Here is a 57671-nt window from a genome sequence, read left to right as displayed (position 1 = left end):
GGTACACAGCACCACGCCGTAGATCAGGCCCCACTTGATGTTCGGCACCGTGACATGCCAGAACATCTGCCAGCCATTGGCGCCCAGCAGGCGCGCGGCTTCTTCTTCCTGGGTGCCCTGCTCCTGCATCAGCGGGATCAGTTCACGGGCCACGAACGGTACGGTGACGAAAATCGTCGCCAGCACGATACCCGGCAGCGCAAACACGATCTGGATGTCGTGGTCCGACAGCCACGGCCCGAACAGGCCCTGGGCGCCGAACATCAGCACGTAGACCAGGCCGGCGATCACCGGCGACACCGAGAACGGCAAGTCGATCAGCGTCACCAGCATGCTCTTGCCGCGGAACGAATATTTGCTCACGCACCACGCGGCACTGACGCCGAACACCAGGTTCAGCGGCACCGAGATCAGCACGGCGATCACCGTGAGCTTGAGCGCCGACAGCGCGTCCGGTTCAAGGATCGCGACAAAGAACGCCCCCAGGCCCGACTTCAGGCCCTGGGACACCACGATGAACAGCGGCAACAGCAGAAACAGCGTAAAGACCAGCCAGCCGAAGCCGATCAGCACCCGTCGCGACGTCGCACTGCCGCGGCGGGCGGCGTTGGTGGAGGCAGCGGTAATAGACGATTGGGACATGGTTCGCGCCTCCTTATGGGGTTTCGATGCGCCGCTGCAGCAGGTTGATCAGCAGCAACAGGACGAAGGAAACCACCAGCATCAGCACGCCGATGGAGGTGGCGCCGGTGTAGTCGTATTGGTCGAGCTTGACCATGATCAGCAGCGGCAAGATCTCGGTTTTCATCGGCATGTTGCCGGCGATGAAAATCACCGAACCGTACTCGCCCACGCCACGGGCAAAGGCCAGGGCGAAACCGGTCAGCCAGGCTGGCAGCAACGCCGGCATCAGGATGTGGCGGAACACCTGCCACGGTTTGGCACCCAGGCAGGCAGCGGCTTCTTCGACTTCACGGGGGATGTCCGCCAGCACCGGTTGCACCGTGCGCACCACGAACGGCAGCGTCACGAACGTCAGCGCCAGGGTGATGCCCAGCGGGGTGTAGGCGATCTTGAAACCCAAGTCGGTGGCGAACTGGCCGACCAGGCCAGTCGGTGCATACAACGCCGTCAGGGCGATGCCGGCCACGGCGGTGGGCAGGGCGAACGGCAGATCGATCATCGCATCGATGACCTTGCGCCCGGGGAAGGTGTAGCGCACCAGTACCCAGGCCAGCAGCGTACCGATCACGCCGTTGATGACAGCGGCATACAGCGCGGTGCCGAAACTGAGCTTCAAGGCGGCCAGCACCCGTGGCGCCGAAATGATCGCCCAGAACTGTTCCCAGGTGAGTTGGGCGGCATGGACGAACATCGCCGCCAGCGGTATGAGCACAATCAGACTGAGGTACACCAGAGTGTAGCCCAGCGTCAGCCCGAAGCCGGGTATGACGGGGGATATGCGACGCGACATTAAAAGTCCTTGTTGAAAACACACTGTGGAAACAAGACTGGGTGGGAGCAAGGCTTGCCCGCGATGGGGACGATGCGGTACTTCAAAACCGAGTCGCCTATGTCGCGGGCAAGCCTTGCTCCCACAAAATCCCCTCGCCACAGATTCAGTGTTCGGCTTTAGCCTGGAATCAGCTCACTCAGGTCTTGTTCAGCTTACTGCGCCTGATAGATCTGGTCGAACACACCGCCATCATTGAAGAATTTCGGCTGGGCAGTTTTCCAGCCGCCGAAGTCCTTGTCGATGGTCACCAGCTCCAATTTCGGGAATTGCCCGGAATACTTGGCGGCCACGTCCTTGTCACGCGGGCGGTAGAAATTCTTCGCGGCGATCTCCTGGCCGGCCGGACTGTACAGGTGCTTGAGGTAGGCCTCGGCGATCTCGGCATTGCCCTTCTTCTCGGCGTTCTTGTCCACCACGGCCACCGGCGGCTCGGCGAGGATCGACAGCGACGGCACGACAATGTCGAATTTATCGGCGCCACCCTCCTCCTTCAGTGCCAGGAAGGCTTCGTTTTCCCAGGCCAGCAATACATCGCCCTGGCCGTTGTTGACGAAGGTAATGGTCGAGCCACGGGCGCCGGTATCCAGGACAGGCACATGCTTGAACAGCGCCTGTACGTAGTCCTTGGCCTTGGCCTCGTCACCGCCGTTGGCCTTCAGGCCGTAGGCCCAGGCAGCCAGGAAATTCCAGCGAGCGCCGCCGGAGGTTTTCGGGTTTGGCGTGATGACCGACACGTCGTTCTTGATCAAGTCGCCCCAATCCTTGATGCCCTTGGGATTGCCCTTGCGCACCAGGAACACGATGGTGGAGGTGTAAGGCGTGCTGGCGTCCGGCAGGCGCGTTTGCCAGTCCGCCGGCAGGGTTTTGCCCAGCTTGGCGATTTCATCGATGTCACCGGCCAACGCCAGGGTCACCACATCGGCCCGCAAGCCATCGATCACCGCCCGGCCCTGCTTGCCCGACCCCCCGTGGGACTGTTGGATCTTCACCGTGTCGTCCGGGTGCGCTTTTTTCCAGAAGCTGGCGAATTCGGCGTTGTAGTCCTGGTAAAGCTCACGGGTCGGGTCGTAAGACACATTGAGCAGCTCATAATCCTTGGCGACGGCGGAACCTGCGAAAACGGCACTGGCCAGCGCGGCCAGGGCATAACGACGAATGGACGACATGGTGATAGCTCCGGGAATTCTTGGTTTTCTTATGGCTTCAAAATCGTGAGGCCTGGAAAGATCGAAACGCTGTGGGAGCAAAGCTTGCTCGCGACGAAGGCGATGCGGTCTCTACAGAGATCGAGGCGCTTGTTTCGCGAGCAAGCTTTGCTCCCACGACAACCCACCTGTTTCAAGACGGTTTATGACTCGGCTGCTGCAAACGGAATTTTTCCTTGCGCTCGATCTGGACCACCTGAGCGTTGTGCACTGTGATCTCCACGGCCCCAAAGCGCAGATCGCGCAACGCGTTCTGGATCTCACGCAAGAGGGTGGCTTCGTCCTGTCCGTCAACGCTGCGTAGGGATGCGCTCATGCTGCTGCTCCTTTGAATGAATGCCTGGCAGTGGGCGGCACTGCTTGCGGCGTGGGAGCAATACTAGATAAGGCGAGATATTCTTAAAAAGACTATTTAAGAATTTTTATATAACCAAATAACATACAGCCGCGACACTGATCTTCAAGCAATGGCCGGTGCACAATCCCAGTCCAGTTGCGCCGCCGACACGGGCCTTCCGAACCAGTAGCCCTGCCCCAGCTCACAAGCCTGTTCAAGCAAGAACGCCGCTTGCTCGCGCTGTTCGATGCCTTCGGCGTGCACCTGCATGCCCATGCTGCGGGCCAGGGCGATGATCACCCGGACGATTGCAGCGTCGTCCTCGTCCCACGGCAGGCCGGCGACAAAGCCCTGGTCGATCTTGAGCTTCTGCACCGGCAGGCGCTTGAGGCGCAGCAGCGACGAATAGCCCGTGCCGAAATCATCGATGGCCAGCCTCACGCCCAATTCGCGCAACCGATGCATCTGCTCCAGCGCCACCTCCGGCTCTTCCATCACAGCGCTCTCGGTCACTTCCAGTTCCAGGCACGCCGGGTCCAGGCCAGTGTCCTGCAACACCTTGGCCACCTGTTCGTACAGCTCGCGATGGCCGAGCAACCGACTCGATACGTTGACCGCGACGAACGACAACGCCACGCCCGCCTGCTGCCAGCGGCACATCTGCCGGCAGGCCTGGTCCATGACCCAGGCGTCGATCTGGGCGATCAGCCCGGTGCGCTCGGCGATGGGAATGAACTCGCCCGGCGAAACCAGCCCACGCTTGGGATGCTCCCAGCGCACCAGCGCCTCGACACCGACCAGGCGACTGGTCGCCAGATCGTGCACCGGTTGGTAATGAACCCGCAGTTCCTCGCGCTGGAGGGCGCAGCGCAAATCGAAGGCGATCTCGACCCGCTGCTGGGCGTGGGCGGTGAGCTCCTCGGTGTACAAGGCATAACCATCGCGCCCGGCGTTCTTGGCCTTGAACAGCGCCGAATCGGCATTGCGCAGCAACTGGCCGGCGCTCAGGGCATCGGCGGGGAACAGACTGATGCCGATGCTGGCATTGATGAACAAGGCCTGGTCGTCGAGGCGCAACGGCTCCTTCAACGCATCGAGGATACGACGGGCCAATACCGCCGCCTGCCCGGGCAAGGAACAGTTTTCCACCAAAAGGGCAAACTCGTCGCCCCCGAGCCGGGCCAGCGTCACACCCGGCGCAAAGAGCTCGCGAAAGCGCTCGGCCACCCTTTTGAGCAACTCATCGCCAATGTTGTGGCCCAAGCTGTCGTTGATGATCTTGAAGTGGTCCAGGTCCACCAGCAGCAGGGCGCAGCCGCGTTTGTGCAGCTGCGCCGACGCCAGGGCCTGTTCGGTGCGGTCGGAAAACAGCAGGCGGTTGGGCAGGCCCGTCAGGGGGTCGTGATGAGCCTGGTGCGCCAGTTCGTGTTCGGAATCCTTGAGCGCACTGATGTCCGAAAACACTGCAACGTAATGACTGACCTGGCCGTTGTCATCCTGAATGACCCGGATCGTTTGCCACTGCGGGTAGATCTCGCCGCTTTTGCGACGGTTCCAGATTTCACCGCTCCACTCGCCGAGGCTGTCCAGGGCGGCAAACATGTCACGGTAGAAAGCCGCGCCATGGCGGCCCGACTTGAACAGATTGGGGCGCTGGCCCAGCACTTCCTCGCGTTCGTAACCGGTGATCGCGATGAAAGCCCGGTTCACGTGCACGATCAGACCGTTGCAATCGGTCACCAACACCCCTTCGCGGGTGCAATCGAACACGGCGGCGGCCTGGCGCAGGCGGTCGCGATCGGCGGGGTTTCCCTCTCTTTGCAGAAATCGCGACAGTCGCAACCGCGCGAGGAAGATCAATCCGGTGCTGACCAGCACCCAGATATACCCGTTGATCAGCAGCCAGCGATGTTGGTCATCGGATTGATCGAAGAAACTGCTCAATAAATAACCAACCAATTGCAGCCAGACAACCGACAGCGCGAGGTAAAGCATGGCTGTGCGCATGGCGCTACGTTGATGGGCCGTCATTCGGTCGTCCATGTCCCTACAAAGAGATGGGATTATAGAGGAAGAAACATCCTGCCACTCTTATCTGAAAGGCCGACTGGTTTTATCTGTAGGGGCAGAGATAATGCGACGGCTGTTTCCATCTTTATCGAGGGCCCCGCAGCCTATGTGGTACGAAGGTTTTCTTGGTTTGTCAGCCTGGTCGCTGGTGGCCGTCACCCTGCTGATGACCCATGTCACGATCATTGGCGTCACGGTCTACCTGCACCGGTATTCGGCCCATCGCTCCCTGGAGCTGAACGCCGGCCTCAAGCATTTCTTCCGTTTCTGGCTGTGGCTGACCACCGCGCAGAACACCCGCGAGTGGACCGCCATCCATCGCAAGCACCACGCCAAGTGCGAAACCGTCGACGATCCCCATAGCCCGGTCATCAAGGGCCTGTCCACCGTGCTGCGCACAGGCGCCGAACTGTACCGCGCCGAGGCGCAAAACCCGGAAACCCTGCGTATCTACGGCAAGAACTGCCCCGAGGACTGGATCGAACGCAACCTCTACAGTCGCTTCCCATGGCTGGGCGTGGCGATCATGGCGGTCATCGACCTCCTGCTGTTCGGCACCATCGGCATCACCATCTGGGCGATCCAGATGATGTGGATTCCTGTCTGGGCCGCCGGTGTGATCAATGGTCTGGGCCATGCCGTGGGCTATCGCAACTTCGAATGCCGCGACGCGGCGACCAACCTGGTGCCCTGGGGCATCCTGATCGGCGGCGAAGAACTGCACAACAACCACCACACCTACCCCAACTCGGCCAAGCTGTCGGTCCGCAAATGGGAGTTCGACCTGGGCTGGGCCTGGATCCAGGTGTTCAGCTTCCTGCGCCTGGCCAAGGTCCAGCGGGTCGCGCCCATCGCTCATCGGGTCGAAGGCAAGGGCTACCTGGACATGGACACGGCCATGGCCATTCTCAATAACCGCTTCCAGATCATGGCGCAGTACCGCCGGCTGGTCATCGCGCCGCTGGTCAAACAGGAACTGGCGAGGGTCGATCACTCGGTACGCCATCAGTTCCACCGGGCCAAACGCCTGCTGTCGCGGGAAACCAGCCTGCTGGACGAGCGCCACCATGTGCGCATCCAGAACATGCTGGAACACAGCCAGGCGCTCAAGGTGATCTACGAAAAACGCCTGGCCCTGCAACAGATCTGGATCAAGACCAGCAGCAACGGCCACGACATGCTCGCCGCCATCAAGCAGTGGGTCCACGAAGCCGAAGCCAGCGGCATCCAGTCCCTGCGAGACTTCGCCGGGCAACTCAAGACCTACTCGCTCCGGCCTGCCACGGCCTGAAGCAAGGGAAGGGCTTGTGTGGCGAGGGGATTTACCCCCTCGCCACAGGTTCACATCCATGACTTATCCCGCTAAATCCCCGCACTTCGTCGCCTGAAAAGGAACTTCGCCCCAATTCCCCTATCTCAAGAGCACTTCGCCATCCAGGCGGGCTTTGGAGAAAGCGTGTGCGAACCAATAGCCATGCACGCTCTTTGAGATTTGTGCCGATGGTCGACAAGAACCTACAGGATTCAACCCAACCTCATTGGCCCGAAGCGGCCCAGACCCTGATGGCGCTGATGCACGCCCAGGGCGAAGTCGCTCGCCTGAGCGAACGTGAGCAGTTGTTCAGTTCATTGCTGGTCAGCGTCAACGCCGTGCTGTGGGCATTCAACTGGGAAACACGGCAAGTGCTGTATGTCAGCCCCGCCTACGAGCGGATATTCGGCCGGCCCGCCGGCCTGGTCCTGGCCGACTACAACGAATGGCGCGACGCGATCTATCCCGACGACCTGGAATATGCCGAGCGCAGCCTGGCCGAGGTGCTGGTCAAGGGCGCCGTCGAAGACCGTGAATACCGCATCATCGCCGGCGACGGGCAAATCCGCTGGTTGAGCGACAAATGCTTCATCAACCGCAAGGCGGAACCGGGGCAACCGGTGATCGTCGTGGGCATTGCCGAAGACATCACCGAAAAGAAGCTGCTGGAAAGCGAACTGCAGCGACTGGCGACCACCGATGTCCTGACTCAAAGCAGCAACCGCCGCCATTTCTTCGAATGCGCCCACCGCGAATTCGAACAGGCACGGCTACAAGAGATGCCCATGGCGTTCCTGTTGCTGGACATCGATGACTTCAAGGTGATCAACGACACCTACGGCCACCAGGAAGGCGATACCGTGCTGCAGAAAATCGCCGAAAGCGGACGTGCCGTGCTCCGGCGCGGCGATCTGTTCGGACGAATCGGGGGCGAAGAGTTTGCCGCCGTATTCCCCGGTTGTGCGCCGGACATGGCGATGCAAGTGGCCGAGCGACTGCAACGCGAGATCCAGCGCCTGACGTTCCGCTATGGCGAGCAAAGTTACGGTATCACTGTCAGCCAGGGCCTGACCGGCATTACCGCCGACGACCAGAACCTCGACAGCCTGTTCGCCCGTGCCGACGCCGCCATGTACGAAGCCAAGCGCCAAGGCAAGAACCGCATCATCGCGGCTTGAAGCAGTCCTGTAGGAGCGAGCCTTGCGGTGGTGCTACTTGCGGCGCAACCGCGTCAACTCCGGCAATCCGATCTTCAGCAAACGCGCCGTACGACCACGGGCCAGTTCTTCCAGCCCTTCGTGTGCGGGCAGATGTGCCAACTGCGCGGCCATGTTCATCACCAGGGCTTCTCGGGAATAAACCCCGCCGCCCAGGCCGTAGACCGCGGCAATCAGCTCCCGCAGCTCCAGCGGCAGGCGCCAGCGGGTACGCAACGCCGAGCCGAAACCGGCGCTGTAGCGCTCCAGCGAATCCCCCACCTCCTCCGGTTCATCCAGCTCCCCACCGGCCTGCTTCCATTCCTCCAGGCAACGCAGCAATGCCAGGTCGCCCAGGCGGTGCAGCAGCCCGGCGCAATAACAGCGCTCCTGCTCCAGGTCCAGCAACCGCGCCATCGTCCGGGCGTATTCGGCCGTGTGCAGCGACAGCTCCCAATGACGTTCGGCATAGTCTGCCAGGCACGGAACACTGAGCCGGGCACAACGCTTGAGGGTCAGGCCGAGGATCAGGTTCATGCTCTGCCCGGTACCCAGCTGATGCAGCGCCTGGGCCACAGTCTGCACCGCGCCACCGCCCTGATGCTGCGCTGCGCTGTTGGCCGCCGCAATCAACACGGCAGTGATTTGCGGGTCGGTGCGGATCTCTTCTTCGAAGGCTTTAAGATCCAGGCCATCGGGATTGAGGCTGCGCTTGACCGCCAGTTGCACGTCGGACATCAACGGCGCGCCTTCGGACTGGTCACGCCGACGCTCCAGAAAGGCGCTCAGGGTTTGCGTTACCCCCGGCATCGGCGCGTCGTGGCTGGAGGTTTCATCGCTGCTCAACAGCAACCCTTGCAAACGCTGGATCAGGTTTTCCCGGTTCAACGGCTTGGTCAGATAGGCCGTCGGTGCCAACGGCAAGACCTCGCGCACGCTGGCGCTGTCGTTGCGCTGGCTGACCAGAATGAAGGGCAGCGCGGGGGTCCGATGCTGCTGGCGAAGCCCACGCAAGAGGCTCAGACCATCGACACCCGGCAACTCCCAATCGGCGATCACCAGATCGTAGGGATGCTGCGCCAGCAGCTCCAGGGCCTGCCTGCCCTCGTTGCACGAATCCACCCGGGCATCACAGCGTACGCTCGACAATGCTTGCTCAAGCAGCTCCCGAGACACTGAATCGGCCTCGGCAATCAAAACCCGCGGTACCGCGGGCAAATCCACAGCAGTCATGCAGCATCGCTCCCTTGCAATACCTGCACCTTAGCCAATGAAGCCCGTTCCAGACAGCACAAAATCCCAGGGACAGGTTCCCAGCCATGAAAAAACCCGCCGAAGCGGGTTTTTTGTGGATCAGCGCACAGCGCAGGACAGGTCGATCAGAGCTCGGAGAAGCACTCTTCGAGGATCGCCAGGCCTTTGTCCAGTTGCGCATCCGGCGCGGTCAGCGGCACCAGCACCCGCAGGACGTTGCCGTAAGTGCCGCACGACAGCAGGATCAGGCCCTTGTCGCGCGCCTTGGCCACCACCTGTGCCACGGCTGCGGCGTTCGGCTTGTGGGAGTCGCCGTTTTCGAACAGTTCCACGGCGATCATTGCACCCAGGGCACGCACTTCACCGATGACCGGGTACTTCTTCTGGATCGCCTTGAGGCCCGTCACCAGACGCTCGCCCACCGCCTTGCAACGCTCCAGCAAGTGCTCTTCTTCGAACACTTCCATCACCGCCAGCGCCGCCGCACAGGCAATCGGGCTGCCGGCGTAGGTGCCACCCAGGCCACCCGGAGCGATGGCGTCCATGTATTCAGCCTTGCCACACACGCCAGCCAGCGGGAAACCGCCCGCGATGGACTTGGCAAACGTGGTCAGGTCGGCGGCAACACCCATCTGCTCCATGGCAAAGAAGGTGCCCGTGCGACCGGCACCGGTCTGGACTTCGTCAGCGATCAGCAGGATGCCGTGCTGGTCGCACAGGGCACGCAGGCGCTTCATGAATTCCTTGGGCGCCACATAGAAACCACCCTCGCCCTGCACTGGCTCGATGATGATGGCCGCGATGTCACGCGGTTCGGCGTCGTTCTTGAAAATGCGCTCGATGCTGGCGATGGAGTCGTCGATGCTCACACCGTGCAGTTCGTTCGGGTACAGCGCGCGGAAGATACCGCCAGGCATCAGGCCCATGCCGGCCGAGTACGGCACGACTTTACCGGTCAGGCCCAGGGTCATCATGGTGCGACCGTGGTAAGCGCCGGTGAAGGCAATCACACCGGCACGGCCCGTGGCGGCGCGGGCGATTTTCACGGCGTTTTCCACCGCTTCCGAACCGGTGGTCACCAGCAGGGTTTTCTTGGCGAAGTCACCGGGGACCTTGGCGTTGATTTTTTCGCACAGTTCCACGTACGGCTCGTAGGCCAGGACCTGGAAGCAGGTGTGGGTCAGCTTGTTCAGCTGTTCGGTCACAGCCGCGATAACTTTTGGATGCACGTGGCCGGTGTTCAGCACGGCGATACCGCCGGCGAAGTCGATGAATTCACGGCCTTCGACGTCGGTCACGGTGGAGTTCTTCGCCGACTCGGCGAAAATCGGGTGGATCTGGCCGACACCACGTGGAACAGCGGCGGTACGACGGGCCATCAGATCAGCGTTAGTCTTGCTCATTACAGTCCTCTTCGCCGCTCATCGGTCGGCGTGGTTCAAGGATTACGCAGCGGGAAGTCAACGGCGGCAGCATGCGATGATCGACTGCCACGGCGTTCCCGGCCGCAGAAAAATGCCACATTTGAAACCGCGCAAAGGACAGCGCTCTCGTGCCCTTTGCGCTTGAAACAGATCAGATGCCCAGGCAGAGGTACTTGATTTCCAGGTAATCCTCGATGCCGTACTTGGAGCCTTCGCGACCCAGGCCCGAGGCCTTGATACCGCCGAACGGCGCGACTTCGTTGGAGATCAGACCGGTGTTGACGCCGACCATGCCATATTCCAGGGCCTCGGCCACGCGGAACACACGGCCCAGGTCGCGGGCATAGAAGTACGAGGCCAGGCCGAACTCGGTGTCGTTGGACATCGCGATCACTTCGGCTTCGTCCTTGAAGCGGAACAGCGGTGCCAGCGGGCCGAAGGTTTCTTCCTTCGCCACGGCAGCCGTCGACGGCACGTTGGTCAGGATGGTCGGCTCGAAGAAGTTGCCTTCCATCGGCTTGCCGCCCGACAGCACGGTCGCGCCTTTGCTGACCGCATCGGCAATGTGCTCTTGCACCTTGGCGACGGCCTTGCCGTCGATCAAGGGACCTGTGGTGGTGCCGTCGTCCAGGCCGTTACCGATCTTGAGCTTGGCCACCGCGGCCTTGAGTTTCTCGGCGAACGCGTCGTACACCGAATCCTGGATGTACAGACGGTTAGCGCAGACACAGGTCTGGCCGTTGTTGCGGTACTTGGAAATGATCGCGCCTTCGACGGCCTTATCCAGATCGGCGTCGTCGAACACGATGAACGGCGCATTGCCGCCCAGTTCCAGGGAGACTTTCTTGATGTCCTTGGCGCACTCGGCCATCAACTGACGACCAATCTCGGTCGAGCCGGTGAACGACAGCTTGCGCACGATCGGGTTGCTGGTCAGCTCGCCACCGATGTCGCCGGCGCTGCCGGTGACCACGCTCAGCACGCCTTGCGGGATACCGGCACGGTGCGCCAGTTCCACCAGGGCCAAGGCCGAGAACGGGGTTTGCGAAGCGGGTTTGATAACCATTGTGCAACCGGCCGCCAGGGCCGGACCGGCCTTGCGGGTGATCATCGCCGCCGGGAAGTTCCACGGGGTAATGGCCGCGGTCACGCCGATCGGCTGCTTGATCACGATCAGGCGCTTGTCTGGCTGGTGGCCAGGAATCACGTCACCGTAGATGCGCTTGGCTTCTTCGGCGAACCATTCGATGAACGAGGCTGCGTAGGCGATTTCGCCCTTGGCTTCGGCCAGCGGCTTACCCTGTTCCAGGGTCATCAGGCGACCGAGGTCATCCTGGTTTTCGATCAGCAATTCGTACCAGCGGCGCAGCTTGTTGGCGCGCTCCTTGGCGGTCAGTGCACGCCAGGCCGGCAGTGCCTTGTCGGCGGCTTCAATCGCCCGGCGGGTTTCGGCAGCGCCCATTTTCGGCACGGTACCCAGCAATTCACCCGTGGCCGGGTTGGTGACCTTGATCGTCTGACCATTGTCGGCATCGACCCAAGCGCCATCGATAAAGGCTTGCTGGCGGAACAACTGGGTGTCTTTAAGCTGCATGTCGGCTTTCCTTAACAGCACCGCGCACGCGCGGAGCGAATTAGATTTATAGAAAGGCGCCTTAGGGGCTGCCGTCAGGGAAATCATTCACCGGGCCGAAGCACAGAAATAACGCACAGAAGCATGACCGTGCGGTTCAGCACCCAGACAAGAGCGTTTGAAATCTCAAACGAATCCTAGGGCCGATGGGGGGCAAGGACAATAGGCTGTTCGAAAAAAAGAACAAAAAAGCCGTTTTTGCCCATTTTTTCTGATCAGCGTAGCCGATGCCCGTCTATGCTCACGAAAACACCGGCAAATCAGCAGCATGGACGCCCGCATTGCATATGAGTATCATGGCGCCCGCATTGCACCAGTAGCTCAGCTGGATAGAGTACTGCCCTCCGAAGGCAGGGGTCGTGGGTTCGAATCCCGCCTGGTGCGCCAGATCATTGTTTCTAGTTGTCTTTAGATGTCTACGAAACGCTCGACAGAGCCCGCTCCGTGCGGGCTCTGTCGTTTCTGATTATCTCTCGCTTTTAAAATCGGCAGGAAAAGAGCGCAGTTATGCAACCGCTGCTCACCGGCAAGCGCCGTCAAGGGAGATGAACTGGAGGTCGCCTGATGACAAATAGCGAGCTAATTCTCTACAGCACGGACGATGGTCTAGCGCAGTTCACCCTACGCGAAATGGATAGTCAGGTCTGGCTGACGCAATTGGAAATGGCCGAGCTGTACCAGACCAGCAAGCAGAACATCGGCAAGCATATCCAGGCCATCATCGCTGATGGGGAGCTGGCTGAAGGGGCAGTTGTAAACCAGAAGTTTACTACTGCCGCAGACGGCAAAGATTACCTGACTCACCTTTACGCCCTGCCGATGATCATCGCCGTGGGCTATCGGGTGCGCTCAACGCGCGGCACCCAGTTCCGTCAGTGGGCCACCCGCACCCTGGGTGAGTACCTGCAGAAGGGCTTCGTGATGGACGATGCCCGACTGAGGGAGCCACGCTGGGACTACTTCGATGAGCTGCTCAAGCGCATCCGTGACATACGGGCCTCGGAGAAGCGCTTCTACCAGAAGGTGCGGGACCTCTTCACCCTGGCCGAGGATTACCGTGCCAACGAGCAGGACACTGCCCGCTTGTTTGCTGAAGTGCAGAACAAGCTATTTTTCGCCGTTACCGGCCACACTGCCGCCGAGCTGATCGTACAGCGGGCCGATGCCAGCGCACCCAATATGAGCCTGCTTAGTTTCAAGGGCGATCGGGTGCGCAAGGCTGACGTTGTGGTGGCCAAGAACTACCTGAATGCCGAGGAGCTAGACCAGCTCAATCGCCTGGTTGGTATGTTCCTCGACTTCGCCGAGCTACGCGCCGAGCAGCGTAAGCACTTGGTCCTCGCCGACTGGAGGCAATACATCGACAGCTTTCTGGCTTTCAACGAGCAACCGCTGCTACGTACCGCTGGCAGCATCAGCCACGAGCAGATGAAACAGGTGGCAAATGAGCGTTACGAGCAGTTCGACCAATACCGTCGACAGGCTGAAGCCCTAGCTGCCGATGCTCAAGAGCTGGCGGAGCTTGAGCGGTTGGAAAAGCGCCTGAGCAGCCAAAAGAAGAAACGCTGATCGCTCGCGAATCGCAACTGCGCGTGCCCCGGACATGGAAGCATGGCCCATGCCCGTCGAAGGCACCCCAAAAGACATCGTCAATCTGTTCCAACCCGCAGACCTCAAGCTCAAATCCAGCTCGCCTGTGTCATCGTCATCCAAAAACAAAAGCCCCAGGTCGCAAGACCTGGGGCTTTTTTGTGGGTCACGCCAGGGGCCGATCATCAGGGCCGACCGGACAGGCTCGCGCCGAAGCAGCAGCGGCCACTGATCATTATTTGACCAGCCGCCAGGTGAACGGATACCGGTACGCCTGACCTTCGTTGGCCTTCACCCCGCCGATGATGGTCAGCACCAACGCGCCGATGGCCACCAGGCAGAACAGGAAGAAACCAATCACCACGACCATCAGCAGCAGGCTGATGGCCGACGCGATCGCCACGGTGATCTGGAAGTTCAGCGCTTCCTTGCCCTGGGCGTCGACGAAGGGGTCGGAGTCGCGCTTGAGCTGCCAGAGCACCAACGGCCCGATCAACGTACCGAACGGAATCCAGATGCCCAGCAAGGCCGACAGGTGACAGAACATTGCCCATTGACGTGCCTCTTTGCTCGGCTGGGGCAGCAGGATTTGCTCATCACTCATGACGCTCTCCTTGTCTGAAGCAGGAATCGATCAGTCAGCCAATGCGGCCTTTTGCAGTTCGAAAATCTCGTTCATGCCTTTCTTCGCCAACTCCAGCATAGCGCTCAATTCTTCAGGCTGGAACGGCGCACCTTCGGCGGTGCCCTGGACTTCGATAAAACCACCGGAGCTGGTCATGACCACGTTCAGGTCGGTCTCGGCGGCGGAGTCCTCCAGGTAATCGAGGTCCAGCACCGGCTCGCCCTGGTACATGCCCACGGACACAGCGCCGATCATCTGCTTGAGCGGATCGCCGCCCTTGAGGCCGCCACGCTTCTTGATCACTTTCAAGGCATCGACCAGCGCAACCATCGCGCCGGTGATGGACGCGGTACGGGTGCCGCCGTCGGCCTGGATCACGTCGCAGTCGACATACAGGGTCACGTCGCCCAGCTTGGACATGTCCAGCGCAGCGCGCAGCGAACGACCGATCAAGCGCTGGATCTCCAGCGTCCGGCCGCCCTGCTTGCCACGACTGGCCTCGCGCTGGTTCCGCTCGCCGGTGGCGCGCGGCAGCATGCCGTATTCGGCGGTCAACCAACCCTGGCCCTGGCCCTTGAGGAAGCGCGGCACGCCATTTTCGACGCTGACCGTGCAGATGACCTTGGTATCACCGAATTCAACCAGTACGGATCCCTCGGCGTGTTTGGTGTAGTTGCGGGTGATGCGGATCGAGCGAAGCTGATCGGCAGCGCGACCACTTGGACGTTTCATAGGGAATACCTGTACAGAGGACGGAAAACTGCCGGGCATTATAGAGCCGTGGGCGGTCAGAGGGCAGTTTAACGCAGCCCGGTTCTAAAAAACCGCTGCGGGCGCCGCCTCTCGAACGCCCGTCCGACGGGCCGCAGTGCTTTGTCACATGCGCGGTTTGGGGCATGGGGCTCACTGCGCTACAATCCTGCGCCTTCGCAGCCCTTGGGCTGTTATCCACAGATTCCAGGCACCACGACCACGGTTGTGCCGGCCTGCATTGCGAGGAACCTCCATGGTGCACAGCATGACCGCCTTCGCCCGCGTCGAAAAAGCCGGGGCCCAAGGCACACTGAGCTGGGAGTTGCGCTCGGTCAACAGCCGCTACCTGGAGCCTCACCTGCGCCTGCCCGAATCTTTCCGCGACCTGGAAGGTGGCGTGCGCGAAGCGCTGCGCCAGGGCCTGTCCCGGGGCAAGCTGGAATGCACCCTGCGGTTTACCGAAGAGAACACCGGCAAGACCCTGCAAGTCGATCGCGAGCGTGCCGCGCAATTGGTCGCGGCGGCCGAAACCGTTGCCAGCCTGATCAGCAACCCCGCCGCCCTGAACCCACTGGAAGTGCTGGCCTGGCCCGGCGTGCTGGTGGGCGACGCGAGCGACCCGCAAGCCTTGAACGCCGAGGCGCTGGCGCTGTTCAACCAAGGCTTGAAAGAGCTCAAGGCCGGTCGCGAGCGCGAAGGCGCGGAATTGGCCCGACTGATCAACGAGCGCCTGAGCTCCATCGAGGAAGACGTCAGCACCCTGCGCGAACTGGTCCCGCAGATGCTCGCCACCCAGCGCCAGAAAATCCTCGACCGTTTTGCCGACATGAAGGCCGAGCTGGATCCGCAACGCCTCGAACAGGAAATGGTCATGCTCGCGCAAAAGAGCGACGTGGCCGAAGAACTGGATCGCCTGAGCACCCACATCATCGAAGTTCGCCGGGTGCTCAAGTCCGGCGGTGCGGCCGGTCGCCGCCTCGACTTCCTGATGCAGGAACTCAACCGCGAAGCCAACACACTGGGCTCCAAGGCCTTCGACCCGCGCAGCACCCAAGCTGCGGTCAACCTCAAGGTGTTGATCGAGCAAATGCGCGAACAAGTGCAGAACATTGAGTAAGGCTAACCCGACATGACCCACAGCACCGGCACTCTCTACATCATTTCCGCGCCTTCGGGCGCTGGCAAGACCAGCCTGGTCAAGGCCCTGATCGACGCCGAGCCGCAGATTCGCGTTTCGGTCTCGCACACCACCCGCGCCATGCGCCCGGGCGAAGTGAACGGGGTGAACTATCACTTCGTCGACCGCGAGGAGTTCGTGAAGATGGCCGAGCACGGCGACTTCCTCGAACGCGCCGAAGTCTTCGGCAACCTCTATGGCACATCGCAAAGCTACTTGCAGCAGACCCTGGACGAAGGCCACGACCTGATCCTGGAAATCGACTGGCAAGGCGCCGAGCAAGTGCGCAAGCTGATGCCCCAGGCCCGCTCGATCTTCATCCTGCCGCCCAGCCAGCAAGCGCTGCGCCAGCGCCTGACCAACCGCGGCCAGGACAGCGACGAGATCATCGAGGGCCGGATGCGCGAAGCGGTCAGCGAAATGAGCCACTACGTCGACTACGATTACCTGATCATCAACGACGATTTTGCCCACGCACTGGACGACCTGAAGGCGATTTTCCGTGCCAGCCAGCTGCAGCAAAAACGCCAGCAGCAACGTTTCGGTAAATTATTGGCTGAACTGCTGGGCTGAACAGCTCTTCCCAAAACCGCTGCGACGGCTTTACATTGGTACTCGCAGCGCGCCTGTGGCCTGCACGAATTAGCCACACAGGCCACTCAGGGTTTGGTGAACAAATCAGCGCTTCCCTAAACGCTGGTGTTTTTTTAAACTGTCGAGTCCGCTCGCCCAACCGGGCAGCGCGCATATTTGCATTCGCTCCGAGGAATACCATGGCCCGCGTAACCGTTGAAGACTGCCTAGAACACGTGGAAAACCGCTTTGAGCTGGTCATGCTCTCTACCAAGCGGGCCCGTCAACTGGCCACCGGTGGCAAAGAGCCGTTGGTCCAGTGGGAAAACGACAAGCCTACCGTTGTAGCGCTGCGTGAAATCGCTGAAGGCCTGATGAGCTACGAGTTCATCGCCAACGCAGAAATCGTTGAAGACGAACCGCTGTTCGCAGCGTTCGAGGACGAGTCCAACGAGGCGGTCTAATCCTATGCCTGGTCGACGTAGCACGGCGCGGGGTCACAGCAAACGGCAGGAGTCAGTACCATGCCGAGCATAGACGCCCTCGCCGATCGCTTATCGGCCTACCTCGGCACGGATCAGGTCAACCTGGTCCGCCGAGCCTATTTCTACGCCGAACAAGCCCACGACGGCCAACGCCGCCGCAGCGGCGAGGCGTACGTCACGCATCCTCTTGCAGTGGCCAATATTCTTGCCGACATGCACATGGACCATCAGAGCCTGATGGCCGCGATGCTGCATGACGTGATCGAAGACACCGGCATTGCCAAGGAAGCGCTGCAAGCGCAGTTCGGCGAAACCGTGGCCGAACTGGTCGACGGGGTCAGCAAGCTGACCCAGATGAACTTCGAGACCAAGGCCGAGGCCCAGGCCGAAAACTTCCAGAAAATGGCCATGGCCATGGCTCGCGACATCCGCGTGATCCTGGTCAAGCTCGCCGACCGCCTGCACAACATGCGCACCCTGGAAGTGCTTTCCGGGGAAAAACGTCGGCGAATTGCCAAGGAAACCCTGGAGATCTACGCGCCGATCGCCAATCGCCTGGGCATGCACGCGATTCGCATCGAGTTCGAAGACCTGGGTTTCAAGGCGATGCACCCGATGCGCTCCGCGCGGATCAAGCAGGCGGTCAAGCGCGCCCGGGGCAATCGCAAGGAAATCGTCAACAAGATCGAAGAATCCCTGAGTCATTGCCTGGCCATCGACGGCATCGAAGGCGAAGTCAGCGGCCGCCAGAAACACCTCTACGGCATCTACAAGAAAATGCGCGGCAAGCGTCGGGCCTTCAACGAGATCATGGACGTCTATGCGTTCCGGATCATCGTCGACAAGGTCGACACCTGCTACCGCGTATTGGGCGCTGTACATAATTTGTACAAACCGTTGCCCGGACGCTTCAAGGACTACATCGCGATCCCCAAGGCCAACGGCTATCAGTCGCTGCACACCACGTTGTTCGGCATGCACGGTGTGCCCATCGAGATCCAGATTCGCACTCGCGAAATGGAAGAAATGGCCAACAATGGCATCGCCGCCCACTGGCTGTACAAATCCAGCGGCGACGAGCAACCCAAGGGCACCCACGCCCGGGCCCGGCAATGGGTCAAGGGTGTGCTGGAAATGCAGCAGCGCGCCGGCAACTCCCTGGAGTTCATCGAAAGCGTGAAGATCGACCTGTTCCCGGACGAGGTCTACGTCTTCACGCCCAAGGGCCGGATCATGGAGCTGCCCAAAGGCTCCACGGCCGTGGACTTCGCCTATGCCGTGCACACCGACGTGGGCAACAGCTGCATCGCCTGCCGGATCAACCGACGCTTGGCGCCGCTGTCCGAACCGCTGCAAAGCGGCTCCACGGTGGAAATCGTCAGCGCCCCCGGCGCACGACCGAACCCGGCATGGCTCAACTTCGTGGTCACCGGCAAGGCCCGCACCCATATTCGCCACGCCCTGAAACTGCAGCGCCGCTCCGAATCCATCAGCCTCGGCGAGCGTTTGCTGAACAAGGTCCTGAACGGTTTCGACAGCGCCCTGGACAAGATTCCGGTCGAGCGCGTGCAGGTGATGCTCCACGAATACCGCCTGGAACTGATCGAAGACCTGCTCGAAGACATCGGCCTGGGCAATCGCATGGCCTACGTCGTCGCCCGCCGCCTGCTCGGCGAAGGCGAACAACTGCCCAGCCCGGAGGGCCCGCTGGCGATTCGCGGCACCGAAGGCCTGGTGCTCAGCTATGCCAAGTGCTGCACGCCGATCCCGGGCGACCCGATCGTTGGCCATTTGTCCGCCGGCAAGGGGATGGTGGTGCACCTGGACAACTGCCGCAACATCAGCGAAATCCGCCATAACCCGGAGAAATGCATCCAGCTCTCCTGGGCCAAGGATGTCACCGGCGAATTCAATGTCGAACTGCGGGTCGAGCTGGAGCACCAGCGCGGCCTGATCGCCTTGTTGGCCAGCAGCGTCAACGCGGCCGACGGCAACATCGAGAAAATCAGCATGGACGAACGCGATGGCCGCATCAGCGTCGTTCAACTGGTGGTCAGCGTGCACGACCGCGTGCACCTGGCCCGTGTGATCAAGAAACTGCGCGCCCTGGCCGGCGTGATCCGCATCACCCGCATGCGTGCGTAGCCACCCATTACAAGGAGTCATACATGACCAAAACCGTCATCACCAGCGACAAGGCCCCGGCCGCCATCGGCACTTACTCCCAGGCGATCAAGGCTGGCAACACCGTGTACATGTCGGGCCAGATCCCCCTGGACCCGAAAACCATGGAGCTGGTGGAAGGCTTCGAAGCCCAGACCGTACAGGTGTTCGAGAACCTCAAGGCCGTGGCCGAAGCGGCTGGCGGTTCGTTCAAGGACATCGTCAAGCTGAACATCTTCCTCACCGACCTGAGCCACTTTGCCAAAGTCAACGAGGTCATGGGCAAGTACTTCGAACAACCTTACCCTGCCCGCGCCGCCATCGGCGTGGCCGCCCTGCCAAAGGGTGCACAGGTTGAGATGGACGCCATCCTGGTCATCGAGTAACAAGGCCGGCGCAGCATTCCCCGCTGCGCCGTTTTCGTTTTGAAAGGATTCCACCATGCGCCAAGCGCTTGCTCTCTCGCTGCTCGCCCTGCTCCTGGGCGGTTGCGCCAGCGACCCTGCCAACCGTGACATCAGCGGCACCTGGATCAACCAGGCCGCCATCGACGCTGCCGCCAAGGGCGGCCCACTTCGCGAGGCGCTGCAGGGCTACGGCCCGAACCTGGAATGGGACGTCAACACCCAGGCAGGCCAGGCGCGCTACACCAACGGTTTTGAAAACGTCGAAGGCAAGTTGCTGGGCGAAGACGACGGCGCGTGGAAAGTCGACTTCTACGGCAGCTCTGCCAGCGAACTCAAGCGTGACGGCAACCAGTTGAGCCAGTCCGCCACTGAAAACGAACCGCAGCAATTGTTCGACCGCGCCACGATCCAGGTGCCGGAAGGCGCACCCGTCGGCGCCAGTTTCGAGCGTGCGCTGTATGCCGCCTACCTCGGCGGCACCTGGAACATCGCCAGCGGCCCCGGCCAGGGCGCCACCGTGCAGTTCCAACCCGACGGCCAGATCAGCGGCCTGCCGGGCGCCGATCGCTACGCCTTGTGCCTGGCCGGCGATTGCGCCTCCATGAGCGGCGGCAACGACAACATCTGGCTGCAAAAGAATGGCCAGGGCAACACCTGGATCTTCACGCGCGATGGCAAGAAGCTGGAGATCTTCCAGACCGTCAACACCGCGCTGGCAGACGAGATGCCGTCGTTCATACCGGGTAACCGGCAGTGGGTGCTCGAGAAGCAGTAACGCCGCTCTTTTTTATGGGAGTGGCCTACAAGATCAAAGCCTGTGGGAGCAAAGCTTGCTCGCGATAGCGGTGTTACAGCCACCAGAAATGTTGGATGTGCTGACCTCATCGCGAGCAAGCTTTGCTCCCACCGGCTCGCCTCCTCAAGTGTTTTTAAGGCGGCGATGAATCAGCAACGCCCTTCCAGAATCGCCGCATAGCCCTCACGAAAACTCGGATAGCGCGGCGTCCAGCCCAGGGCCTTTGCCCGGGCGTTGCTGCAACGCTTGCTGCCGGCGCGGCGCACGCTGGCGTCTTCTGCCCATTGGGTAACGCCCATGAACTCTCGCAACCAGCCCACCACGTCGGCCAACGGCGCAGGCGCGTCGTCGACACCAATGTAGCAATCGTCCAACGCCTTGCCCTGGCGATCGGCTTCGAGCAGAAAGGCCAGCAGGCCGGCGGCATCGTCGGCATGGATTCGATTGGCATACAGCGGCGGGTCGATCACTACGCGATAGCCCTGGCGCACCTGGCTGAGCAACCATTCACGGCCCGGGCCATAAATGCCGGTCAAGCGCACACGGCTGGCGGGAATGCCGCTGTCGAGCGCCAGTTGCTCGGCTTCGAGCATCAGGCGCCCGGAGTAGCCACCGGCCTCGGTGGGCGAGGTTTCATCGACCCATTCGCCGTTCTGTTGCCCATAGACACTGCTGCTGGACACGAAAAGCAGGCGCCTGGGCCGCTGGCCATGCCGCTTGACCCAACCCAACACATGCCGCAACCCATCGATATAGGCGGCGCGATAGCCCGCCTCGTCATGGTCGGTGGCGGCAGCGCTGTACACCAGGTAATCCAGCGGTCCGGTGGGCCAATCGGCCGGGCATTGTTCGCTGAACAAATCACCCGCGACCCCGACGACCCCCGCCGGCAGCTGTGCGACCGATCGTCGCAAGCCATGGACCTGCCAATGCTCAGCCACCAGACGACTGGCCAGGCGGCCGCCAATATCGCCGCAGCCGGCGATTAAAACAGAAGGCGCGGACATCAAAAAACTCCTCTGGCAAAGCCGCAGACTAGCCTCCGAGAGGGACGAGCGGCTAGCCATGCGACAAAATTAGCAACTGTATTGCTTTTGTTAACAAGAATTACTTGCAATAATGCACCCCGCTTTTGTTCTCGGCCTCACGAGGCCTGGAAGAACATCAACTTCTTTTCCTCCTCAGGTCCGGCCAGCATGAAACGTTCTCCATCCTCCGCTTCGCCAACCAATCGACCTCGCGCCTGGAGCGCGGTAGCCGCCCTGCTGTTCAGCCTGCTGCTGGCACCTGCCGCCGCATTCGCTGATCAAGCGTCCGCTCCCGCAGCCACTAACGAACCCGCTGCAAGCACCACGCCGGAAGTACCTCGCAACCCTGACGGTAGCGTGGACACCTCGTCACTTCCTCCAGAAGTCCAAAAGGCATTGTCCGAGCTCAGCGAGACGGCGAAGCTGATGGAACAAGACCAGCAAAATGCCGACAACTCCCTGGGCATGGCCCACGACCTGTCGCCATGGGGCATGTACAAGAACGCCGACATCGTGGTGAAGATCGTCATGATCGGCCTGGCCATCGCCTCGATCATCACCTGGACCATCTGGATCGCCAAAGGCTTCGAGCTGTTGGGCGCCAAGCGACGCCTGCGCGGCGAGATCGCGGCCCTGAAACAAGCCACGACCCTCAAGGAGGCCAGCGCCAGCGCCGCCAAGCAAGGCACCCTCGCCAACCTGTTGGTGCATGACGCACTCGAAGAGATGCGCCTGTCGGCCAACAGCCGCGAAAAAGAAGGCATCAAGGAGCGTGTGAGCTTTCGCCTCGAACGCTTGGTCGCCGCCTGCGGTCGCAACATGAGCAGCGGTACCGGCGTGCTTGCCACCATCGGCTCCACCGCACCGTTCGTCGGCCTGTTTGGCACCGTGTGGGGCATCATGAACAGCTTCATCGGCATCGCCAAGACCCAGACCACCAACCTCGCCGTCGTCGCTCCCGGTATCGCCGAAGCCCTGCTGGCGACCGCACTGGGCCTGGTCGCGGCCATTCCGGCGGTGGTCATCTACAACGTCTTCGCCCGCTCCATCGCCGGCTACAAGGCGCAGGTGTCCGACGCCTCGGCCGAAGTCCTGCTGCTGGTCAGTCGCGACCTGGACCACCTGCCGCCTGAGCGCGCTTCGCAACCGCATATGGTGAAAGTGGGGTAATCGGCCATGGGCCTGCATTTGAAAGAAGGCGCAGACGACGATCTGGCCGAGAACCACGAAATCAACGTCACCCCTTTCATCGACGTGATGCTGGTGCTGTTGATCATCTTCATGGTGGCGGCCCCGCTCGCCACCGTCGACATCAAGGTTGACCTTCCGGCCTCGACGGCCAAGCCATCGCCACGCCCCGAGAAACCGGTGTTCCTGAGCGTCAAGGCCGACCAGCGCCTGTTCCTGGGCGAAGAGGAGATCAAGACCGAAAGCCTCGGTGCCGTCCTGGATGCCAAGACCCAGGGCAAAAAGGACACGACGATCTTCTTCCAGGCCGATAAAGGCGTGGATTACGGTGACCTGATGAGCGTGATGGATGCACTGCGCGGCGCCGGCTATCTGAAGGTCGGCCTGGTCGGACTCGAGACGGCGCCCAAAAAATGATCACGACGCGCCAAAAGCTGACGCGTTACAGCGGTAGCCTGGCCGTGGTGCTGGGCGTGCATGCGCTCGCCATCGCGCTGACGCTGAACTGGACGTCACGCCCGCCCATTCAATTGCCACCCCAGGCGATGCTGGTCGAGCTGGCCCCTGTGCCTGCCCCGCCACCACCGGCACCGCCGAAAGTGGTGACGCCGCCGCGACCTCCGGAACCGGTCGAAGAACTGCCGCTGCCCAAACTGGCCGAAGCACCGAAACCCGAGATTTCCGTGCCCAAGCCGGTCAAGCCCAAGCCAAAGCCTCAACCGCCCAAACCCAAGCCTGTGGAAGAGAAGAAGCCGGAGCCGCCAAAGGAACAGCCGTCGGAGCAAAAGCCCAGCGACACGCCGCCAACCCCGTCGCCCGCCGAGAAATCCGCCCAGCCGGCCCCCGGCCCTTCGCCGGCCCAATCGGCAGCGAAGGCCAACTGGCAAGGCACGTTGCTGGCGCACCTGGCCAAGTACAAGAAGTACCCGCCCAGGGCCCAGCAGATGAACAAGGAAGGCATGAACCGCCTGCGCTTTGTGGTGGATGCCGAAGGCAATGTGTTGTCATTCGAACTGGTCGACAGCTCCGGTACGGACTTGCTGGACAAGGCCACCCTGGAAATGATCCGCCGCGCCCAGCCGCTGCCCAAGCCACCGCCCGAGTTGCTGACCAACGGCAGCGTCGAACTGACGGCACCGTTCGTTTACTCGATCGACAAGCGCAAGCGCTGATCCAACCCGAGTAATCCGGTGGCACGACGCATCCTGTGGCGAGGGAGCTTGCTCCCGCTGGGCCGCGAAGCGTCCCCAAAACCGGTAAATGCGCTGCATCAGGCAGATCGCATCCACCGGACCAGGGCCTGCTACGCAGGCCAGCGGGAGCAAGCTCCCTCGCCACAGAGGTCCAACCGATAGAAAGGCATCTAAAGGTGCCTTTTTCATATCCGGCAACGACCCAACAGACATTGGACCATGTCGCACCGCGCCCACAGTCTGATAACGTGCGTCTATCGATTGCAGCCGGTATGCTTGGCTCGCAACTTCACGGACGCCCGCTATGACTCTCACAGAACTGCGCTACATCGTTACCCTCGCCCAAGAGCAGCATTTTGGCCATGCGGCCGAGCGTTGCCATGTCAGCCAGCCGACGCTGTCGGTGGGCGTGAAGAAGCTTGAAGACGAGCTCGGCGTGCTGATTTTCGAGCGCAGCAAGAGCGCCGTGCGCCTGACCCCGGTGGGCGAAGGCATCGTGGCCCAGGCGCAGAAAGTGCTGGAGCAGGCCCAGGGCATCCGTGAACTGGCCCAGGCCGGCAAGAACCAGCTGACCGCGCCACTGAAGGTCGGCGCGATCTACACCGTCGGCCCGTACCTGTTCCCCCACCTGATTCCACAACTGCACCGGGTCGCTCCGCAGATGCCGTTGTACATCGAAGAAAACTTCACCCACGTGCTGCGCGACAAGCTGCGCAACGGCGAGCTGGACGCGATCATCATCGCCCTGCCGTTCAACGAGGCCGACGTCCTGACCCTGCCGCTCTATGACGAACCGTTCTACGTCCTGATGCCGGCCCAGCACCCCTGGACCCAGAAGAAAACCATCGACGCCGCCCTGCTCAACGACAAGAGCCTGTTGCTGCTCGGCGAAGGCCACTGCTTCCGCGACCAGGTGCTCGAAGCCTGCCCGACCCTGACCAAGGGCAGCGAAGGCGCCAAGCACACCACGGTGGAGTCCAGCTCCCTGGAAACCATTCGCCACATGGTCGCCTCGGGCCTGGGCGTGTCGATCCTGCCGCTGTCGGCGGTGGACAGCCACCACTATGCCCCCGGCGTGATCGAAGTTCGCCCACTGACGCCGCCCGCGCCGTTCCGCACCGTGGCCATTGCCTGGCGCGCCAGCTTCCCGCGGCCCAAGGCCATCGAGATCCTCGCCGATTCGATTCGTCTGTGCTCCGTGGCCAAGCCGCCCGCAGCCCAGTAAGCCGCCGCCATGACTGAGCTGTCGCAGGTACCGGTCACGACGCTCAAGGGCGTCGGTGAAGCCATGGCCGAAAAACTGGCCAAGGTCGGGCTGGAAAACCTCCAGGACGTGCTGTTCCACCTGCCGTTGCGCTACCAGGACCGCACCCGGGTGGTGCCCATCGGCCATCTGCGCCCAGGGCAGGACGCCGTGATCGAAGGCACCGTCAGCGGCGCCGACGTGGTCATGGGCCGCCGTCGCAGCCTGGTGGTGCGCCTGCAGGACGGCACGGGCGGCCTGAGCCTGCGCTTCTACCACTTCAGCAATGCCCAGAAGGAAGGCCTCAAGCGCGGCACCCGCGTACGCTGCTATGGCGAGGCGCGACCCGGTGCGTCGGGGCTGGAGATCTATCATCCGGAATACCGCGCCATCACCGGTGACGAACCGCCGCCGGTGGCTGAAACCCTGACCCCGGTCTACCCCCTCACCGAAGGCCTGACCCAACAGCGCCTGCGCCAGCTCTGCCAGCAGACCCTGACGCTGCTGGGCCCCAGCAGCCTGCCGGACTGGCTGCCCACCGAACTGGCGCGCGACTACCAACTGGCGCCGCTGGCCGATGCGATCCGCTACCTGCACCATCCGCCGGCCGATGCGGATGTCGAGGAACTGGCCCTCGGGCATCACTGGGCCCAGCACCGCCTGGCGTTCGAAGAACTGCTGACCCATCAACTGTCCCAACAGCGCCTGCGCGAAAGCCTGCGCTCGCTGCGCGCCCCAGCCATGCCCAAGGCCACGGACCTGCCGGCCCGCTACCTGGCCAACCTCGGCTTCACGCCGACGGGCGCCCAGCAACGGGTCGGCAATGAGATCGCCTACGACCTGAGCCAGCCCGAGCCAATGCTGCGGCTGATCCAGGGTGATGTTGGCGCCGGCAAGACCGTAGTCGCCGCCCTCGCCGCGCTCCAGGCCCTGGAGGCCGGGTACCAGGTGGCCTTGATGGCGCCAACGGAAATTCTCGCCGAGCAGCACTTCATCACCTTCCAGCGCTGGCTCGAACCACTGGGCATCGAAGTCGCCTGGCTGGCCGGCAAGCTCAAGGGCAAGAACCGCGCCGCCGCCCTGGCGCAAATCGCCGAGGGCGCGCCGATGGTGGTCGGCACCCATGCGTTGTTCCAGGATGAAGTGCAGTTCAAGAACCTGGCCCTGGTGATCATCGACGAACAGCACCGCTTCGGCGTGCAACAGCGCCTGGCCTTGCGCCAGAAAGGCGTGGGCGGACGGATGTGCCCGCACCAACTGATCATGACCGCGACGCCCATCCCGCGGACCCTGGCGATGAGCGCCTACGCCGACCTCGACACCTCGATCCTCGACGAACTGCCCCCCGGCCGTACGCCGGTCAACACCGTGCTGGTCACCGACACCCGGCGGGTGGAAGTGATCGAACGCGTACGCAGTGCCTGCGCCGAGGGCCGGCAAGCCTATTGGGTCTGCACGTTGATCGAAGAGTCGGAAGAACTGACCTGCCAGGCCGCCGAAACCACTTATCAAGACCTCACCGCCGCACTGGGCGAGCTGAAGGTCGGGCTGATCCACGGGCGCATGAAACCCGCCGAGAAAGCCGCCGTCATGGCTGAATTCAAGGCCGGGGCCCTGCAATTGCTGGTCGCGACCACGGTGATCGAGGTGGGCGTCGACGTGCCCAACGCCAGCTTGATGATCATCGAGAACCCCGAGCGCCTGGGCCTGGCGCAGCTGCATCAGCTGCGCGGCCGGGTCGGTCGGGGCAGCGCCGCGAGCCATTGTGTGCTGCTGTATCACCCGCCCTTGTCGCAAATTGGCCGTCAACGCCTGGGCATCATGCGCGAAACCAACGACGGTTTTGTCATCGCCGAAAAAGACCTCGAACTGCGCGGCCCCGGTGAAATGCTCGGCACCCGTCAGACCGGCCTGCTTCAATTCAAGGTGGCCGACCTGATGCGCGACGCCGACCTGCTCCCCGCTGTGCGCGACGCCGCCCAAGCCTTGCTGGAGCGCTGGCCGCAGCACGTCAGCCCGTTGCTGGACCGCTGGCTGCGGCACGGGCAGCAATATGGCCAAGTGTGAGCACGCTCTCAGTTTGAGGACGCGCGTGCCGGACAAGCTGGTTATACTGACCCACTTGTAAGAAAACGGATACAGACCATGACAGAAGCTGCCCTCGCCCCCGAACCACCGCACGCTCCGTCTGTTATTCGCCAGTTGCTTGAGAAATTGGGCATCGGCTTTGACGAAGTCCTTGAGCGACCGGGCCTGAACCCTGCCCGCAAAGTGCAAGCCGTGCTGCTGCATGATGCCGTTGGCGCGCTCATGGTGCTGTTTCCGCAAAACCAGCTGCTGGACCTCAACCGCCTGGCCGAACTCACCGGTCGCAAGCTGACAGCGGTGCCCACCGAACGCCTGGAACGCATGCTCGGCAAGCACAGCCTGAGCTTGCTGCCTGGCCTGCCGGCGCTGACCAGTTCGCCGTGCCTGTATGAAGAAAGCCTGCTGCGCGAACCGAAGTTGCTGATCAACTCCGGCGAACCGGGGCTGCTGCTGGAAGTGACCAGCGAAGCCTTCAAGAGCATGCTCACCAAGGCCAGCGCCGCGACGTTCGGCGAGGACCTGAGCAACATTTCCCCCAACCTGGACCGCCCGCACGACGACCGTGCGGAAATCACCCAGGCGGTACAGGCGTTCACCGCCCGGCGTATCCAGCAACGGCTGGAAGAAACCATCGAGATCCCGCCGCTGGCCGAGACCGCGCAAAAAATCATCAAGTTGCGGGTCGACCCGGACGCCACCATCGATGACATCACCGGCGTCGTGGAAACCGACCCTGCCCTGGCCGCGCAAGTGGTGAGCTGGGCAGCCTCGCCGTACTACGCCTCACCGGGCAAGATCCGCTCGGTGGAAGACGCCATCGTGCGGGTGCTGGGCTTCGACCTGGTGATCAACCTCGCGCTGGGCCTGGCCCTGGGCAAGACCCTGAGCCTGCCCAAGGACCACCCGCAACACACCACGCCGTACTGGCAGCAGTCGATCTACACCGCCGCTGTCATCGAAGGCCTGACCCGCGCCATGCCCCGCGCCCAGCGCCCCGAAGGCGGCCTGACCTACCTGTCCGGCCTGCTGCACAACTTTGGCTACCTGCTGCTGGCCCACGTGTTCCCGCCGCACTTCTCGTTGATCTGCCGGCACCTGGAGGTCAACCCGCACCTGTGCCACAGCTACGTGGAACAGCACCTGCTGGGCATCAGCCGCGAACAGATCGGCGCCTGGCTGATGCGCTACTGGGACATGCCCGAGGAACTGGCCAGCGCCCTGCGCTTCCAGCACGACCCCTACTATGACGGCGAATACGCCGCCTACCCGAACCTGGTGTGCCTGGCAGTACGCCTGCTGCGCGCCCGCAGCATCGGCTCGGGCCCCGACGAAGAGATCCCCGACGCCCTGCTCGAACGCGTGGGCCTGACCCGGGAAAAGGCCAACGACGTGGTCAGCAAGGTGCTTGAGGCGGAAGTGTTGCTGCGGGAGTTGGCTTCGCAGTTCAGCCATTGATGGCTGAGAACGCTATGGTGAGAAATAAAGCTGTGGGAGCAAAGCTTGCTCGCGATACAGGCGACTCGATTCCTGGGCGACCGCATCGTCCTCATCGCGGGCAAGCCTTGCTCCCACAGAGCCCTGTGCCCAAATAAAGTCATTGCCGCTTATGCCTTCTTCTTCGGCTTCAAATACTTCATCAGCCCCTGAAACCAGATCACCAGCGCCGGGTTGCCCTTGATCTGGATCGACTTGTCCTGGATCCCTGTCATGAACGCCAATTGCTTGTTCTTAGCCTGCATCGTGGCAAAGCCGTAGGCGGCGTCCTTGAAGCCAATGGCGAAGGCCGGCGCCGGGTGAACGCCACCCTTGCTGGTGATGCGCTGGTTTTTCACGGTGAAATGCCGAGCGACCTTACCGTCCAGGGTTTGCAGTTGAAACACCACGTCCTTATCGCCCAATTGCTCCTGGAACGCGGGATTGGTCCGACTGGCCTTGCCCATCAACCACCCCAGCATCCACAGCAGAAAACGAAATTTCATGGGCACAGCCTCGTGAGAAAAATGAATGGCTGGCGCAGTTTAGCGATTCCTTGACGAAACACCATCATCGAATAGATTTAGCGGAAGATAAGCCATTTTTCGCGAAAAATGACTGCCAAGTCACGAAACTAAAAGTCAAAAGATCGCAGCCTTCGGCAGCTCCTACATCGATTTCTGTAGGAACTGCCGAAGGCTGCGATCTTTTTTGGGGTTTTCCCCGCCTAACCCTCGGACATTTCCTTCAACACGCCGGGCGGTTCATGAACTAGGCAGTAGTTTCGAGCGCCGCTAACCTTTGTTCGTCATCGCAAAAAACGGTGATACGGACGTGCAAGTCCGACCTGGAGCACAATTGGTTATAGCTATTGAACGAGCATTTTTTTATGCTCGCGCCCCGTTATGGCAATTGTGCGTGGGAGACCTTCGGGTCTGCCGGATACTCCGGGCCGGTCTTGCACACTTACGCACAGTTGCCACCCTTTTCGAATGCAAGCGAGAGGATGTCGACCCCATATACCCGGAAAAATAATATGTTCAAGGTCACCCCAAATCCGCCGCAAAACGGCCATAAATCCCGCGTCGAAGCGCAGGAAGAAAAAAAGCTCGAAGACGCCGCCACCCGCGCCCTCGACTACTATCTCAACCCCAAGCCCACCCCTCCAGAACCCGACAGCACGCAGCTGTTCATCGTCGCCCCCCACATCGACACCGAAACCCTCCTCGCCAACGCCTCCGAAGACCTGCTCTCCATCAGCACCATCGCCGCCGACCTGGCCGACGATGTGGATGACTCACGCCGCTGCGTAGCCTTGGCGATCAGTCGCATGGCCGATGGGGTTCAGTTATTGGTCGAGCGGGCGTTGGATCATTTGGAAACGAAGGGGATGGCGGCGAGTAGCGCCAAGGTGTAGGGCCTTGCATTGATGCAAGCTGAGCCTACGCCTTCGCGAGCAAGCTTTGCTCCCACAGATCAGATAGGTGTACGACCGGGAGAGCCAGGTCGGCTACTAGGCCGCCTCGCTTTTGCTTTTGATCTGAAGGCCCCGTTAACCACGATGGCCGAACGCAGGCATTGTGGAGTGGGCATCCCGGCATGGATGCCGGGTTAGCCGCGCTGGGCCATGGATGGCCCTTCGCGGCGGGCCCACGGAGCAATGCCGGAGTGAGGGAACACCGAGCCTAGGCGAGGTGCCGAGTGGTGGGGCGAAGCGTTCTTTGCTTACTTTCTTTGGCGTTTGAAAGAAAGTAAGCCGCCGTAAGGGCGGAACCATAAGCCGCCGTTACCGCAGCAACGGATATGTACCCAATCAAAAAAAACCAAGCCAGCCACAAGGCCGCCATCGCGAGCAAGCTCGCCCCCACAGGTTTTGTGTGCTGATCACTCCCCAGCGGGAATGATCAGCAACAGTCACTCAATCAAACATTCGGGCAAGGCACCGGTGCCCAGTCGCCCAGGTCCGGGTTTTTGCACATGCTGTTGACCTGAGTGGTACCAGCGCTGGCGACCTGCTTGCTTTCATCCTGCTTGGCCTTGGCGGTCTGCAGGGTTTTCTCGGTGGTCACCGCTTCTTTCGGCACAGTTGGCAGCACTGGCTTCTTGGCCGGCTTCACTGCTTTCTTGGTTTTGGTGGTCGGCGCGACAACCGGTGTGGTGTCAGCGGCAGCGACGGTGACCACGTCAGTACGCTGCACGCCCACTTGTTGCAGGTCTTTCTCGTAGGCCTGGGTGTAGTTGTTCAGGTCTTCGGAGGCTTTGCCGTTGACCGCGACGATCAGGTCGTTGGACTCTTTCAGGCCCGCGACGATTTCAGCCAGGCGCTTGCGGCCTTCGGTGTCGTTGACGGTCTTGGCCTTGCGGTCGGCAACCAGTTTGCTGAACGCGTTCTGGTAGCACTGCTGCGACGTCTTGGCGTAGGCGGTGCTGCGGTCGATGTCGGAGACGCTTTTGTTGACGTCGGCGGCGTAGGACGCGATGCGCTGGTTGTCATCGGCGATCTGCTTCTGACGCTCGTTGTAGTAACCGACGGCACCACCGGCCAGGGCGCCGCCTGCGGCACCGATGGCGGCGTTGCGGCCACGGTTTTCGGAGTCGGTCAGGGCGCCCAGCAGTGCACCGCCCACCGCGCCGACGGCAGCGCCAGTGACCACAGACTTGGTCATGTTGCCTTCGGTGGAGCGCAAGTGCTGCACCGGCTCGTAGCAGTTAGGGTAGTACTCGACCTTGGTGCTCGACGCGACCTTGGAGGTCGGCGACGTGGCGCAGCCGGTCAGTACGGTGCTGAAGCCAACTGCGACCATCAGCAAGTGACGCTTGGAAACCGAAGCAAAAGGTTTACGGGAGAAAAGCATAGTTGTGTTCTCGTTTTAAGTTTTGACCAGCTCAGCGCAGCCCCATTGCCACCTGAGTCCCTTCCAAGCTCGCTGACAACGAATGCTCAAGACCGCTGGGCATTCGATGCGAGCAATTCCTTCAATATCGTTGCCGGGTCGGCTCGTTTTTGCTGACGATAGTCCCCGACATGACGAACGAACAGCGTAGCCCGCGCCACCAGGCTCTTGCCCAATACCGGCTTGCGCTCCAACTCTTCCTTGATGCGTTGAAACTGCGCCTGGATCACGGCATCGGTGTAGCGCGTGCCGGTGGCCAGGTTGTCGATGTAGATCGCCACCGCGCCCTCCAGGGCACTGCGACCGTTGTCGATGGCCGTGGCGAACAGCGTGGCGCTGGCCTCGTCCTTGGCGTCCAGGGCCGCCTGTCGACTGTTTTGCAGGTTGGTCAGGCGGATGTTGTAGTTGTTGACGGTTTCGGCCACCAGGGCCGAAGACTGGATCAGGTTGCCGGCCGCCTCCTCGCGCTGCTGGGCGATGAGCGAGACGTTGCGCTTGAGCTCTTCGTTGACCAGGCCCAACTCGGCTTGCAGGCGCGGATCGGTGTTGGCGGCGATGATGCTGTCCAGGCGCTTGGTCGGGTCGTCGGCCTCGTCGATGGCGTCGGTGAGGGACGCGAGGCGACCTTCTTTCTGCCACTGGGCGAACAGTTCCTTGTAGCGCGAACGCGGCGCCGACAAGGCACCGACCGCCACGCGCAAACCGGTGGTTTCGTTGCTCTGCTCGGTGCCGTCGGCGGCGAACAACGGGTATTCGCGGCGCATGCCAGTGAACAGCGTGCCCTCGCCTTCGAGGTAGTTGCCGCCCTTGACCACGAAGCCACCGTAAGCACCCTGGCGGCGACCGGCGTGTACCAGTTGGAAAGATTCCTGGACCATCTCGGCAGCGTTGCCGACCACGTCGAACAGACCGATAGGGTTCGGCAGCTTGGTGCCAATGGGCATCAGCCGCGCGGCCTGGCCGGTGCCGCCGGCGACCTGGTTGAACACCGCCCAATCGGCCAGCGGCCCGTCACTTTCACTGCCCTCCAGGCGTCGGGGAAACAGGCGTCCTTCCAGGTCCTGGCGGCTAACCGCCTGGCCGCCACGGGCGGCGAATTCCCATTCCACTTCCGTGGGCAGGCGCACGAAGCCCAGGCCGCCGTCTTCAGCCGCAGTGCCGCGACCACTCACCGGCAGCAGGTCCTTGTGGTATTTCATCAGCCAGGCGCTGTACACCGCCGCGAAGCGCTCGGCCTCGAATTTCGACAGTTTCACCTTCGGCAAACGCCCGGCCACGCCTTGGGGCAGGTCGGCTTGCAAGGCCTCGCAGGCCGGTGCCGGTTCGCCGCTGGCCAGCGATTGCGCCTGGGCCATGACCTGGGCGTATTGCCGGGCCGTGACTTCGTACTTGCCGATGAAATACAGCATTGGTTTGAGCGGCGTCTTGGCGTCGGTCTTGGGCATCAACGGCGTGATGGTCTTGTTCCAGTCCTTGGGCAGGTCCTTGAGGGTGAACTGGCCGTTGATGAAGTCACGCCGGTAGCCAGAAATGAACGACTGCTGATAGCCCGCCTCACCTTCGCTGAACGGGTAGCCGAGGCTGATCTCGCGGTCGTCCAGGGTGCCCTGGGCGAGGATGTAGACGTAACGGAAAACCATCTGCCCGTCACACGGCAGCGGCAGGCTGACGTCGTCGGGCAACGGCTTGGGGTTGTCCAGCTTGTCGCTGCCTTCATCCGCCCAGACAAGACTGGCCAGGCTCAGCGCCACGGCGGCGCCCAATAACTTATACATCACGGATTCCTTCACACGCCTGGATGCGCGCCACACGCCAGCCACCACAGGCCGCTGCCACGGCGCTGACGCCAAGCACAGCCACCAGGGCCAACAGGTAATGACGCACCAGCAGATGGCTGGCGTATTCGCCGGGCATCTGCGCAAATAAATAATTCAGGCCCGACTGCGCCAGGCCATACAGGCCGGCACTCAGCAGGGCCGCAAACGTGGCGCTGTAGAGCGCCTGCAACACCACGAACCACAACAGCGCAGCGGTCGACACCCCCAGCAGGCGCAACACCGACAGCTCCCGGCGCTTGCGCTCGACCGCCGCCAGGGCCCCGGCAGAAATCGCCGCGAACGCGCCGGCCAAGGCCAACCCGGCGATGATCCAGAACACGATCGACAGGTTGCGGCTCAACGATTGCACTTGTGCGATGGTCTGGGCCTGGGTCGACACCAACAGGTTGTGCGCCGCGAAATACTGGCGCAGCAGCTCCACGTCGCCGAGGCTGCGGGCGTACAGGCGAAAGGCCGGATAGACCCGTTGTCCGGCCACGCTCACCGCATCGCCGGGCCAGCCGAACGCGGGCACGGCGCGACCGTCGCGGTAGTCCTCGGCCGCTTCCAGCAAGGCCAGCGGCGCGAACAAACCGTCCCGGGCAAAGGCCTCCAGTGGCAGTACCTGCAGCACCTGGACCCGCGTGCGCTGCGCCTCACTGCGACCGGCCACCTGACGGCCGAAACTGGCCTGCAACCAATCGCCGGCCTTGGCCCCGAGCTTTTCGGCGGCGGTCTGGCTGAGCACCACTTGCTCCAACCCTTGCGGCACCGGCAAACGGTCTAGCAAGGGATCGCCGGCGGCGGTGGGAATCATCTCGACCGTGACGACCGAAGCCTCGCCACTCAGGTCCGCCGTGGCCGCGATCTGCCGGGTGCGCGGCAAGGCAAAGGCGACGTCGTTGCGCTGGCTCAGTTGTTCGACGAACTCAGCACTGAAACGACCGCCGCCCAAGGGAATGATTTCCCGAGTGGCGGGGTCGTTCTGCAAGCGTTCGGTGAGACTGGTGACGAGGCCGAATTTCAGGCCAAACAGCACCAGCAACGGCGCAACCACGGCCACCAGCGCCAATACCGAGCAGGCCGACAACCAGGCGTCGTTGCGGTAATCCTGCCAAGCCAGGGAGGCCACCAGTGCGCTGCGCATCAGTTGGCCTCCCCGAGGGTGGCGGTGACGCCGCCATCGGCGTCACGCCGGCAACTGATGCGCCGCACCTGCAAGCCGCTGGCACGGGCCAGTGCTTCGTCGTGGGTGGCGACGACGCAGCACACGCGCTGTTCACGGGCCTGGGCCACCAGCAACTGCATGACGCGCTCGGCGTTCAACGGGTCGAGGGCGGCGGTCGGCTCATCGGCCAGCAGCAGGCGCGGTCCATGGGCCAGGGCCCGGGCGCAACTGACGCGCTGGCGCTGGCCGACGGACAAGTCTGCCGGTTTTTTTGCCAGTTGATCGGCAATGTCCAACTGTCCCGCCAGGCGCATCACGCTGCCGTCATCCTTCAAGCCAAGCAGTTTGCGCGACAACTCGATGTTGCCGCGCACATCCAGAAATCCCAGCAAGCCGCCGGTTTGCAGAACATAACCCAGGTGACGACTGCGCAGCTCGGCCAAGGTGTCCTGTTGCGACGCGCGCCACAATTTGGCGATGTCGACCGGCGTGTGGGCGGGCGCAAAGTCGAACTGCCCGGCCTGGTCCGGCGCCAACACCAGCGCCAGCAGGTCGAGCAAGGTGCTCTTGCCGCAGCCGCTGGGGCCGACCACCGCCAGTTGTTCACCGCCACGCAATTGCAGCCGTGGAATCACCAGGCTGTAGCGTTGGCTGCCGGTGCCCCGGCTCTTGTGCACGGCGTTCAGGTTCAGCATCACGGCAGCGTCGACAACGGAACGCGGTACAGGGCGTCACCCGGCTCGGCGTCGCCGAAGCGCACCCAGTTCGCCAGGTCATTGTGGAAGGTTTCGTAGAGGCGGATTTTCGAATCCAACTCGTCGATGAAGTCTTCCTGCTCGGCCACGCTCAACGACAACCACAAGTCCTGGGTCATGTTCAGCGACTTGCTGCGGTACGGCAGCCCTTCGAGGTACTCACCCAGAATCCCGCCGTCGGCCAGGTTGCCGCCCTTGCGCAAGGCCGACGGGTCGCGGCTCATGTAGGCACTGGCGCTGGCGATTTCCTGGAAGAAATCCTTGGGCGAACTCTGGGTCTTGCGGGCCGCGTCGACGATCAGTTTCAGCGACTGTTGCAGGTCGTTGAGTTGCAGCTTGGTCAGCATCACACAGACCTGGAACGCCGGCAGCGCCGGGTTGGTCAGGTCGCGGTCGGCGGTCCAGGCGCTGACCAGTTGTGGTGCCTGGCTGGCGGTCTTGCGACCCAGGAAGTCCATGTGCATCGCGTAGCCGACCGCTGCCGATTTGTCGGCCACGCTCGGCGCCGCGCCCAGCATCGGCACGCTTTGCGCCTTGTTGCTACGCACCTGGTGGACCAGGTCGGCGAACACCGAACCGATCTCGTCGACGCGCTCGCCAAACTTGCGCACGTCGGCGCCCGGCACCGGGATGTACAGGTCGCCGATCTGCGGGTTGGCGTCGGCGGTCAGGGTGCGGTACTGGCTCTGGGCACCGGCATGGGTTTTCTTGCCGGCGTCGCTGAGCAGGTGCAGGGCGTAGATCTTGATCTGCTTGCCCAGCGCGGCCTGGCGCACTTCGGCCTCGTTCATCTGCGTGGCGGCCAGCGGGTCGTTCTTGCGCAGGGCGCCGGCGTCGGTGACCAGCAGGATCAGGCGTCCGCCGTAGCCGGACCAGTCCATGCCTTCGACGGCTTCCATCACGCCGGCAAACGCGTCTTCGTTGAACGAATGGCTCGACACCGTGGACGCCTTGACCTGCCGCGCCAGTTCCATGAAGCGTTGCGGGTCGCGACCCTGCTCCAGGGTGACGAGGGTCTTGGCGACGTACTCCAGGCCCGGGGTCTTCTTGGTGCTGTTGCGAAAACCCACCAGCCCGAAGCTGACACTGTCCAACTCGCCGCGCTCGGCGATGCGGCTTTGCAGCTCGTGGACCACATCGCGCACCTGGTCGATGTAGGGCTGCATGGACACCGTGGTGTCCACCACCAGCACCACCGCCGTGCGGAAGGCGTCGGCGTTGGCCGTCAGGATGGGGGCGTTGGTGGTGGCCTTGGGCGTGTCGCCCGGGTCGATGGAGGCCACGTTCAGCAATTGCACCGGCTGGCCGTTGTCGTCGAGGCTCTCGCGGGCATCGAAGATCGGCAACAGGTAGAACTGGCTCTGCGGTACGGCGCTGGCCGCCGGCTCCAGGGCCAGCACTTGCTGGTTGTCCTGTGGGCTCTGCTGGGCCTTGAGCAGCACGTTCTTGGCGCTCGAAGGGTTCGCCAGCAGTTTTTCCACATCGCCGGGCTGACGCAGGAACATGACCGGCGCACGACCGGAACGCTCGGTGAACTTGAGCACCAGGCTTTGTTTCCAGTCGCTGACCTGGGCGGCCGGCAACCAGCCGTCGCTGCGGCCGTCGGTGGCCGCGCCGACCCGCACCCATGGGCTGCCATCGACGTCTTTGCGCTGATAGACATAGAGCACAGAAAACGCCGGCAGTGCCTTGTCCGGGGCCGCGCCCGGCGCATCGGCCAGTTTCGCTCCCGGTTTGCTGAGCACGCGCTGGAACAAGGTTTTCTTGCCGGCCATCAGCAGCGGACGCTGGCCACCGTCGGCCTCGCTTGCCACGGGTGGTTGTACCGGTGGCGCCGCAGGCGGCTTGACCGGCGGTGCTTCAGGCGTCTTGGTCGGCGTCGCCTCGGGAGGCTTCACCGTTGTCGTGTTGGCCACGGGCGGCTTCTCGGGTTTCCTGGCATCACCGGACATCCACCAATAACCGGCGCCGCCCAAGGCCAGCGCAACGGCCACGGCGACGCCCGCCAACGCGAACACCGGGGTCTTGCGCGGCGGTGTCGCGACAGGCCGTGGCGGCGGGCTCACGGGTGGCGGTGTCGGCTGGGGCCGGGCTTGCGGTTGCGCAGGACCGCTCGGGATGTCGATGGACACCGGCGTCAAACCCGCCAGGTCCGCGCCTGCCGGTTTCGTCGAGACCGGCAACGGCAATGGGCGGATCAGCGTCGCTTCGGCCGATTCCTGCGGCAAGTTATCCAGCGCCCGCAGCAACGCCGCTGCGTCGGGGAAGCGCTCCGCCGGATCCTTGGCCAGCAGCTTGCGCAGCACTTCCTGATAACGGCCGTGGTGCACCGGCAGTTCCGGCAGCGGTTCGGTCAGGTGCGCCAGGGCCGTGGACAGCGCGTCGCTGCCGGTGTACGGCAGCTTGCCGACGAGGATTTCATAGAGCACCACGCCCAGGGCATACAGGTCGGCGCGCCCGTCGATGTCCTGTCCGCGGGCTTGTTCCGGACTCATGTAGCTGGGCGTACCGACGGCGAAGCCGGCCTGGGTGAACTGGGTGCGGTCGTCCAAAGACTTGGCGATGCCAAAGTCCGACAGCACCGCCGTGCCATCGGCGCGGAACAGGATGTTGGCCGGTTTCACGTCGCGGTGCACCAGGCCCAGGCCGTGGGCATAACCCAGGGCCGAGGCGATCTGGCGGATGTAGATCAGGCCTTGCTCCGGCGTCAGGCCCTCGGCGATGCGCTCCTTGAGCGTGCCGTTGGGCAGGTACTCCATCGCCATGTAATACAGCTCACCGACGTTGCCGATGTCGTGGATGGTGACGGTGTGCGGGTGCGACAGGCGCGCCAGGGTCTTGCCTTCACGCAGGAAGCGCTCGCAGAACGTCGGGTCGGCCGCCAGCGCCGCCGCCATGACCTTCAACGCCACCTTACGCTCCAGCGAACGCTGGGTCGCCAGGTAGACACTGGCCATCGCGCCTTCGCCGATGGCCCCTTCGATGTCGTAGCCGGGAATCTGGATGTTCAGGGTGAGGCTCATGACGGCACCTTCACGACCACCACGGTGATGTTGTCCGGCGCGCCGCGCATCAGGCCCAGGGACACCAGGCTGCTGGCGATTTCGCCGGGTTCGTCGTGGTTCAGCACTTCGCGGATTTCGTCATCCTCGACGGTCTTGGTCAGCCCGTCGCTGCACAGCAAATAGCTGTCGCCCGGCACCAGCAGCAGCTCCACCGTCGACAGGTTCAATTGCGCCTCGACACCGATGGCGCGGGTGACGATATTCGCCCGTGGGTGCACCCGCGCCTCGGCTTCGCTGAGCAGGCCGCTGTCCTGCAAGTCCTGGACGTAGCTGTGGTCACGGGAGATGCCTTCGAGCACGCCGTCGCGCAGGCGGTACAAGCGGCTGTCACCGGCCCACAGGCACATGCCACGCAAGTCGCGCGTGGCCAGGACCACCACGGTGCTGCCCATCATGGTCACGCCACGGTTGGCGGTTTCCTCGCGCACGGCGGCGTTGACCCGCAGCAGGTCGCTTTGCAGCGCCGCGACGTATTCGTCAAGCGAGCGCCCCAGGGCAATGCTGCGCAGGCTGTCGACGATCAAGCTGCTGACGTAGTCGCCCGCCGCGTGCCCGCCCATGCCATCGGCGACGACCCACAAACCGTTTTCCGGCAGATCCAGGCAAGCGTCTTCGTTGACCTGGCGGACCATGCCGACGTGGCTCTTGCTTGCCGACTTGAATGCTTTCCCAGCGCTTGGACGCATCTACACCACACCTTCTTGGCCGAGCAAAAATTGCGCAAAATCCGCCGCCGCCGGCAACCCCTGGCAGCGCATCAAACCAGGAGCGATCCGCTCCGAACCCTGGCCCCACCACAGGCTCATGCCTTCGCAGGCCGACTCGGCCAAAGCGCTCATGCGCTGCTGCGGGTCAGTGGCATCGAAGCGGTGCAGGCTGGCGAACCGGCCGCTCGGGGTGCGCGGCACGGCCGTCGGGCTGCCGAGGCTTTCCAGCTCTGCACCGAAGGCCTCGAAACTGGCCTCCACATTCAAGGTGCTCAACAGCAGGTTTTCCACCCGCTCGAACCAATCATCCGCGCCGCCGACCACCGAGGCCGGGTCCGCGTCGGGCTCCAGCAACACCGCCACGGTCAACGGAAAATAGCGCCCGACCCGGTCGATGCTCGGCATTACCACGCCCACGGCAGCGTCCGGCCCGCACACGCCCGGCGCCACCAAAAAGCGCCACAACGGGCTGACCAGGTAGGCATCCAGCCAACGCTCGCCGAGACTGGCCTGGCTGGCGAGCAAACCCGCCGCCAGCCAGGAATCCCAAGGACCGATAAAGCTCTGGGGCAAGCCACGGCTGACGAAGTCCCCGCGACTGGCCAACTTTCCATAGAAACCCGCTGTACTCATAGCCGCTCCGGCAAGCTGAAGCCGCTGAGCACCCGGCTCTTGAACGGGTTGAAGGCGCTGTTGGCCCGCAGCTCGTAAGAGGCACTGGCGTTGTCGACCCGCAACCGCAGGTTGAAGCGGTCCGGCGAATTGCCGGCGGTCAGGTCCGATTGTTCCAGCAGCCGGAACCAGGCCCACGGGCCGTCGAGGGTGATTCCGGAACGGCCGCTGGACGACGGCGGCATGATCGAGATCCGCACCACGCCGATGCTGCCGGGGTTCGGCCATTGCATGGCGGTCGGCCGGCTCGGGCCGTGGTCGTAGCTCAGTTGCTGGCCGTCGAGGTCGAGCAGAAACTGGGTGATAGTCGAGTCCATCGCTACCGGCTTGAGTTCGAAACGCACCATCGGCTGGGTGCCACCGGAACGGAAGAACGCATCGCGGATGGAGGCCGCGCGCTGGAAGGTCTGCAACACGCCCGGGGCGATGCCGAGTTTCTGCGCCGCGCCCGGCTGCCAACGCCAGGTCGGAGTCGAGGTATCGACGTAAGGCTGCAGGTACTTGCGGAAGTAGTTGTCCATCACCCCGCCGACGCCGAAGAACTGACCGAAGTCATCCAGGGTCGCGTCCCGCGCACTGCCCGGCGACATCGGGTAGCGCCCGGCCAGGGACTGGCGATAGATGTTCACCACTTCGCTGGTCCAGGCGGCGTTCAGTTGGTTGCGCACCCCGCCCATCATGGTATTGGTGGTGGAATTGACCACCGACTTGACCAGGCCCTGCACCAGCGGCGGCTGGCGTTCGGCGTTGAGGCTGACACGGGTAGCGGCGGCGCTCGCCTGGTTCTTGGCTTCGCCCAGCAAGGCATCGCCGCTGGCGCCGACCATGGCGCTGACCTGCACGTACAAGGCGTTCATGTCCGACAGCAGGCCGTCGATGGCCGCCGGTTCGCCTTCGTTTTTATTGACGATGCTGTTGAGCTCGGCGAAGTGCGCGGTGATCGGGTCATCGCTGGCCGCCGGGGCGTTCGGTGTTGCCTGTTCCTGGCCGAGCAGGCTGCCCAGGCGTTCCTTGAGCTTATCCACACCGCCTTCCACTGGCGCGCCTTGAGCGGCCAGCAGGCGTTCGTCCTGTTGCAGGTCGGTTTCCTTGGCCACGGCCACCAGCAGTTTTTTCAACGGCGAGGTCGGTCCGGAAAGCACCCGCAGCACGTCGGCGGCCTGGGCCACGCTGGTGATCGGCACGAAGTCGATGTCGGCCAGCAGGGCGTCCCATTGGCGCTGGTAGTCCTGGAAATACAGGCGGCGCACGTCGGCGGCTAGGCTGGCGACGTTCTGTTGATCGGCCTGTTCGTGGCCCAGCACCCATTGCTCTTCGGCCAGGGTGCCGGTCTGGCTCAGGCTGGTGAGCAAGAAGCCCTGACGGTAGCCCTTGACGGTGAAGAAGCCGCTCAGCGGCTCGCCCAATGGCTTGCCACTCTTGCGGCTGAACACCAGTGCGGCGTCACGCCCGGCGGCTTCGTTGATGCGGAAATCCGGGATGCCTTCGGGCAGCTTCTGGCGCTTGATGCGGTCATAGACCCGCTGGGCCACCGGCAGTTGTTGCAGCTGGCGGCGCAGGTCTTCGACCAGGCGCGGATCGAGGCGCGCGGTTGGTGGACGCCGTTCGAACAACGCCTGCAAGTGCTCGTTCAAGGCCATGCGCTGCTCGGCCGGCAGGTCGCGCGGCAAGGTGCGATCCCAATCCAGGGCAATCCAGGCCTTGATGAAGTCGGGGTCGTAGTGCTCGTTGTCGGCGAGCATCAGGTAAGCCTTCAAGCCTTCGTAGAGGAAGTCCGAGTTGCCGCCGCTGTGCAGTTGCTCTTCGATGCGCGTGAGCAAGCGTGGCGCGAACACGGCGATCAGCAACTTGCGATAGACGCTGGCGGACTCGGCTTCGAGCATGTCGCCCTGGTACAGGCCCAGGCCTTCGGCCCAGCTCGGCGCATCACCGGCCAAGTGCTTGACCGCGTTGAGCAGCGGCAGCACGGCGAGCACGTCGCGTTGCGCCGGGCTGAGGTTCTGCACGGTCTGGCCCAATGGCGCGACCTTCTGGTCGACCTGGGCGATGTACGCCTGGTTGGCGCGATAGCTGACCCACCACAACGTGCTGACCACCAGCACCAACAGAACGGTGGAGGCCAGCACACCCCGGGCGATCCACTTGCGCCGACGCTCGACCTTCGGGTCGACGCCCACCAGGCCGCGCTCGGCGAAAGCCACCGCGCTGAACAGTTTTTCGATGAAGTAGCTGCGCCCGGTGCCGGTCTGGCGTGCCAGGTGCTGGCGGTCCAGGTTCATGCTTTGGGCCATGGCGCCGATCAGGCGGTCGATCGGGCTGCCTTCCTGGGTGCCGCTGGTGAAATACACACCGCGCAGCAACACGCGCTCTTCGAAGGCGTTGGGCTTGAACACGCCTTCGAGGAAGCTTTGCAGGCAATCCTTCAGGGCGCCGAACTGCTGCGGGAAGCCGTAGATCAGGTCACGCCGCGCCGGGTCGCGCTCTTGCTGCAAGCGTTCCACCAAACGGTCGTTGAGGCGCTGCTCAAGGCCGGCGAACTCGCTTTGCAGGTGCGCCAGCGGGCTGTCAGTGCTCTTGCCGTCGTCCAGGGCAAACGTCATGCCCCAGACCTGGGCGCGTTCTTCCTTGCTCAGGGTGTCGAAGTACTCCATGAACCCGGGCACCAGGTCGAGCTTGGTCAGCATCAGGTAGACCGGGAAGCGCACGCCCAATTGGGTGTACAACTCCTGGATGCGCAAGCGGATCGCCGCGGCATGGGCGGCACGCTCGGCATCGCTGCCCAGCAGCAGGTCGGACAGGCTGATGGCGATGAACGCACCGTCGATCGGACGGCGAGCCCGTTGTTTTTTCAACAGGCCCAGGAAGCCTAGCCACGCCGCCTTGTCCACGGTCGCGTCGCTGTCCTGGGTGGTGTAGCGGCCAGCGGTGTCGAGCAGGACCGCCTCGTCGGTGAACCACCAATCGCAATTGCGCGTACCGCCCACGCCACGCACCGCGCCGGCGCCCAGTTGCGCGGCCAGCGGGAAATGCAGCCCGGAATTGACCAGCGCGGTGGTCTTGCCCGAACCCGGCGGGCCGATGATCACGTACCACGGAAGTTCGTAGAGGTTACGACGCTCGTCGCCGCCCAGCTTGGCTTTCTTGAGCAGGGCCAGGGCTTCGTCCATGCGTTGGCGCAGGGTTTCGAGTTCTTCGGCCGTGGCGATGCTGCTCGGGTCGGGCGGAGTTTGCGCGGCCAGGCTGCGCATCACTTCGGCGGCCTGGCGGCGGGCCTGGATGATGCGCAACACCCGGTAGGCGATCCACACCGCGAACACCAGGATGATCAGCGCCCAGCGGCGACCTTCGGGCACCAGCCATTCCAGCAGCGGGCCGACGAACCAGATGATCAGGCTGAGGGCGATCAGCCCCAGCACCGGGATGACCCAGCGGATCATAAAACTGAAAAAAGCCTTCACTCGACTCCCTCCGCCAATACTGTGATTTCAACCCGACGGTTGCGCGCACGTCCTTCTGTCGTGGCGTTGGAAGCCAGCGGCTCGGTGTCGCTGCGGCCTTCGGCGCTGAAGCGCTCGGGCTGGCCGGTCTTGGCCGAGAGGATTTGCAGCACCGACTGCGCCCGCGCCTCGGACAACGCCCAGTTGGACGGGAATCTGAGGGTGGCGATCGGCCGATTGTCGCTGTGACCGGTCACCAGCACCTGGCCCTTGACCCGGCGAACGGCGTCGGCGATGCGCAGCATCAGCGGCTCGAAATCGTCCTTGATGCTGGCGCTGCCGGAGGAGAACAGTTCGTCGCCACGGATGGTCACCACCGAGCGATCCACGGCGTCTTCCACCGCCACCCGACCGGCCTTGATCTCATCGGCCAAAAAGCCGGCCAGGCGGGGACGCTCGACGACTTTGGGCTGGACCACCGGGCGGTCGATGGTTTGCACCGGGATCTCGCCCAAAAAGTGAATGTTCTTGAACACCGGCTCGGCATCGGACGCCAGTTTCATCCGCAGGCCGAACAGCAACGCCAACAGCAGCGCGGCACCGATGGCCACGGCGATCCACGGCGGCATGAATTGGGCGAGGCGATCACGGGCCACGGTGACCCCACGCCAGTGTGGCGACAGTTCACGCTCATACTCGCCACGGGCGCTGCGGATCACCGCGCTGGTGCGCTCGCGCAACGCTTCCAACTGGCTGCGACCGTCGTTCATCACCCGGTAGCGCCCTTCGAAACCCAGGCACATGCACAGGTACAAAAGCTCCAGCAGGTACAGGCGCTCGCGAGGGCTTTGCAGGCAGTGTTCCAGCAGCTGGAACACTTTCTCGCCACCCCAGGCTTCGTTGTGCACGGTGATCAACAGGCTCTGCTTGCCCCAATCACTGGTGCCGCCCCACGGGGTGCTCAGCACGGCTTCGTCCAGGGCGGTGCACAAGGCATAGCGCGCCAGCAGCACATCGTTGCGCACCACGCCGGCGGCCTCGGCACGCTCTTCGAACTGACGCAGGTAGGCCAACAGTTGCGCGCGCAGGCTGGCCGGTGCCGGATGGGCGATGGTGCTGCGCAGGCGTGTGAGCAGGGCCAACAGCGGGCCGGCAGCGCTTTCCAGCGGGTTGAGGCCCTGGGCCTTGCCGGTCAGGACCGGCGCCGCCGGCATCGACAGCGGCGCCGATGCCGGCGCCGGCTGCTGGGGACGTCCCGGATCCGGACGGAACGGGTCCTGGCGCAAAGGGTCCGCGCCACGGCCACCGGGCGTCGGCATGAACTGGGTACGATCGTCGTTGCTCATCGCGGTTTATCCTCGAATCGCCCAGAAGGCCAGGTTCAGCCCAGGGAACTGGCCGGCGATGTGGAACGCAAAACCGCCGGAGTTGCTCAACTGCTGCCAGTGATCGCTGCCCCGGTCGAGTTCGTAGTAAGTGGAACCGGCGTGGTACGGCAGTTGCCGCGGCGCCACCGGCAACGGCAGCAGGCCGATGCCCGGCAGTTGCAGGTTGACCAGGTCGCGAATGTGCTCCACCGAGCCGACCTTGCTCTGCTGGCCGAAGCGGCCGCGCAGGGTCTCGGCGGGGACATCGGCGCGCACCACCAAAATGAAACTGGCGCTGTCGAGCAAGGTCTTGTCGGCCAGCATCGCCACGTGGATACCGTAGGCTTTCTCGACAATCGGAATCGGCGTGGCCTTGCTGTCGATCAGCATCGACAGGGCTTCACGCAAGGCCTGCATCACCGGCGCGTAGCTCAGCGCCAGGTCATCGTGCTGATATTGCGGATAAGGTTGCGGTCGTCGTCCGGAGGCGGTGAATGTGGAGAACTCCCCGGCCAGGCTCACCAGCTCGCTGTAGAAACGTTCGGGGTGCAACGGGCTCAACTGGCTCAGGTGCTGGATCAGCGGCTGGGCACGGTTGACCAGTTGCAGCAGCATGAAATCGGCGATCTCCGAGGCGCCACCGGCACCGGACGCCACCACCCGCCCGGCCAAGGCTTCACCGCGCTGATGGAGCAGGCCCAGCAGTTCGCTGCGAAACGCCGCCAGCGGCTTGGAAGCGGCCACGTCCAGCAGCGGTGGGATGTACGCATCATCGAGCACCAGGGCGCGGTCGGCGCGCTTTTCCTTGATGCGCACCACACCGACGGCAGCGTAGTCGCCGATGCCGTCCTGTTCGGTCAACAAGCGCAGCGCCCGGGCGCCCAGGGCCACCGGTGCGCGGTTTTCGAACGGTGCGTTGTCGTCGCGGACCTCGCTCACCTGACTCACGTAGCGTGCAGCGCCCAGCTCTTCGCCTTCGTCGACGGTGTCCCGTGCGCCGGCGCGCTTGAGCGGCAGGGCCAGGTACACCAGGCCGTCGCGCAGGTTGTCGTCGACGTTCAGTGGCGTTGGCGCGACGTCATCCTGGGGAATGTTGAAAGGCGTGCCGTCGGGCAACAGGCCGCGCGCCGAGATGATCGCCAGCTTGCCCTGGGCCAGCAGGCCCTGGTCGATCAGCAGTTCGCAGAACCCCCAGGCACCGGCCGACAGCGGACGGCTGCGGGCATCGATGAGGTTTTCCAGGTAACGGTCATGCTGTTGGAAGTGCTGCGTTCCAATGAACATGCCTTCCGACCAGACCACGCGATTGTTCCAGGACATGGGGGCTCCGATTGCTTATTGGGCTGGGCTGGTTGGGAGAACGACGACGTCGCTGCGCACGGCGCGCACGTCGAGGCTGATCTGGTATTCGGTGTATTGACGCGCCGGGACATTCATCACCGTGCGCCACAGCGACCGATCCAGCTCGCGATAACCCACCAGTATTCCGATATGACGAGTGGCCGGGTCGAGGTCGCGTTGCAAGCTCAACTGCTGGCCGGGCTGGACCAGCACTTCGTCCTGGTCCAGCAGGTCGGCGCCGAGGGTCGCCTGGGCCCGTTCGGCCAAGGCGAAATAGTCGGCGCGGCCAAAGGTGGCGGCGTTCTTCAATTCGAAAATACGCACCCGGACCGGTGCCGGCTGGCCAGTGGCGCCGAGGTTGAGACCGGCAATGGCATGGAAATGCAGCTCGACGGCGGCGGTATCGGCCTCAGCCTCTTCGGGCTGGGGTTGGGCCGTGTCCTTGGCACACGCCGTCAGCAGAAGCGCGGTGGCGACTGCGAGTAAAAACCTGTGAATCATCCTGCGTCCTCAATGACGTTTTGAGCTATCCGTTGTTTGCTATCGAAAGGTTAGAACGAAGCCGATCAGCGGCGTCGCTGTCGCGTGCTGTGTTCTTCGTAGGCACGGCTGAATTCACGTCCGAACAGGTCCTGGAAATCCTCCTGGGCTTCGCGGGAAATGTTGCTGTAGAGCTCGGTGAACTGCTGCCAGTACTGGGCCTGTCGCGAGCCGCCGAAAATACCCGACAACCCACCAGGCTTGGCCATGCGCTCTTCCAGTTGCGACGGCTCGAAGCGCGCCAGCAAATGCTTGATCGCGGCCTCCACGCCAGCCATCACCGCCAGTTGATGAGCGCGCAGGTCGTCGAAGCTGTCGCGCACCGCCGCGTCCGGGGCCATGAACGCCTGGTTGCCATGGCGCAACAGCAGCAACAGGGCTTCGTCGACGTTGGGGGCGAACTTCAGCGGGTTGTTTTCCACCGGCTGGATCATCGTCTGCTGGATGCGGAATTCGCCCTTGAGGCTGCTGCGGGCACGCAGCACATCGATCAGGCCTTCGACCATCAGCCGATAACTGCGCCCGATGCTCTCCATCTGCGCCTCGGCCTGGGCCTTGTCCAGGCGCAACTGGTCAAGCCCGGCGCCGCGCAGGAAGGCCTGCAGCAGGTCGGGCTGGGAAGCGTCCACCGGATTGGGGGCGGTGACCGGAGGTGGCGCCGGGGCTGCCACTGGCGTGATAACCGGGGTGACAGCCGGAGGCGCAACCGGGGCTTCGACGCGGGTCACCGGCGCCTCGCGCAGCGGAGCCGCTTCGAAGGGGAATGGAGTCGCTTCGAAGGGAGCGGCTTCAAAGGGAGCGGATTCGAGCGGCGCCGGTTCGACATCGGGAATGGGTGGCAGCGCCGTCGCGACCGGCTCGATGACAGGCGCTGGCGCGACGGGCAGGGGCGTCACCGCCACGGGCGCGGGCTTGTCGCTGAACAGATCCCAGTCTTCCGGTATCACCGAGGCAGAAGGCATCGCCAGCGGCTCGGCCACCGACACAGGGCTTGGAATCGGCGCCGGACGCGGGATGGGCGTCGGCGGACGGAAATCATGTTGCTGGGCCGGAACGTGGTCAGGCTGGGTGGCCGGCGGAATGCTGCTGGGCGTCAGAAAGTCGAACAAGTCCGGCAGGGTGTCCATGGCCGAGCCGCCCTGGAAGTGCGCGGGTGGCGCCGCCGCGATCGACACCGGCGCTGGCGCACTGGCGCTCTGGCGCCCCATCAAGGCTTCGAAACTGCTGGGGGATTCGGCAAAGGGATTGCTGCCGGCAACCGGCAGGCTGAAATCGACGCGCGCCTGGATCTCGTAATCGCCGATACGGATCACTTCGCCGTCTTGCAGCGGCTCGCTGTTGCCTTTGCGCAAACGAACACCGGCCTTGACCAATTCCACACCGTTAGTGCTGTTATCGGTTAAGTAATAGCGCCCATCTTTGTATTGAATAACGCAATGTTTGCCCGACACCAGGCGCTCGGGATCCGGCAATACCCAGTCATTATCGGAATTACGGCCAATTGCCATCACTCCCTGGTCCATGGACTTCTCAGAACATTGGCCTGGGGTAATCTTGTGATAACTAGTGATAGTCAAACACAGCGGCATCTCGCCTCCTTGCTTAATACTTCGCGCGCGCGGGCGTGCACATTTGAGGACTCAAGTCCCTGGCCACCCACCGACAACCTTGCTAACCGCCGTGCTAAACGGCTTTTTGCCAGCATGAGGGCTGATCATAACCGGCTTGCATGACAAAAACCCCACGTCAGTGGCTGCTTCGACCGACGAGTCGGGCAGGCTGTTAAGCCCATCACAACTGTTACATGGGGGCTACACTGGTGAAATAGCTTACCTTGACAAGCCATAAGTACTACACCAAAAATGCACAACTTCTTGAATATAGATGATGGCACTTTAAGATCATTGCGCATCTAACGATGCCATTATCGTCAAGGAAACATGTGAAGTTTCATCCGGAACTTGCGTGTGAACTGCCCGACTTCTTCAGCGGGTGATAGGGAGATCGATCCAAGTGGATGTGCCTTTGCTGCTCGCCGCCGTTTCCGCGACCTCACCATGCGGTGAAGACCTGGAATATGACGCGGACTTCTTGCGCCTGGAGCGCGACTCCCGGGGTCAACCCGAGCGCAGCATGGGCGATTCGATCCTGCCTGCCGAACCGCCTGAATGGCGCAGCATCCAGCAGCAAAGCCTGGATCTGCTGCAACGCAGCAAAGACCTGCGCATCACCCATTTCCTGCTGCAAAGCTCCCTGGCCCTGGAAGGCATTCCCGGCCTCGCCCGTGTGCTCACGCTGATCAGCGAATTGCTCAAGCAATACTGGGCCGACCTACACCCGCGCCTGGACGCCGATGACGACAACGATCCCACCGTGCGCATCAATGCCCTGACCGGTCTGACCTCGGATGTCACCATTCGCCTGCTGCGCGAAAGCATCCTGGTGCGCTCGCGAACCTTCGGCCCAGTCAGCCTGCGCGCCGCCGCCAACGCCAGCGGCCTGCAGAATTTCGCCGACGAAAGCCTCGGCGCCGAACAGCTCACCGGAGCCCTGCTCGACAGCGATCCCGAACAGTTGGCCATCATTCGCGCCGCCCTGCTGGAAGCCCGCAGCGCCGCCGAAGCCATCGAGCAAGAGGTCAGCGACCAGGTCGGTTCCGCCCAGGGCGTAGACCTTGGCCCGCTCAAGCAACCGCTGAAGATGGCCCTGCAGATTCTCGGCCAGTTCGCCCCGCAGAGTGGCGACAGCACAGAGCCTGAGCCCGTCAATGACGATGGCGCCGCCGCGTTTGAGCACACCGCCGCGCCAAGTGCGCCGCGCGCCGCCCAGAACACCAGCAGCGGCGAGATCAGCAGCCGCGACGACGTGCTGCGCAGCCTGGACCGGATTCTCGCTTACTACACCCGTCACGAGCCCTCCAGCCCCCTGCCGGTGCTGTTGAACCGGGCCAAGAATCTGGTCAACGCCGATTTTGCAGCCATCGTGCGCAACCTGATTCCCGACGGTATGAGTCAATTTGAAAACCTGCGCGGCCCAGACAGCGAATAAAAAGCGAGCGGATCACGCAGTCACGTCATCGGTTTCGCCGATGACGCCAACACCGTCGCTCAAGCGACCAGGAGCAGCAACGTGGCGAAGCAAAGTTCTCAGAAATTCATCGCGCGCAACCGCGCGCCTCGAGTGCAGATCGAGTACGACGTCGAGCTCTACGGCGCCGAGAAAAAGGTCCAGTTGCCCTTCGTCATGGGGGTAATGGCCGACCTCGCCGGCAAGCCCGCCGAGCCTCTGGCACCCGTGGCCGATCGTAAGTTCCTCGAGATCGACGTCGACAATTTCGACTCGCGCCTCAAGGCCATGAAGCCGCGCGTAGCGTTCAATGTGCCGAACGAACTGACCGGCGAAGGCAACCTGAGCCTGGACCTGACCTTTGAAAGCATGGACGACTTCAGCCCGGCCGCCGTGGCTCGCAAAGTCGACTCGCTGAACAAACTGCTCGAGGCACGTACCCAGTTGGCCAACCTGCTGACCTACATGGACGGCAAGACCGGTGCCGAAGAAATCATCATGAAGGCGATCAAGGACCCAGCGCTGTTGCAGGCCCTGGCGAGCGCGCCGAAGCCAGCACAGGACCAATGATCATGACTGACAATACAGCCCGCGAAGGCTTGCAGAACCTGGGCGCGACCGAAGAAACCAGCGAGTTCGCTTCCCTGCTGCTGCAAGAGTTCAAGCCCAAGACCGAACGCGCCCGCGAAGCCGTCGAGACCGCCGTGCGTACCCTGGCCGAGCAGGCCCTGTCGCAGACCGACCTGGTGTCCAACGACGCCATCAAGTCGATCGAGTCGATCATCGCCGCCATCGACGCCAAGCTCACCGCCCAGGTCAACCAGGTCATCCACCACCCGGACTTCCAGCAGTTGGAAAGCGCTTGGCGTGGCCTGCACTACCTGGTCAACAACACCGAGACCGATGAGCAGCTCAAGATCCGCGTGCTCAACATCTCCAAGCCCGACCTGCACAAGACCCTGAAGAAATTCAAGGGCACCGCGTGGGACCAGAGCCCGATCTTCAAGAAGATGTACGAAGAAGAATACGGCCAGTTCGGCGGCGAGCCTTACGGCTGCCTGGTGGGCGACTACTACTTCGACCAGTCGCCTCCGGACGTGGAGCTGCTGGGCGAGCTGTCGAAAGTCTGCGCGGCCATGCACGCGCCGTTCATCTCTGCCGCTTCGCCGACAGTGATGGGCATGGGCTCGTGGCAGGAACTGTCCAACCCGCGCGACCTGACCAAGATCTTCACCACGCCGGAATACGCCGGCTGGCGTTCGCTGCGTGAATCGGAAGACTCGCGCTACATCGGCCTGACCATGCCGCGCTTCCTGGCGCGCCTGCCGTACGGCGCCAAGACCGACCCGGTGGAAGCCTTCGCCTTCGAAGAAAACACCGACGGTGCCGACAGCTCCAAGTACACCTGGGCCAACGCAGCCTACGCGATGGCCGTGAACATCAACCGTTCGTTCAAGCACTTCGGCTGGTGCTCGCGCATTCGCGGCGTTGAATCGGGCGGCGAAGTGGAAAACCTGCCGGCCCACACGTTCCCGACCGACGACGGTGGCGTGGACATGAAGTGCCCGACCGAGATCGCCATTTCGGACCGCCGTGAAGCGGAACTGGCGAAGAACGGTTTCATGCCGCTGCTGCACAAGAAGAACACCGACTTCGCCGCGTTCATCGGCGCCCAGTCATTGCAGAAACCGGCCGAATACGACGACCCGGACGCCACCGCCAACGCCAACCTGGCTGCGCGCCTGCCGTACCTGTTCGCCACCTGCCGTTTCGCCCATTACCTGAAGTGCATCGTGCGCGACAAGATCGGCTCCTTCAAAGAGAAGGACGAGATGCAGCGCTGGTTGCAGGACTGGATCCTCAACTACGTCGACGGCGACCCGGCGCACTCCACCGAGACCACCAAGGCCCAGCACCCACTGGCAGCGGCCGAGGTGATCGTCGAGGAAGTCGAAGGCAACCCGGGGTATTACAACTCCAAGTTCTTCCTGCGCCCACACTATCAGCTCGAAGGGCTGACCGTGTCGCTGCGCCTGGTATCGAAACTGCCTTCGGCCAAGGGCGCGTAAGCAGAGGTTGAAATGGGGCTTCCCTGTGACGCCCCTTGTGGCGAGGGCGCTTGCTCCCGCTGGGACGGTCCGACGCCTCGGGCGCAGCGACCCCTTCTTGTGGGCGCTACGCACCCAAGCGGGAGCAAGCGCCCTCGCCACAGGGGTATTCCAAGGGGATACCCAGTGAGTTGAAGAACACTGCTGTACACGAATTTCGCAAGGTCGGCGTCAACCAAACAACGTGGTAGAGACCACACAGGGAGAAAACATGGCTGTTGATATTTTCATCAAGATCGGCGACATCAAGGGCGAGTCCATGGACAAGGCCCACAAGGACGAGATCGACGTCCTGAACTGGAGCTGGGGCATGTCCCAATCCGGCAACATGCACGTGGGCAGCGGCGGCGGTGCCGGCAAGGTCAACGTCCAGGACCTGTCGCTGACCAAGTACGTCGACAAGGCATCCCCGAACCTGATGATGCACTGCGCCAGCGGCAAGCACATCGACAAGGTCAAGCTGACCGTGCGCAAGGCCGGCGGCGAAAGCCAGGTCGAGTACATGATCATCAACCTGGAAGAAGTGCTGATCACCTCCCTGAGCACTGGCGGCTCGGGCAGCGATGATCGCCTGACCGAAAACGTCACCCTGAACTTCGCCAAGGTGCTGGTGGACTACCAGCCGCAGAAAGCCGACGGCACCAAGGAAGGCGGTCCGGTCAAGTTCGGCTGGAACATCCGTCAGAACGTTAAGGTGTAATCGAACACGCCCCCGGCGCCACGCGCCGGGGGTGTTTGGTGCTTGCTCGAATCCAATTCTTACCAGCGTGGTATCTGAGTCATGGCCAAGCCTGCGTTTATCAATTTGTGGAAAGCGTATTCCGATCTGCTGGCGACCTATCCCGACGCAAAACCCTGCGACGGGCCGTGGGCGAACCAGTGCGCTATCCGCATGAGCATCACGCTCAATACCGAACTGACCATCAAGGTCAACAAGTCCACCTACACCGAACCCAAGTGCGCGCACGAACACGCCCGGGGCGCCGAATCGCTGGCGAACTGGCTGTGGAAACATCACCTGGGGCAGCCATTGATTCTCGGCGGCAGTGCAGCAGAGCGCCGCAAGTTGATGGACAAGAAGGGGCTGATCTTCTTCAAGGATTGCTTCCAGCAAGTGGGCGAGTCTTCAGACAATCGTACCGGCGATCACATCGACCTTTGGAATCGTGGCCTGACCCTTGGCTATGACGACCCCGGCTATCGTTCACGAGCGATCTGGTTCTGGGAGCTCTTATGAGCAAGGTTCACTGCGCGATTTTGATTGGCGGCCTGTTATCGAGCCTGACCGCCTGCGCCGAGCATGCCGCGACGCCAACCACCCAGGCCGTTTTCCTAGGCCAACCACTCAGCTTGGTGGACGACCAGGGCCAATGCACGCTGGTCAAACCCGACCAGAGCCGCCTGAAGCTGGACATGGAATGGCCTTGCGGCTTCAGCCTGGATAAACAGCAAAAACTGCGCGTAGAAATGTTCAACAATATCCCCATATTTGCGGTCTGGCGCAGCGAACACATGCCGGCCCCCAGCCGCGATTGCCTGAGCAAAATGCAGGCTATTCGTCAGATGCCAGCAGGTTTTGAGGCAGGACCGGCCAGCCGATATGCGTCCTGCGGCTCCGGCGGAGACCAGAAAATGTACGTAGCACCCTTTACGTGGTAACCGAAATCGCCACCCGCGATCGCCTGCAACCGTCCCTGCTGGACCGGTTGACCGATGACGATCCGACCAACCCCAAGGAAAGCGCCGACAAGCGCGTGCTGTCGCTCACCCAGCTCAAAGCCTCGGTGCTGCGCGACCTGGCGTGGCTGCTCAACACCACCTCACTGCTCGACGCCGATGCCACACTGCACACAGCGGCGGGCACGTCGGTGGTGAATTTCGGGCTGCCGGCGCTAGCCGGCAACAGCGCGTCGAACGTCGACGTCCCGGCACTGGAGGCGTTGATCCACCAGGCCATCGCCACGTTCGAACCGCGCATCCTGCGTCATACCCTGCGGGTGCGCGCCCGCTCGACGGCGGAAATGAACCACAACGCCCTGAGCTTCGAGATCGAAGGCGACCTGTGGGCCCAGCCCGTACCGCTGCGCCTGATGCTGCAAACCGACCTGGACCTGGAAACCGGACACGTGCGAGTCGTCAATGCCGACCAGCGGAGGCGCCCATGAACCCGCGCCTGCTGGAGCTGTACAACCAGGAACTGCACCACGTGCGCGAAAGCGCGGCGGAGTTCGCCAAGGAATACCCCAAGATCGCCAGTCGGCTGACGTTGTCCGGCATGGACTGCGCCGACCCGTATGTCGAGCGCCTGCTCGAAGGCTTCGCCTACCTGACGGCGCGGGTGCAACTCAAGCTCGATGCCGAGTACCCGACCTTCACCCATAACCTGCTGGAAATCGCCTACCCCCATTACCTGGCGCCGACACCGTCGATGACCGTGGTGCAGTTGCAGGCCGACCCCGACGAAGGCTCGTTGAGCAGTGGCTTTGCGCTCCCGCGCGACACCGCCCTGCGCGCCGCGCTGGGGCGGGAAACCCAGACTTGTTGCGAGTACCGCACCGCGCACCCGGTGACGTTGTGGCCGCTGCAGGTCAGCCATGCCGAGTATTTCGGCAACCCGTCCACGGTGCTCGGGCGCCTGGCCGCCAGCGAGCCGAAGGCCAAGGCCGGCTTGCGCCTGACCCTGCGCACCGGCGCTGAACTGCCGTTCAACAGCCTGGCGCTGGACAACCTGCCGCTGTACCTCAGCGGCGCCGACGAACAGCCGTTCCGCCTCTACGAACAACTGCTGGGTAACGCCTGCGCGGTGTTTGCCCGCCAGCCCGGCGGCAACTGGGTCGAGCGCCTGCCCCAGGATGCCTTGCGTTCGCGGGGTTTCGACGACGCCGACGCCGCGCTGCCGGTGGTGTCGCGAGCCTTCCAGGGCTATCGCCTGCTGCAGGAATATTTCGCCCTGCCCCAGCGCTTCCTGTTTGTCGACTTCACCCAGCTCAGCCGTGCAGTCCAGCGCTGCGACGGCCAGGAGTTGGAGCTGATCGTGCTGTTCAACCGCCATGACCCGAGCCTGGAAGGCAGCGTCGGTACCGCGCAGTTCCTGCCGTTCTGCACCCCGGCCATCAACCTGTTTCCCAAGCGCCTGGACCGCATCCACTTGTCGGACCGGGTCAACGAACACCACGTCATCGCCGACCGTACCCGGCCGATGGATTTCGAGGTGCATTCGCTGACCGGCCTCAGCGGCCACGGCACAGGACCGGAACAACCCTTCCTGCCGTTCTATGCCGTACGCGATCCGTCGCGCTATGGCCGCGACCAGGCCTACTACACGGTGCGTCGCGAGCCGCGCGTGTTGTCCAGTGACCAGCGCCGCAACGGGCCGCGCTCGACCTATGTGGGCAGCGAAACCTTCGTCAGCCTGGTGGACAGCCGGCAGGCGCCCTATCGCCACGACTTGCGCCAACTGGGCGTGACGGCGTTGTGCACCAACCGCGACCTGCCGCTGTTCATGAACGTGGGCAGCGGCAAGACCGATTTCACCCTGGCCGACAGCGCGCCGGTCTCGGCCGTGCGTTGCGTGGCCGGGCCAAGCCGCCCGCGGGCCAGCCATGCCCACGATGCCAAGGCCTGGCGGCTGATCAGCCAGCTGTCGCTGAACTACCTGTCCCTCAGCGAACAGGGACAAGGCGCGGCCGCCCTGCGCGAGCTGTTGCGCCTGTATGGCGACAGCAACGACGCGGCGCTGCAATTGCAGATCGAAGGCCTGCGCGAGGTCAGCAGCAAAGCGTGTACCCGACGCCTGCCGATGCCCGGCCCGATCGTGTTCGGTCGTGGCCTGGAGATCACCCTGGAATTCGATGAGAACGCGTTTCGCGGCACCGGGGTGTTCCTGCTCGGCGCCGTGTTCGAGCGCTTCCTGGCACGCTACGTGTCGATCAACAGTTTTACCGAGACGGTGGTGCGCACCACCGAACGTGGCGAGATCATGCGATGGAAAGCCAAGCCCGGACGTCGTCCGACCCTGTGAGTACCCTGGAGGCGATGCACCAGGAACCCTGGGAATACGACTTCTTCCAGGCGTTGCGGCGTATCGAGTGCGAAACCCCCGAGCTGCCGCGCCTGGGCCATTCCCTGCGCCTGGCCGATGACCCGCTGCGCCTGGGACAGCAGGCCGAGTGCACCTTCGCCCCAGCGACCCTGGCCTCGGTGCAACCGGGGGTCGACGGTGCGCCGGCGCGCCTGGAGCAGTTTTTCTTCGGCCTCGGCGGTCCCAACGGCCCGATGCCGCTGCACATCACCGAGTACGTGCGCGAACGCCAGCGCAACAACGCCGACAGCACCAGCAAGCGCTTCCTCGACGTGTTCCACCATCGCCTGCTCAGCCTGTTCTACCGGGCCTGGGCCGAAGCACGGCCGACCGTCAGCCATGACCGCCCGGACGACGACTACTGGTCGGCGCGCCTGGCAGCATTCAGTGGCCGGGGCATGCCGAGTCTGCTCGACCAAGGCCTGATCCCCGACACGGCGAAGCTGCACTACAGCGGCCATTTGTCGGCACAGACCCGCTATCCGGACGGCTTGAAGGCGATCCTCAGCGAATACTTCGGCTTGCCGGTGGAGATCGAGGAATACGTCGGCCAATGGCTGGAGTTGCCCGAGCGCAGCCGCGTCGGCGTCAGCGCCCATCAGTTGGGCGTGGACTTCTGCCTGGGCCGCTACGTGTGGGATCGCCAGCACAAATTCCGCATTCGCCTGGGGCCACTCAAGCTCGTCGACTACATGGGCATGCTGCCCGGCAGCCAACCGTTCAACGAACTGGTGGCCTGGGTCGCCGAATACCTGGGCCATGAATTGGACTGGGACCTGAACCTGGTCCTGGAAAAACCCGAAGTCCCGGCGCTGCAACTCAACGGTCGCTTCCGCCTGGGGTTCAACACCTGGCTGGGGAAACCCGAGACAGATGCCAACGATTTAATCCTGGCCCGGCATTACGCCGAACAGGCCACCACCTCACAGACCTCAAGGAGCCATGAGCATGGGTGAAATCAGTCGCGCCGCGTTGTTCGGCAAACTCAACAGCGTGGCCTACAAAGCCATCGAAGCCGCCACCGTGTTCTGCAAGTTGCGCGGTAACCCTTATGTGGAACTGGCCCACTGGTTTCACCAGTTGCTGCAATTGCAGGACTCGGACCTGCACCGCATCATCCGCCAGTTCAACATCGAGCCGGCACGCCTGGCCCGCGACCTGACCGAAGCCCTGGACCGCCTGCCACGGGGTTCGACGTCGATCACCGACCTGTCGTCCCACGTGGAAGAAGCGGTGGAGCGTGGCTGGGTCTACGGCAGCCTGATGTTCGGCGAAAGCCAGGTGCGCACCGGTTACCTGGTGCTGGGTATTCTCAAGACCCCGAGCCTGCGCCACGCCCTGCTGGGGCTGTCGTCGGAGTTCGACAAGGTCAAGGTCGAAGCCCTGAGCGAACGTTTTGACGAATACGTCGGCGACTCGCCGGAAAATGCCCTGACCGCCAGCGACGGCTTCAACGCCGGTAGCGTGCCTGGCGAAGCCAGCGGCGCCATGGCCCCCAGCGCCATGGGCAAGCTGGAAGCACTCAAGCGCTTCACCGTCGACCTCACCGAACAGGCCCGCAGCGGCAAGCTCGACCCGATCGTGGGCCGCGACGAAGAGATCCGCCAACTGGTGGACATCCTCATGCGCCGCCGGCAGAACAACCCGATCCTCACCGGTGAAGCCGGCGTGGGCAAGACTGCGGTGGTCGAGGGCTTTGCCCTGCGCATCGTCGCCGGTGACGTGCCGCCATCGCTCAAGGACGTGGAACTGCGCAGCCTCGACGTCGGCCTGTTGCAGGCTGGCGCGAGCATGAAAGGCGAATTCGAACAGCGCCTGCGCCAGGTCATCGAAGACGTCCAGGCTTCGCCGAAACCGATCATCCTGTTCATCGACGAAGCCCACACCCTGGTCGGGGGGGGGGGGGGGGGGGGGGGGGGGGGGG

Annotated in this window: 50 protein-coding genes and 1 tRNA gene (1 of these 51 running past the window's edge); 27 read left to right on the top strand and 24 right to left on the bottom strand. The window is 63.1% G+C overall.

Annotated elements, in window-relative coordinates; translation table 11 throughout:
- From cysW to dibA, 5 genes are all read right to left on the bottom strand, one after another.
- Positions 1-642: the 5' portion of a sulfate ABC transporter permease subunit CysW gene (gene cysW / locus ACODSJ_RS17185; RefSeq protein WP_489102863.1), read on the bottom strand. Its footprint begins 228 nt before the window's first position; 642 of the gene's 870 nt are visible here — the first part of the coding sequence; its start codon is at positions 640-642; its stop codon lies off the left edge, out of view.
- Positions 643-655: 13 nt separating this feature from the next.
- Positions 656-1474: a sulfate ABC transporter permease subunit CysT gene (gene cysT, locus ACODSJ_RS17180; protein WP_489102862.1), complete on the bottom strand. Its 819-nt coding sequence runs from the start codon at positions 1472-1474 to the stop codon at positions 656-658.
- 194 nt (positions 1475-1668) lie between these two features.
- The gene (locus tag ACODSJ_RS17175) at positions 1669-2682 is read right to left on the bottom strand and encodes a sulfate ABC transporter substrate-binding protein (protein WP_489102861.1); all 1014 of its coding nucleotides are present in this window, start codon (positions 2680-2682) and stop codon (positions 1669-1671) included.
- Between the two features lie 172 nt (positions 2683-2854).
- Entirely contained in the window at positions 2855-3037 is a 183-nt protein-coding gene (oscA, locus tag ACODSJ_RS17170) for a sulfur starvation response protein OscA (RefSeq protein WP_489102860.1), read from the bottom strand.
- 144 nt (positions 3038-3181) lie between these two features.
- On the bottom strand, positions 3182-5089 hold the full coding sequence (gene dibA, locus ACODSJ_RS17165) for a phosphodiesterase DibA (protein ID WP_489102859.1): 1908 nt from the start codon (positions 5087-5089) through the stop codon (positions 3182-3184).
- A gap of 145 nt (positions 5090-5234) precedes the next feature.
- On the opposite strand from dibA, the gene desA reads away from it, so the two are divergent.
- On the top strand, positions 5235-6419 hold the full coding sequence (desA, locus tag ACODSJ_RS17160) for a delta-9 fatty acid desaturase DesA (RefSeq protein WP_489102858.1): 1185 nt from the start codon (positions 5235-5237) through the stop codon (positions 6417-6419).
- 209 nt (positions 6420-6628) lie between these two features.
- On the top strand, positions 6629-7618 hold the full coding sequence (locus tag ACODSJ_RS17155) for a GGDEF domain-containing protein (protein WP_489102857.1): 990 nt from the start codon (positions 6629-6631) through the stop codon (positions 7616-7618).
- Positions 7619-7651: 33 nt separating this feature from the next.
- Here the strand turns inward: ACODSJ_RS17155 and ACODSJ_RS17150 are convergent, their stop codons facing one another.
- The 3 genes from ACODSJ_RS17150 to gabD all read right to left on the bottom strand — a co-directional run bounded on the left by ACODSJ_RS17150 (position 7652) and on the right by gabD (position 11908).
- Entirely contained in the window at positions 7652-8869 is a 1218-nt protein-coding gene (locus ACODSJ_RS17150) for an HDOD domain-containing protein (protein ID WP_489102856.1), read from the bottom strand.
- A 146-nt stretch (positions 8870-9015) separates the two neighbouring features.
- The gene (gabT, locus tag ACODSJ_RS17145; protein WP_489102855.1) at positions 9016-10293 is read right to left on the bottom strand and encodes a 4-aminobutyrate--2-oxoglutarate transaminase; all 1278 of its coding nucleotides are present in this window, start codon (positions 10291-10293) and stop codon (positions 9016-9018) included.
- Positions 10294-10465: 172 nt separating this feature from the next.
- On the bottom strand, positions 10466-11908 hold the full coding sequence (gabD, locus tag ACODSJ_RS17140) for an NADP-dependent succinate-semialdehyde dehydrogenase (RefSeq protein ID WP_489102854.1): 1443 nt from the start codon (positions 11906-11908) through the stop codon (positions 10466-10468).
- A 349-nt stretch (positions 11909-12257) separates the two neighbouring features.
- Here gabD and ACODSJ_RS17135 point away from each other — a divergent pair.
- Together ACODSJ_RS17135 and ACODSJ_RS17130 are read left to right on the top strand one after the other, a co-directional pair.
- A tRNA-Arg gene (locus tag ACODSJ_RS17135) sits at positions 12258-12334 on the top strand.
- A 177-nt stretch (positions 12335-12511) separates the two neighbouring features.
- Positions 12512-13516, top strand: coding sequence for a virulence RhuM family protein (locus tag ACODSJ_RS17130; protein ID WP_489102853.1), 1005 nt, complete (start codon positions 12512-12514; stop codon positions 13514-13516).
- Between the two features lie 256 nt (positions 13517-13772).
- On the opposite strand, the gene ACODSJ_RS17125 is transcribed toward ACODSJ_RS17130, so the two are convergent.
- Together ACODSJ_RS17125 and rph are read right to left on the bottom strand one after the other, a co-directional pair.
- Positions 13773-14141, bottom strand: coding sequence for a DUF4870 domain-containing protein (locus ACODSJ_RS17125; protein WP_489102852.1), 369 nt, complete (start codon positions 14139-14141; stop codon positions 13773-13775).
- A gap of 30 nt (positions 14142-14171) precedes the next feature.
- On the bottom strand, positions 14172-14894 hold the full coding sequence (gene rph, locus ACODSJ_RS17120) for a ribonuclease PH (protein WP_489102851.1): 723 nt from the start codon (positions 14892-14894) through the stop codon (positions 14172-14174).
- 274 nt (positions 14895-15168) lie between these two features.
- On the opposite strand from rph, the gene ACODSJ_RS17115 reads away from it, so the two are divergent.
- The 6 genes from ACODSJ_RS17115 (at position 15169) to ACODSJ_RS17090 (ending at position 20495) form a co-directional block, all read left to right on the top strand.
- Positions 15169-16032 (top strand): YicC/YloC family endoribonuclease, encoded by an 864-nt coding sequence (locus ACODSJ_RS17115; RefSeq protein WP_489102850.1) that lies wholly within the window; start codon positions 15169-15171, stop codon positions 16030-16032.
- 12 nt (positions 16033-16044) lie between these two features.
- The gene (gene gmk / locus ACODSJ_RS17110; protein ID WP_053126561.1) at positions 16045-16665 is read left to right on the top strand and encodes a guanylate kinase; all 621 of its coding nucleotides are present in this window, start codon (positions 16045-16047) and stop codon (positions 16663-16665) included.
- A gap of 200 nt (positions 16666-16865) precedes the next feature.
- Positions 16866-17129, top strand: coding sequence for a DNA-directed RNA polymerase subunit omega (gene rpoZ, locus ACODSJ_RS17105; protein WP_003177259.1), 264 nt, complete (start codon positions 16866-16868; stop codon positions 17127-17129).
- 60 nt (positions 17130-17189) lie between these two features.
- Positions 17190-19295, top strand: coding sequence for a bifunctional GTP diphosphokinase/guanosine-3',5'-bis pyrophosphate 3'-pyrophosphohydrolase (gene spoT, locus ACODSJ_RS17100; protein WP_489102849.1), 2106 nt, complete (start codon positions 17190-17192; stop codon positions 19293-19295).
- Between the two features lie 23 nt (positions 19296-19318).
- Complete coding sequence (locus ACODSJ_RS17095) at positions 19319-19699, top strand: RidA family protein (RefSeq protein WP_053148685.1); 381 nt, start codon at positions 19319-19321, stop codon at positions 19697-19699.
- A 55-nt stretch (positions 19700-19754) separates the two neighbouring features.
- On the top strand, positions 19755-20495 hold the full coding sequence (locus ACODSJ_RS17090) for a hypothetical protein (RefSeq protein ID WP_489102848.1): 741 nt from the start codon (positions 19755-19757) through the stop codon (positions 20493-20495).
- A 170-nt stretch (positions 20496-20665) separates the two neighbouring features.
- On the opposite strand, the gene ACODSJ_RS17085 is transcribed toward ACODSJ_RS17090, so the two are convergent.
- Complete coding sequence (locus ACODSJ_RS17085; RefSeq protein WP_489102847.1) at positions 20666-21523, bottom strand: SDR family oxidoreductase; 858 nt, start codon at positions 21521-21523, stop codon at positions 20666-20668.
- Positions 21524-21712: 189 nt separating this feature from the next.
- Here ACODSJ_RS17085 and exbB point away from each other — a divergent pair, with 189 nt between their 5' ends.
- The 6 genes from exbB to ACODSJ_RS17055 all read left to right on the top strand — a co-directional run bounded on the left by exbB (position 21713) and on the right by ACODSJ_RS17055 (position 28711).
- Positions 21713-22714 (top strand): tonB-system energizer ExbB, encoded by a 1002-nt coding sequence (gene exbB, locus ACODSJ_RS17080; RefSeq protein ID WP_489102846.1) that lies wholly within the window; start codon positions 21713-21715, stop codon positions 22712-22714.
- A 6-nt stretch (positions 22715-22720) separates the two neighbouring features.
- Complete coding sequence (gene exbD / locus ACODSJ_RS17075; RefSeq protein ID WP_489102845.1) at positions 22721-23149, top strand: TonB system transport protein ExbD; 429 nt, start codon at positions 22721-22723, stop codon at positions 23147-23149.
- The gene (locus ACODSJ_RS17070) at positions 23146-23904 is read left to right on the top strand and encodes an energy transducer TonB (protein WP_489102844.1); all 759 of its coding nucleotides are present in this window, start codon (positions 23146-23148) and stop codon (positions 23902-23904) included. Before exbD ends, ACODSJ_RS17070 begins: the two co-directional genes overlap by 4 nt.
- A gap of 325 nt (positions 23905-24229) precedes the next feature.
- On the top strand, positions 24230-25150 hold the full coding sequence (locus ACODSJ_RS17065) for a hydrogen peroxide-inducible genes activator (RefSeq protein ID WP_489102843.1): 921 nt from the start codon (positions 24230-24232) through the stop codon (positions 25148-25150).
- A 9-nt stretch (positions 25151-25159) separates the two neighbouring features.
- On the top strand, positions 25160-27235 hold the full coding sequence (recG, locus tag ACODSJ_RS17060; protein WP_489102842.1) for an ATP-dependent DNA helicase RecG: 2076 nt from the start codon (positions 25160-25162) through the stop codon (positions 27233-27235).
- 78 nt (positions 27236-27313) lie between these two features.
- On the top strand, positions 27314-28711 hold the full coding sequence (locus tag ACODSJ_RS17055; protein ID WP_489102841.1) for an aminoacyl-tRNA deacylase and HDOD domain-containing protein: 1398 nt from the start codon (positions 27314-27316) through the stop codon (positions 28709-28711).
- 149 nt (positions 28712-28860) lie between these two features.
- Here the strand turns inward: ACODSJ_RS17055 and ACODSJ_RS17050 are convergent, their stop codons facing one another.
- Positions 28861-29235, bottom strand: coding sequence for a helicase (locus ACODSJ_RS17050; RefSeq protein WP_489102840.1), 375 nt, complete (start codon positions 29233-29235; stop codon positions 28861-28863).
- Positions 29236-29765: 530 nt separating this feature from the next.
- On the opposite strand from ACODSJ_RS17050, the gene ACODSJ_RS17045 reads away from it, so the two are divergent.
- Positions 29766-30146, top strand: coding sequence for a DUF6124 family protein (locus ACODSJ_RS17045; RefSeq protein WP_489102839.1), 381 nt, complete (start codon positions 29766-29768; stop codon positions 30144-30146).
- Between the two features lie 505 nt (positions 30147-30651).
- Here the strand turns inward: ACODSJ_RS17045 and tagQ are convergent.
- The 12 genes from tagQ to tagH form a co-directional block, all read right to left on the bottom strand.
- Positions 30652-31584: a type VI secretion system-associated lipoprotein TagQ gene (gene tagQ / locus ACODSJ_RS17040; RefSeq protein ID WP_489102838.1), complete on the bottom strand. Its 933-nt coding sequence runs from the start codon at positions 31582-31584 to the stop codon at positions 30652-30654.
- A gap of 86 nt (positions 31585-31670) precedes the next feature.
- Entirely contained in the window at positions 31671-33398 is a 1728-nt protein-coding gene (locus ACODSJ_RS17035) for a formylglycine-generating enzyme family protein (RefSeq protein ID WP_489102837.1), read from the bottom strand.
- On the bottom strand, positions 33391-34587 hold the full coding sequence (locus tag ACODSJ_RS17030; RefSeq protein ID WP_489102836.1) for an ABC transporter permease: 1197 nt from the start codon (positions 34585-34587) through the stop codon (positions 33391-33393). The genes ACODSJ_RS17035 and ACODSJ_RS17030 overlap by 8 nt, the downstream gene beginning before the upstream one ends.
- Entirely contained in the window at positions 34587-35303 is a 717-nt protein-coding gene (locus tag ACODSJ_RS17025) for an ABC transporter ATP-binding protein (protein WP_489102835.1), read from the bottom strand. Before ACODSJ_RS17025 ends, ACODSJ_RS17030 begins: the two co-directional genes overlap by 1 nt.
- On the bottom strand, positions 35303-38386 hold the full coding sequence (locus ACODSJ_RS17020) for a serine/threonine-protein kinase (protein ID WP_489102834.1): 3084 nt from the start codon (positions 38384-38386) through the stop codon (positions 35303-35305). The genes ACODSJ_RS17025 and ACODSJ_RS17020 overlap by 1 nt, the downstream gene beginning before the upstream one ends.
- A complete protein-coding gene (locus tag ACODSJ_RS17015; protein WP_489102833.1) occupies positions 38383-39114 on the bottom strand; it encodes a PP2C family protein-serine/threonine phosphatase in 732 nt (243 codons plus the stop codon). The genes ACODSJ_RS17020 and ACODSJ_RS17015 overlap by 4 nt, the downstream gene beginning before the upstream one ends.
- Positions 39115-39768: a type VI secretion system-associated protein TagF gene (gene tagF, locus ACODSJ_RS17010; RefSeq protein WP_489102832.1), complete on the bottom strand. Its 654-nt coding sequence runs from the start codon at positions 39766-39768 to the stop codon at positions 39115-39117. It abuts the gene before it with no gap.
- Positions 39765-43265 carry a type VI secretion system membrane subunit TssM gene (tssM, locus tag ACODSJ_RS17005; RefSeq protein ID WP_489102831.1) on the bottom strand — a complete coding sequence of 1167 codons (3501 nt, stop codon included), beginning with the start codon at positions 43263-43265 and terminating at the stop codon, positions 39765-39767. Before tssM ends, tagF begins: the two co-directional genes overlap by 4 nt.
- The gene (locus tag ACODSJ_RS17000) at positions 43262-44590 is read right to left on the bottom strand and encodes a DotU family type VI secretion system protein (protein ID WP_489102830.1); all 1329 of its coding nucleotides are present in this window, start codon (positions 44588-44590) and stop codon (positions 43262-43264) included. The genes tssM and ACODSJ_RS17000 overlap by 4 nt, the downstream gene beginning before the upstream one ends.
- A gap of 6 nt (positions 44591-44596) precedes the next feature.
- Entirely contained in the window at positions 44597-45931 is a 1335-nt protein-coding gene (tssK, locus tag ACODSJ_RS16995) for a type VI secretion system baseplate subunit TssK (RefSeq protein ID WP_489102829.1), read from the bottom strand.
- Between the two features lie 15 nt (positions 45932-45946).
- Positions 45947-46453 (bottom strand): type VI secretion system lipoprotein TssJ, encoded by a 507-nt coding sequence (tssJ, locus tag ACODSJ_RS16990; protein WP_489102828.1) that lies wholly within the window; start codon positions 46451-46453, stop codon positions 45947-45949.
- 65 nt (positions 46454-46518) lie between these two features.
- A complete protein-coding gene (gene tagH / locus ACODSJ_RS16985) occupies positions 46519-48081 on the bottom strand; it encodes a type VI secretion system-associated FHA domain protein TagH (RefSeq protein WP_489102827.1) in 1563 nt (520 codons plus the stop codon).
- Positions 48082-48505: 424 nt separating this feature from the next.
- Here tagH and tssA point away from each other — a divergent pair, with 424 nt between their 5' ends.
- From tssA to ACODSJ_RS16935, 10 genes are all read left to right on the top strand, one after another.
- Entirely contained in the window at positions 48506-49540 is a 1035-nt protein-coding gene (gene tssA / locus ACODSJ_RS16980; RefSeq protein ID WP_489102826.1) for a type VI secretion system protein TssA, read from the top strand.
- A gap of 81 nt (positions 49541-49621) precedes the next feature.
- Positions 49622-50128, top strand: a complete 507-nt coding sequence (gene tssB, locus ACODSJ_RS16975; RefSeq protein WP_489102825.1) for a type VI secretion system contractile sheath small subunit — start codon at positions 49622-49624, stop codon at positions 50126-50128.
- Positions 50129-50130: 2 nt separating this feature from the next.
- A complete protein-coding gene (gene tssC, locus ACODSJ_RS16970; protein WP_489102824.1) occupies positions 50131-51627 on the top strand; it encodes a type VI secretion system contractile sheath large subunit in 1497 nt (498 codons plus the stop codon).
- 250 nt (positions 51628-51877) lie between these two features.
- Positions 51878-52366 carry an Hcp family type VI secretion system effector gene (locus ACODSJ_RS16965; protein WP_260962731.1) on the top strand — a complete coding sequence of 163 codons (489 nt, stop codon included), beginning with the start codon at positions 51878-51880 and terminating at the stop codon, positions 52364-52366.
- An 81-nt stretch (positions 52367-52447) separates the two neighbouring features.
- The gene (locus ACODSJ_RS16960) at positions 52448-52903 is read left to right on the top strand and encodes a T6SS effector amidase Tae4 family protein (protein WP_489102823.1); all 456 of its coding nucleotides are present in this window, start codon (positions 52448-52450) and stop codon (positions 52901-52903) included.
- Positions 52900-53325: a hypothetical protein gene (locus ACODSJ_RS16955; RefSeq protein WP_489102822.1), complete on the top strand. Its 426-nt coding sequence runs from the start codon at positions 52900-52902 to the stop codon at positions 53323-53325. The genes ACODSJ_RS16960 and ACODSJ_RS16955 overlap by 4 nt, the downstream gene beginning before the upstream one ends.
- Entirely contained in the window at positions 53319-53831 is a 513-nt protein-coding gene (gene tssE, locus ACODSJ_RS16950; RefSeq protein WP_489102821.1) for a type VI secretion system baseplate subunit TssE, read from the top strand. Before ACODSJ_RS16955 ends, tssE begins: the two co-directional genes overlap by 7 nt.
- Entirely contained in the window at positions 53828-55687 is a 1860-nt protein-coding gene (tssF, locus tag ACODSJ_RS16945; protein ID WP_489102820.1) for a type VI secretion system baseplate subunit TssF, read from the top strand. Before tssE ends, tssF begins: the two co-directional genes overlap by 4 nt.
- Positions 55651-56703: a type VI secretion system baseplate subunit TssG gene (gene tssG / locus ACODSJ_RS16940; protein ID WP_489102819.1), complete on the top strand. Its 1053-nt coding sequence runs from the start codon at positions 55651-55653 to the stop codon at positions 56701-56703. The genes tssF and tssG overlap by 37 nt, the downstream gene beginning before the upstream one ends.
- On the top strand, positions 56696-57671 hold a 976-nt coding region (locus ACODSJ_RS16935), incomplete at its 3' end, for an AAA family ATPase (protein ID WP_489102818.1). The genes tssG and ACODSJ_RS16935, both read left to right, overlap by 8 nt.

It is taken from the genome of Pseudomonas sp. FG6, from assembly GCF_057809015.1.
The sequence above is the reverse complement of the archived record's forward strand: the minus strand, read 5'-3'. Positions and strand labels throughout refer to the sequence as shown.

Coding starts and splice junctions, on each gene's coding strand:
- cysT (WP_489102862.1), bottom strand. CDS start 1,474: ATGTCGCGTCGCATATCCCCCGTCATACCCGGCTTCGGGCTGACGCTG.
- ACODSJ_RS17175 (WP_489102861.1), bottom strand. CDS start 2,682: ATGTCGTCCATTCGTCGTTATGCCCTGGCCGCGCTGGCCAGTGCCGTT.
- oscA (WP_489102860.1), bottom strand. CDS start 3,037: ATGAGCGCATCCCTACGCAGCGTTGACGGACAGGACGAAGCCACCCTC.
- dibA (WP_489102859.1), bottom strand. CDS start 5,089: ATGACGGCCCATCAACGTAGCGCCATGCGCACAGCCATGCTTTACCTC.
- desA (WP_489102858.1), top strand. CDS start 5,235: ATGTGGTACGAAGGTTTTCTTGGTTTGTCAGCCTGGTCGCTGGTGGCC.
- ACODSJ_RS17155 (WP_489102857.1), top strand. CDS start 6,629: ATGGTCGACAAGAACCTACAGGATTCAACCCAACCTCATTGGCCCGAA.
- ACODSJ_RS17150 (WP_489102856.1), bottom strand. CDS start 8,869: ATGACTGCTGTGGATTTGCCCGCGGTACCGCGGGTTTTGATTGCCGAG.
- gabT (WP_489102855.1), bottom strand. CDS start 10,293: ATGAGCAAGACTAACGCTGATCTGATGGCCCGTCGTACCGCCGCTGTT.
- gabD (WP_489102854.1), bottom strand. CDS start 11,908: ATGCAGCTTAAAGACACCCAGTTGTTCCGCCAGCAAGCCTTTATCGAT.
- ACODSJ_RS17130 (WP_489102853.1), top strand. CDS start 12,512: ATGACAAATAGCGAGCTAATTCTCTACAGCACGGACGATGGTCTAGCG.
- ACODSJ_RS17125 (WP_489102852.1), bottom strand. CDS start 14,141: ATGAGTGATGAGCAAATCCTGCTGCCCCAGCCGAGCAAAGAGGCACGT.
- rph (WP_489102851.1), bottom strand. CDS start 14,894: ATGAAACGTCCAAGTGGTCGCGCTGCCGATCAGCTTCGCTCGATCCGC.
- ACODSJ_RS17115 (WP_489102850.1), top strand. CDS start 15,169: ATGGTGCACAGCATGACCGCCTTCGCCCGCGTCGAAAAAGCCGGGGCC.
- gmk (WP_053126561.1), top strand. CDS start 16,045: ATGACCCACAGCACCGGCACTCTCTACATCATTTCCGCGCCTTCGGGC.
- rpoZ (WP_003177259.1), top strand. CDS start 16,866: ATGGCCCGCGTAACCGTTGAAGACTGCCTAGAACACGTGGAAAACCGC.
- spoT (WP_489102849.1), top strand. CDS start 17,190: ATGCCGAGCATAGACGCCCTCGCCGATCGCTTATCGGCCTACCTCGGC.
- ACODSJ_RS17095 (WP_053148685.1), top strand. CDS start 19,319: ATGACCAAAACCGTCATCACCAGCGACAAGGCCCCGGCCGCCATCGGC.
- ACODSJ_RS17090 (WP_489102848.1), top strand. CDS start 19,755: ATGCGCCAAGCGCTTGCTCTCTCGCTGCTCGCCCTGCTCCTGGGCGGT.
- ACODSJ_RS17085 (WP_489102847.1), bottom strand. CDS start 21,523: ATGTCCGCGCCTTCTGTTTTAATCGCCGGCTGCGGCGATATTGGCGGC.
- exbB (WP_489102846.1), top strand. CDS start 21,713: ATGAAACGTTCTCCATCCTCCGCTTCGCCAACCAATCGACCTCGCGCC.
- exbD (WP_489102845.1), top strand. CDS start 22,721: ATGGGCCTGCATTTGAAAGAAGGCGCAGACGACGATCTGGCCGAGAAC.
- ACODSJ_RS17070 (WP_489102844.1), top strand. CDS start 23,146: ATGATCACGACGCGCCAAAAGCTGACGCGTTACAGCGGTAGCCTGGCC.
- ACODSJ_RS17065 (WP_489102843.1), top strand. CDS start 24,230: ATGACTCTCACAGAACTGCGCTACATCGTTACCCTCGCCCAAGAGCAG.
- recG (WP_489102842.1), top strand. CDS start 25,160: ATGACTGAGCTGTCGCAGGTACCGGTCACGACGCTCAAGGGCGTCGGT.
- ACODSJ_RS17055 (WP_489102841.1), top strand. CDS start 27,314: ATGACAGAAGCTGCCCTCGCCCCCGAACCACCGCACGCTCCGTCTGTT.
- ACODSJ_RS17050 (WP_489102840.1), bottom strand. CDS start 29,235: ATGAAATTTCGTTTTCTGCTGTGGATGCTGGGGTGGTTGATGGGCAAG.
- ACODSJ_RS17045 (WP_489102839.1), top strand. CDS start 29,766: ATGTTCAAGGTCACCCCAAATCCGCCGCAAAACGGCCATAAATCCCGC.
- tagQ (WP_489102838.1), bottom strand. CDS start 31,584: ATGCTTTTCTCCCGTAAACCTTTTGCTTCGGTTTCCAAGCGTCACTTG.
- ACODSJ_RS17035 (WP_489102837.1), bottom strand. CDS start 33,398: ATGTATAAGTTATTGGGCGCCGCCGTGGCGCTGAGCCTGGCCAGTCTT.
- ACODSJ_RS17030 (WP_489102836.1), bottom strand. CDS start 34,587: ATGCGCAGCGCACTGGTGGCCTCCCTGGCTTGGCAGGATTACCGCAAC.
- ACODSJ_RS17025 (WP_489102835.1), bottom strand. CDS start 35,303: ATGCTGAACCTGAACGCCGTGCACAAGAGCCGGGGCACCGGCAGCCAA.
- ACODSJ_RS17020 (WP_489102834.1), bottom strand. CDS start 38,386: ATGAGCCTCACCCTGAACATCCAGATTCCCGGCTACGACATCGAAGGG.
- ACODSJ_RS17015 (WP_489102833.1), bottom strand. CDS start 39,114: ATGCGTCCAAGCGCTGGGAAAGCATTCAAGTCGGCAAGCAAGAGCCAC.
- tagF (WP_489102832.1), bottom strand. CDS start 39,768: ATGAGTACAGCGGGTTTCTATGGAAAGTTGGCCAGTCGCGGGGACTTC.
- ACODSJ_RS17000 (WP_489102830.1), bottom strand. CDS start 44,590: ATGAGCAACGACGATCGTACCCAGTTCATGCCGACGCCCGGTGGCCGT.
- tssK (WP_489102829.1), bottom strand. CDS start 45,931: ATGTCCTGGAACAATCGCGTGGTCTGGTCGGAAGGCATGTTCATTGGA.
- tssJ (WP_489102828.1), bottom strand. CDS start 46,453: ATGATTCACAGGTTTTTACTCGCAGTCGCCACCGCGCTTCTGCTGACG.
- tagH (WP_489102827.1), bottom strand. CDS start 48,081: ATGCCGCTGTGTTTGACTATCACTAGTTATCACAAGATTACCCCAGGC.
- tssC (WP_489102824.1), top strand. CDS start 50,131: ATGACTGACAATACAGCCCGCGAAGGCTTGCAGAACCTGGGCGCGACC.
- ACODSJ_RS16965 (WP_260962731.1), top strand. CDS start 51,878: ATGGCTGTTGATATTTTCATCAAGATCGGCGACATCAAGGGCGAGTCC.
- ACODSJ_RS16960 (WP_489102823.1), top strand. CDS start 52,448: ATGGCCAAGCCTGCGTTTATCAATTTGTGGAAAGCGTATTCCGATCTG.
- ACODSJ_RS16955 (WP_489102822.1), top strand. CDS start 52,900: ATGAGCAAGGTTCACTGCGCGATTTTGATTGGCGGCCTGTTATCGAGC.
- tssF (WP_489102820.1), top strand. CDS start 53,828: ATGAACCCGCGCCTGCTGGAGCTGTACAACCAGGAACTGCACCACGTG.
- tssG (WP_489102819.1), top strand. CDS start 55,651: ATGGAAAGCCAAGCCCGGACGTCGTCCGACCCTGTGAGTACCCTGGAG.